At 55.0% G+C, this 57,083-nt stretch carries 54 protein-coding genes, 6 tRNA genes and 2 riboswitches (2 of these 62 only partly in view); of the genes, 42 read left to right on the forward strand and 18 right to left on the reverse strand.

Annotation, left to right across the window (positions count from 1 at the left end):
- Positions 1 to 256, reverse strand: the 5' portion of a protein-coding gene (locus CJP46_RS08915; protein ID WP_094595274.1) for a CGNR zinc finger domain-containing protein. It extends 302 nt beyond the left edge of the window; the window shows 256 of its 558 coding nt (coding positions 1-256); its start codon is at positions 254 to 256; its stop codon lies off the left edge, out of view.
- A gap of 150 nt (positions 257 to 406) precedes the next feature.
- On the opposite strand from CJP46_RS08915, the gene CJP46_RS08920 reads away from it, so the two are divergent.
- Positions 407 to 895, forward strand: coding sequence for a DinB family protein (locus tag CJP46_RS08920; RefSeq protein ID WP_094595275.1), 489 nt, complete (start codon positions 407 to 409; stop codon positions 893 to 895).
- Positions 896 to 1,005: 110 nt separating this feature from the next.
- On the opposite strand, the gene cmpA is transcribed toward CJP46_RS08920, so the two are convergent.
- Both cmpA and CJP46_RS08930 read right to left on the reverse strand, forming a co-directional pair.
- Entirely contained in the window at positions 1,006 to 1,134 is a 129-nt protein-coding gene (gene cmpA / locus CJP46_RS08925) for a cortex morphogenetic protein CmpA (RefSeq protein ID WP_094595276.1), read from the reverse strand.
- Between the two features lie 244 nt (positions 1,135 to 1,378).
- A complete protein-coding gene (locus tag CJP46_RS08930; RefSeq protein ID WP_094595277.1) occupies positions 1,379 to 1,732 on the reverse strand; it encodes a hydrolase/acyltransferase in 354 nt (117 codons plus the stop codon).
- Positions 1,733 to 1,871: 139 nt separating this feature from the next.
- Between CJP46_RS08930 and CJP46_RS08935 the strand changes: the two genes are divergently transcribed.
- The 3 genes from CJP46_RS08935 to CJP46_RS08945 all read left to right on the forward strand — a co-directional run bounded on the left by CJP46_RS08935 (position 1,872) and on the right by CJP46_RS08945 (position 2,554).
- Entirely contained in the window at positions 1,872 to 2,351 is a 480-nt protein-coding gene (locus tag CJP46_RS08935) for a SprT family protein (RefSeq protein WP_094596108.1), read from the forward strand.
- Between the two features lie 31 nt (positions 2,352 to 2,382).
- Positions 2,383 to 2,458: transfer RNA gene (locus CJP46_RS08940), tRNA-Asn, on the forward strand.
- Between the two features lie 7 nt (positions 2,459 to 2,465).
- Positions 2,466 to 2,554, forward strand: a tRNA-Ser gene (locus CJP46_RS08945).
- A 413-nt stretch (positions 2,555 to 2,967) separates the two neighbouring features.
- Here the strand turns inward: CJP46_RS08945 and tlp are convergent.
- A complete protein-coding gene (tlp, locus tag CJP46_RS08950; RefSeq protein ID WP_094595278.1) occupies positions 2,968 to 3,177 on the reverse strand; it encodes a small acid-soluble spore protein Tlp in 210 nt (69 codons plus the stop codon).
- Positions 3,178 to 3,377: 200 nt separating this feature from the next.
- Between tlp and CJP46_RS08955 the strand changes: the two genes are divergently transcribed.
- From CJP46_RS08955 to CJP46_RS08980, 6 genes are all read left to right on the forward strand, one after another.
- A tRNA-Glu gene (locus CJP46_RS08955) sits at positions 3,378 to 3,452 on the forward strand.
- 100 nt (positions 3,453 to 3,552) lie between these two features.
- Positions 3,553 to 3,628, forward strand: a tRNA-Lys gene (locus tag CJP46_RS08960).
- 30 nt (positions 3,629 to 3,658) lie between these two features.
- Positions 3,659 to 3,744 (forward strand) — tRNA-Leu (locus tag CJP46_RS08965).
- Positions 3,745 to 3,894: 150 nt separating this feature from the next.
- Positions 3,895 to 4,551: a ThuA domain-containing protein gene (locus tag CJP46_RS08970; RefSeq protein WP_179281103.1), complete on the forward strand. Its 657-nt coding sequence runs from the start codon at positions 3,895 to 3,897 to the stop codon at positions 4,549 to 4,551.
- Between the two features lie 5 nt (positions 4,552 to 4,556).
- The gene (locus tag CJP46_RS08975) at positions 4,557 to 5,222 is read left to right on the forward strand and encodes an SDR family NAD(P)-dependent oxidoreductase (RefSeq protein ID WP_179281104.1); all 666 of its coding nucleotides are present in this window, start codon (positions 4,557 to 4,559) and stop codon (positions 5,220 to 5,222) included.
- Between the two features lie 27 nt (positions 5,223 to 5,249).
- Positions 5,250 to 5,990, forward strand: coding sequence for an SDR family oxidoreductase (locus CJP46_RS08980; protein ID WP_094595281.1), 741 nt, complete (start codon positions 5,250 to 5,252; stop codon positions 5,988 to 5,990).
- Between the two features lie 111 nt (positions 5,991 to 6,101).
- Here CJP46_RS08980 and CJP46_RS08985 read toward each other — a convergent pair whose 3' ends face one another.
- From CJP46_RS08985 to CJP46_RS09010, 5 genes are all read right to left on the reverse strand, one after another.
- Positions 6,102 to 8,054 (reverse strand): amidase family protein, encoded by a 1,953-nt coding sequence (locus CJP46_RS08985; protein WP_256992271.1) that lies wholly within the window; start codon positions 8,052 to 8,054, stop codon positions 6,102 to 6,104.
- Positions 8,055 to 8,283: 229 nt separating this feature from the next.
- The gene (locus tag CJP46_RS08995; protein WP_094595283.1) at positions 8,284 to 9,123 is read right to left on the reverse strand and encodes an AraC family transcriptional regulator; all 840 of its coding nucleotides are present in this window, start codon (positions 9,121 to 9,123) and stop codon (positions 8,284 to 8,286) included.
- 304 nt (positions 9,124 to 9,427) lie between these two features.
- The gene (locus tag CJP46_RS09000) at positions 9,428 to 10,645 is read right to left on the reverse strand and encodes an MFS transporter (RefSeq protein WP_094595284.1); all 1,218 of its coding nucleotides are present in this window, start codon (positions 10,643 to 10,645) and stop codon (positions 9,428 to 9,430) included.
- Between the two features lie 9 nt (positions 10,646 to 10,654).
- Positions 10,655 to 11,038: a MarR family winged helix-turn-helix transcriptional regulator gene (locus CJP46_RS09005; protein WP_179281105.1), complete on the reverse strand. Its 384-nt coding sequence runs from the start codon at positions 11,036 to 11,038 to the stop codon at positions 10,655 to 10,657.
- A 205-nt stretch (positions 11,039 to 11,243) separates the two neighbouring features.
- Positions 11,244 to 11,861: a nitrogen regulation protein NR(II) gene (locus CJP46_RS09010; RefSeq protein WP_094595286.1), complete on the reverse strand. Its 618-nt coding sequence runs from the start codon at positions 11,859 to 11,861 to the stop codon at positions 11,244 to 11,246.
- 248 nt (positions 11,862 to 12,109) lie between these two features.
- Between CJP46_RS09010 and CJP46_RS09015 the strand changes: the two genes are divergently transcribed.
- On the forward strand, positions 12,110 to 12,466 hold the full coding sequence (locus CJP46_RS09015; protein WP_094595287.1) for a helix-turn-helix domain-containing protein: 357 nt from the start codon (positions 12,110 to 12,112) through the stop codon (positions 12,464 to 12,466).
- 89 nt (positions 12,467 to 12,555) lie between these two features.
- Here CJP46_RS09015 and CJP46_RS09020 read toward each other — a convergent pair whose 3' ends face one another.
- Positions 12,556 to 13,215 (reverse strand): urease accessory protein UreF, encoded by a 660-nt coding sequence (locus CJP46_RS09020; protein ID WP_094595288.1) that lies wholly within the window; start codon positions 13,213 to 13,215, stop codon positions 12,556 to 12,558.
- A 260-nt stretch (positions 13,216 to 13,475) separates the two neighbouring features.
- Between CJP46_RS09020 and CJP46_RS09025 the strand changes: the two genes are divergently transcribed.
- Positions 13,476 to 13,558: transfer RNA gene (locus CJP46_RS09025), tRNA-Leu, on the forward strand.
- Positions 13,559 to 13,706: 148 nt separating this feature from the next.
- Here CJP46_RS09025 and CJP46_RS09030 read toward each other — a convergent pair.
- Complete coding sequence (locus CJP46_RS09030; RefSeq protein ID WP_094595289.1) at positions 13,707 to 14,201, reverse strand: glutathione peroxidase; 495 nt, start codon at positions 14,199 to 14,201, stop codon at positions 13,707 to 13,709.
- Between the two features lie 311 nt (positions 14,202 to 14,512).
- Positions 14,513 to 14,723, forward strand: a riboswitch (cyclic di-AMP (ydaO/yuaA leader).
- A 124-nt stretch (positions 14,724 to 14,847) separates the two neighbouring features.
- Positions 14,848 to 15,025, forward strand: a riboswitch (cyclic di-AMP (ydaO/yuaA leader).
- A 132-nt stretch (positions 15,026 to 15,157) separates the two neighbouring features.
- Between CJP46_RS09030 and CJP46_RS09035 the strand changes: the two genes are divergently transcribed.
- From CJP46_RS09035 to kdpC, 5 genes are all read left to right on the forward strand, one after another.
- Positions 15,158 to 15,547 (forward strand): hypothetical protein, encoded by a 390-nt coding sequence (locus tag CJP46_RS09035; protein ID WP_094595290.1) that lies wholly within the window; start codon positions 15,158 to 15,160, stop codon positions 15,545 to 15,547.
- 141 nt (positions 15,548 to 15,688) lie between these two features.
- Positions 15,689 to 15,766 carry a K(+)-transporting ATPase subunit F gene (gene kdpF, locus CJP46_RS37510; RefSeq protein ID WP_373557986.1) on the forward strand — a complete coding sequence of 26 codons (78 nt, stop codon included), beginning with the start codon at positions 15,689 to 15,691 and terminating at the stop codon, positions 15,764 to 15,766.
- Positions 15,767 to 15,834: 68 nt separating this feature from the next.
- Positions 15,835 to 17,514 (forward strand): potassium-transporting ATPase subunit KdpA, encoded by a 1,680-nt coding sequence (gene kdpA / locus CJP46_RS09045; protein WP_094595292.1) that lies wholly within the window; start codon positions 15,835 to 15,837, stop codon positions 17,512 to 17,514.
- A 16-nt stretch (positions 17,515 to 17,530) separates the two neighbouring features.
- Positions 17,531 to 19,561, forward strand: a complete 2,031-nt coding sequence (gene kdpB / locus CJP46_RS09050; protein ID WP_094595293.1) for a potassium-transporting ATPase subunit KdpB — start codon at positions 17,531 to 17,533, stop codon at positions 19,559 to 19,561.
- A 123-nt stretch (positions 19,562 to 19,684) separates the two neighbouring features.
- Positions 19,685 to 20,302 (forward strand): potassium-transporting ATPase subunit KdpC, encoded by a 618-nt coding sequence (kdpC, locus tag CJP46_RS09055; RefSeq protein ID WP_094595294.1) that lies wholly within the window; start codon positions 19,685 to 19,687, stop codon positions 20,300 to 20,302.
- 64 nt (positions 20,303 to 20,366) lie between these two features.
- On the opposite strand, the gene CJP46_RS09060 is transcribed toward kdpC, so the two are convergent.
- On the reverse strand, positions 20,367 to 21,716 hold the full coding sequence (locus CJP46_RS09060; protein WP_094595295.1) for an Nramp family divalent metal transporter: 1,350 nt from the start codon (positions 21,714 to 21,716) through the stop codon (positions 20,367 to 20,369).
- A gap of 238 nt (positions 21,717 to 21,954) precedes the next feature.
- Here CJP46_RS09060 and CJP46_RS09065 point away from each other — a divergent pair, with 238 nt between their 5' ends.
- The 13 genes from CJP46_RS09065 to CJP46_RS09125 all read left to right on the forward strand — a co-directional run bounded on the left by CJP46_RS09065 (position 21,955) and on the right by CJP46_RS09125 (position 35,045).
- Positions 21,955 to 22,374, forward strand: coding sequence for an organic hydroperoxide resistance protein (locus tag CJP46_RS09065; RefSeq protein WP_089549991.1), 420 nt, complete (start codon positions 21,955 to 21,957; stop codon positions 22,372 to 22,374).
- 410 nt (positions 22,375 to 22,784) lie between these two features.
- A complete protein-coding gene (locus CJP46_RS09070; RefSeq protein ID WP_094595296.1) occupies positions 22,785 to 23,063 on the forward strand; it encodes a hypothetical protein in 279 nt (92 codons plus the stop codon).
- A gap of 136 nt (positions 23,064 to 23,199) precedes the next feature.
- A complete protein-coding gene (locus tag CJP46_RS09075) occupies positions 23,200 to 23,622 on the forward strand; it encodes a thiol-disulfide oxidoreductase DCC family protein (protein WP_256992272.1) in 423 nt (140 codons plus the stop codon).
- A 180-nt stretch (positions 23,623 to 23,802) separates the two neighbouring features.
- Positions 23,803 to 24,963 (forward strand): P-loop NTPase family protein, encoded by a 1,161-nt coding sequence (locus CJP46_RS09080; protein ID WP_094595297.1) that lies wholly within the window; start codon positions 23,803 to 23,805, stop codon positions 24,961 to 24,963.
- A complete protein-coding gene (locus tag CJP46_RS09085; protein WP_094595298.1) occupies positions 24,956 to 26,179 on the forward strand; it encodes a TadA family conjugal transfer-associated ATPase in 1,224 nt (407 codons plus the stop codon). The genes CJP46_RS09080 and CJP46_RS09085 overlap by 8 nt, the downstream gene beginning before the upstream one ends.
- A gap of 204 nt (positions 26,180 to 26,383) precedes the next feature.
- Positions 26,384 to 27,163, forward strand: coding sequence for a type II secretion system F family protein (locus CJP46_RS09090; RefSeq protein WP_256992273.1), 780 nt, complete (start codon positions 26,384 to 26,386; stop codon positions 27,161 to 27,163).
- A 13-nt stretch (positions 27,164 to 27,176) separates the two neighbouring features.
- The gene (locus CJP46_RS09095) at positions 27,177 to 28,049 is read left to right on the forward strand and encodes a type II secretion system F family protein (RefSeq protein ID WP_094595299.1); all 873 of its coding nucleotides are present in this window, start codon (positions 27,177 to 27,179) and stop codon (positions 28,047 to 28,049) included.
- 11 nt (positions 28,050 to 28,060) lie between these two features.
- Positions 28,061 to 28,249: a Flp1 family type IVb pilin gene (locus tag CJP46_RS09100; RefSeq protein WP_094595300.1), complete on the forward strand. Its 189-nt coding sequence runs from the start codon at positions 28,061 to 28,063 to the stop codon at positions 28,247 to 28,249.
- On the forward strand, positions 28,230 to 28,916 hold the full coding sequence (locus tag CJP46_RS09105; RefSeq protein ID WP_256992274.1) for a TadE family protein: 687 nt from the start codon (positions 28,230 to 28,232) through the stop codon (positions 28,914 to 28,916). The genes CJP46_RS09100 and CJP46_RS09105 overlap by 20 nt, the downstream gene beginning before the upstream one ends.
- Before the next feature lie 32 nt (positions 28,917 to 28,948).
- Positions 28,949 to 31,174 (forward strand): hypothetical protein, encoded by a 2,226-nt coding sequence (locus CJP46_RS09110; RefSeq protein ID WP_094596113.1) that lies wholly within the window; start codon positions 28,949 to 28,951, stop codon positions 31,172 to 31,174.
- Positions 31,143 to 32,174, forward strand: a complete 1,032-nt coding sequence (locus CJP46_RS09115) for a TadE/TadG family type IV pilus assembly protein (protein WP_143812946.1) — start codon at positions 31,143 to 31,145, stop codon at positions 32,172 to 32,174. The genes CJP46_RS09110 and CJP46_RS09115 overlap by 32 nt, the downstream gene beginning before the upstream one ends.
- Before the next feature lie 170 nt (positions 32,175 to 32,344).
- Positions 32,345 to 32,824 carry an A24 family peptidase gene (locus CJP46_RS09120; protein WP_094595302.1) on the forward strand — a complete coding sequence of 160 codons (480 nt, stop codon included), beginning with the start codon at positions 32,345 to 32,347 and terminating at the stop codon, positions 32,822 to 32,824.
- Between the two features lie 58 nt (positions 32,825 to 32,882).
- Positions 32,883 to 35,045 (forward strand): FHA domain-containing protein, encoded by a 2,163-nt coding sequence (locus CJP46_RS09125; RefSeq protein WP_256992275.1) that lies wholly within the window; start codon positions 32,883 to 32,885, stop codon positions 35,043 to 35,045.
- Positions 35,046 to 35,061: 16 nt separating this feature from the next.
- On the opposite strand, the gene CJP46_RS09130 is transcribed toward CJP46_RS09125, so the two are convergent.
- Together CJP46_RS09130 and CJP46_RS09135 are read right to left on the reverse strand one after the other, a co-directional pair.
- Entirely contained in the window at positions 35,062 to 35,967 is a 906-nt protein-coding gene (locus CJP46_RS09130; RefSeq protein WP_094595303.1) for a TIGR01777 family oxidoreductase, read from the reverse strand.
- 195 nt (positions 35,968 to 36,162) lie between these two features.
- Positions 36,163 to 36,633 carry a DUF2621 family protein gene (locus tag CJP46_RS09135; RefSeq protein ID WP_094595304.1) on the reverse strand — a complete coding sequence of 157 codons (471 nt, stop codon included), beginning with the start codon at positions 36,631 to 36,633 and terminating at the stop codon, positions 36,163 to 36,165.
- Between the two features lie 123 nt (positions 36,634 to 36,756).
- Between CJP46_RS09135 and CJP46_RS09140 the strand changes: the two genes are divergently transcribed.
- From CJP46_RS09140 to CJP46_RS09190, 11 genes are all read left to right on the forward strand, one after another.
- Complete coding sequence (locus CJP46_RS09140; protein ID WP_094595305.1) at positions 36,757 to 37,878, forward strand: deoxyribonuclease IV; 1,122 nt, start codon at positions 36,757 to 36,759, stop codon at positions 37,876 to 37,878.
- A 72-nt stretch (positions 37,879 to 37,950) separates the two neighbouring features.
- A complete protein-coding gene (gene purU / locus CJP46_RS09145) occupies positions 37,951 to 38,850 on the forward strand; it encodes a formyltetrahydrofolate deformylase (protein ID WP_094595306.1) in 900 nt (299 codons plus the stop codon).
- 49 nt (positions 38,851 to 38,899) lie between these two features.
- Positions 38,900 to 39,190, forward strand: coding sequence for a hypothetical protein (locus tag CJP46_RS09150; RefSeq protein ID WP_143812947.1), 291 nt, complete (start codon positions 38,900 to 38,902; stop codon positions 39,188 to 39,190).
- A gap of 19 nt (positions 39,191 to 39,209) precedes the next feature.
- Positions 39,210 to 41,582 carry a DUF7408 domain-containing protein gene (locus CJP46_RS09155; protein ID WP_094595308.1) on the forward strand — a complete coding sequence of 791 codons (2,373 nt, stop codon included), beginning with the start codon at positions 39,210 to 39,212 and terminating at the stop codon, positions 41,580 to 41,582.
- Complete coding sequence (locus tag CJP46_RS09160) at positions 41,579 to 42,508, forward strand: ABC transporter ATP-binding protein (protein WP_094595309.1); 930 nt, start codon at positions 41,579 to 41,581, stop codon at positions 42,506 to 42,508. Before CJP46_RS09155 ends, CJP46_RS09160 begins: the two co-directional genes overlap by 4 nt.
- The gene (locus CJP46_RS09165; protein ID WP_094595310.1) at positions 42,505 to 43,440 is read left to right on the forward strand and encodes an ABC transporter permease; all 936 of its coding nucleotides are present in this window, start codon (positions 42,505 to 42,507) and stop codon (positions 43,438 to 43,440) included. Before CJP46_RS09160 ends, CJP46_RS09165 begins: the two co-directional genes overlap by 4 nt.
- A 176-nt stretch (positions 43,441 to 43,616) precedes the next feature.
- The gene (locus tag CJP46_RS09170) at positions 43,617 to 45,308 is read left to right on the forward strand and encodes a hypothetical protein (protein WP_094595311.1); all 1,692 of its coding nucleotides are present in this window, start codon (positions 43,617 to 43,619) and stop codon (positions 45,306 to 45,308) included.
- A 24-nt stretch (positions 45,309 to 45,332) separates the two neighbouring features.
- Positions 45,333 to 46,322: an AAA family ATPase gene (locus CJP46_RS09175; RefSeq protein ID WP_094595312.1), complete on the forward strand. Its 990-nt coding sequence runs from the start codon at positions 45,333 to 45,335 to the stop codon at positions 46,320 to 46,322.
- Positions 46,319 to 47,248, forward strand: a complete 930-nt coding sequence (locus tag CJP46_RS09180) for a DUF58 domain-containing protein (RefSeq protein WP_094595313.1) — start codon at positions 46,319 to 46,321, stop codon at positions 47,246 to 47,248. The genes CJP46_RS09175 and CJP46_RS09180 overlap by 4 nt, the downstream gene beginning before the upstream one ends.
- Before the next feature lie 33 nt (positions 47,249 to 47,281).
- Positions 47,282 to 49,288 carry a vWA domain-containing protein gene (locus tag CJP46_RS09185; protein WP_094595314.1) on the forward strand — a complete coding sequence of 669 codons (2,007 nt, stop codon included), beginning with the start codon at positions 47,282 to 47,284 and terminating at the stop codon, positions 49,286 to 49,288.
- Positions 49,272 to 52,211, forward strand: a complete 2,940-nt coding sequence (locus tag CJP46_RS09190) for a VWA domain-containing protein (protein ID WP_094595315.1) — start codon at positions 49,272 to 49,274, stop codon at positions 52,209 to 52,211. The genes CJP46_RS09185 and CJP46_RS09190 overlap by 17 nt, the downstream gene beginning before the upstream one ends.
- Positions 52,212 to 52,391: 180 nt before the next feature.
- Here the strand turns inward: CJP46_RS09190 and CJP46_RS09195 are convergent, their stop codons facing one another.
- From CJP46_RS09195 to CJP46_RS09210, 4 genes are all read right to left on the reverse strand, one after another.
- The gene (locus tag CJP46_RS09195; protein ID WP_256992276.1) at positions 52,392 to 53,240 is read right to left on the reverse strand and encodes a sensor histidine kinase; all 849 of its coding nucleotides are present in this window, start codon (positions 53,238 to 53,240) and stop codon (positions 52,392 to 52,394) included.
- Positions 53,241 to 53,394: 154 nt separating this feature from the next.
- Complete coding sequence (locus CJP46_RS09200; protein ID WP_094595317.1) at positions 53,395 to 54,144, reverse strand: ABC transporter permease; 750 nt, start codon at positions 54,142 to 54,144, stop codon at positions 53,395 to 53,397.
- On the reverse strand, positions 54,141 to 55,061 hold the full coding sequence (locus CJP46_RS09205) for an ABC transporter ATP-binding protein (protein ID WP_094595318.1): 921 nt from the start codon (positions 55,059 to 55,061) through the stop codon (positions 54,141 to 54,143). Before CJP46_RS09205 ends, CJP46_RS09200 begins: the two co-directional genes overlap by 4 nt.
- Positions 55,062 to 55,204: 143 nt before the next feature.
- Positions 55,205 to 55,897, reverse strand: a complete 693-nt coding sequence (locus CJP46_RS09210; protein WP_094595319.1) for a response regulator transcription factor — start codon at positions 55,895 to 55,897, stop codon at positions 55,205 to 55,207.
- A gap of 422 nt (positions 55,898 to 56,319) precedes the next feature.
- Between CJP46_RS09210 and tkt the strand changes: the two genes are divergently transcribed.
- Positions 56,320 to 57,083 carry the 5' end (the start) of a transketolase gene (gene tkt, locus CJP46_RS09215; protein ID WP_094595320.1) on the forward strand. It continues 1,279 nt past the right edge of the window, so 764 of the gene's 2,043 nt are visible here — the first part of the coding sequence; its start codon is at positions 56,320 to 56,322; the stop codon falls past the right edge of the window.

Consider the following 57,083-nt stretch of genomic DNA (forward strand, 5'->3'; position numbering starts at 1 on the left):
ACATGACCGCATTCAGCCGGCCGACCGCTTCGCCGTCTGGGGAAATGCCTTGGACGATGGAGGTGACCATACCATGGATCAAGGAGCGGAGCTCTTTAAGCTGCTTCAGCTCGTGGGGTTTCGGTTCATCGAGTAACGGCAGCTGCTGCTCCTGCAGCCATTCCCGCAGCCATCCGGGCCGGTCCAACCGGTCCTCGGACTTGCCGCTGCCCCGCCAATCATGCCAGTCACTGTTCAAAAAATCATCCCAAAGCATACGTTATCCTTCCTTTCAGGTTCATTGTAACAACTAAATAATCATTTTGCTAGTTACTTGACCGGCAGAAATAGAGTGTGTTAATTTATGGATGTAACTAATAAATTAATTTTAGTTCGTTACAAAAAACCGGACAGGGAGGATTTATACATGAGCCAAACTCAGGAGCTGCTGCAAAGATGGGATGAATGCTATGATCAGGAGGGCTGGTATCCGCCGCTTGTACCGGCTTTGGAGGGCGTGACCGCTGAGGAAGCGGCATGGAAGCCGGAAGGGGAAGCCGTCAACTCGATCTGGGAGAACGTGAACCACCTGCTTTATTACAAAGAATATCACCTGCAGCGGATGCGCGGCGAGAATCCTGACTTCAAGGCGTCCAGCAACGATGAGACGTTCAGCAACGTCGAAGACGGGGACGAAGCTTGGCAGAAGACGGTCGATCGGCTCAAAAAGGTCCATGGCGAGGCCAGGAGCTTCCTGTCCGGTTTGAGCGACAGTGAGCTGAACGCGCCGTTTCCGACCAAACCGCTCTCCAGCCTCATTCACAGCCTCATGATGCATGACGCTTATCATACGGGGCAGATTATTATGCTTCGCAAGCTGAAAGGGAGCTGGCCGGCTTCAAGGAGCTTTGAGTAGGGGGGCAAGGAGCACACTGGCTATAGAATCCAACAACAATATACAACGCAAAAAACAGGCGGGTACACGGTACCGGCCTGTTTCCATGGAGCGGGGAAATTTTTGAATATTTATTGGGCGTCCGAGTTTTCTTCCGGGGCGTTTCGGTAGAAGAACCAGCATTCGTTGAGCAGTTTGATCTGGCGTCTGTCTTTTTTATGAAACGCCTTCCTAAGCTGATTACAGAGCCATTGCGGCAAGGGTGATCTCCTCCTCTTGCATTCCGTCTCTACGGTCAGCATATGGGGGGAACGCCCAAAGCGTGCAGGTCTCATCTGAATTTCCCGGGTTCGGCAAGGGGACGGGATTGTATTTTGAAAAATACTTATCCCATCACATATCCCGGCGCCATGATCCCGGTCCACGGCCATTTCAGGCATCACCAGCTTCGGGTGTCCATTGGCCGCTTTGGAGCTTAAAAGGCTTCAAGCTGTACGCGACAGCCTATGCTTCCGCTTCTTCCTCGTACCACTGTTCCAGTTGGGCTTGAAGGGCTCGGATTTCAGTCAGCAGGGCGATGAGGGGATAGCTTTGTTCATCGATCGAAGCAAAGGACTGTTCCAGCGCATTAATGTAGGCAAGTCCGTCCTGAATTTGCAGATGCTCCTGCAGCAGATCAAGCTGGTCGCATTCTGCCACGGCGAGCGGCAGTTCGGGTACGACGGAAGCCGTCAATTTGTCTATTTCCTTATTCAGGCGCAGGTTCAGCGCGCTGAGCTGGTAGGCGTAATCGGCGGGCATTTCCACAAAAAAGAGGTCGGCATTTTTCTGTAAAATTACATATCTCATCTTCGGCATAAGGCGCAAAAATCTCCCTCCATAACATTCTACTTGTCAGTGTAGCGTATGGGGAAGTTATAATTCAAGAGAATGTTTCTTTCGGGACAACCACCCCGAAGACCGTCAAATTCAGTCAGAGGAGGACCCCATGGACGTCATGAGCAATGAAGAGCTGCAAGCTTGGGTGGAGCGGATTTCGAAGGAGAGCTTCGGCTTGCCCTTCAGGCACCAGGCCACGTTCAACCGGCGATTGTCCACAACAGGCGGGCGCTATTTTATGAAAAGCCATCATATTGAGATCAATCCCCATCAGCTCGAAGCGAACGGACGGGAGGAAGTGGAAAAAATCATCAAGCACGAGCTGTGCCACTACCATCTGCACCTGACGGGAAGGGGCTACAGACACCGTGACCCGGATTTTAAAATGCTGCTGAAGCAGGTAGGGGGAAGCCGCTACTGTCAGTCGCTGCCTTCGACGCGGGAACGCAAGGTGCAGCCTTACCGATACCAGTTGGTATGCCGCCAGTGCGGGATGGTGTACCTGCGCAAACGCAAGGTCGATCCCCGTCGTTATCGGTGCGGTAAATGCGCGGGGAATCTTCGCTTGAACAAGCTTGACTCGAGTGTAAAATCATGATAAATTATTTGGTGTTACCGTATAACAATGTTCCCTGATAGCTCAGTTGGTAGAGCACTCGACTGTTAATCGAGTTGTCACAGGTTCGAGTCCTGTTCGGGGAGCCAGTTTCTTGGAGAGATACCCAAGTGGCTATAAGGGGACCCTCTGCTAAGGGGTTAGACTGCGTAAGCGGTGCGAGGGTTCGAATCCCTCTCTCTCCGTTTTGAAATACTTCGTAAGAAAGCTCCCACCGCTTTTGCGGCTGGGGGCTTTTTGGTGTCAAGGGATGAGGACCCTCGGGGGAGGGTTCGTGGGAGCATAGGCTTCGGGAGGATGGGCGTCGCAGTCTCGGAAATAAGTGCACTTTTGCATCTGAATCGCGCCAAGTACGCTTTTTTAGCGTTTGTTTCCTACCCAATGCCCACTTACCTGCTCAGGTGGATATGATTTCAGTGGTGCGCCTCAGCTGCCTAAATTGCAACTAGGAACGTAGCCACTAAGTAAGCAAGCTACCATTACCCGCTTGCCAGCTTCTGAATTACTAAGCCCAGCTCTAAACAAACTAATCAAAAACACTACAAAACAAGCCCCTATCCGTGCCGGACAGGGGCTTGTTCGTCTAAACGATCAAACTTTATTTTTCGTCCTCGTACTCTTCCCGCAGTCCTTCAATCGCTCTTTCGCGCTTGGCGTTTTTGTGCTCAAGGTTGTGGACTTCCTGTCCGGAAATTTCTTCGGCGTGTTCGGCCAAATAATCGTTGGTTTCGTTCATGTTGTCCTGTGTGTTGATAATGGCGGCTTTGATCTTTTCCGCGTTATCAGAACGGTCATCTGGTTTAGCCATGATCTTGTCTCCTTGTCTTGTGTTGATGTCATTGACGTGTATAGGATGCCAAACCTGGGATGATTTTATGCCGGGAAGAGGAGAGGGAAGGAAGCACAATCCGGCACTTTTTTTATAAAAAAATTGTATAAAGGGCTTGCCAACCTTTTTTGTTCTATGCTATACTCATTCTTGTCGTCAAGAAAGTGATGTTACGATATGGCCCGTTGGTCAAGGGGTTAAGACACCTCCCTTTCACGGAGGTAACATGGGTTCGAATCCCATACGGGTCACCACTTTCATCATTGGCAACAGGGATGAGAATCCCAACCAAACACCTTCATAACAGTAGGTGTACCATCTATGCTTATTGGCACACAGGTTGTGGGTCAGCGAGAGCCATTAGCTCAGTTGGTAGAGCACCTGACTTTTAATCAGGGTGTCGAAGGTTCGAGTCCTTCATGGCTCACCAGTTTTTAAATAGCATGTTCCCTTTAAATGTGCGGTAGTGGTGGAATGGCAGACACGCTATCTTGAGGGGGTAGTGGGCGTATGCCCGTGGAGGTTCGAGTCCTCTCTACCGCACCATAATTTAAAACAATGACAATCCTTGCGAATCGGCAAGGATTTTTTGTGTTATCCGCATTATCGAACCTGGGACCGGGTTGCATGGCAAGAAGGTTTCTGGAATACTGGGAGTAATACATATTGCAAACGCTGTCAATGGAGGGGAGCATCGTGAAAATACTCGTATTATGCGACGATAACTGGCATCCGGCTGATGTGGTGAAGGGAGGCTTGGAGCCGCTTCGGACAAAAGGGTTCGATTTTCATTACATACTGGAAACCGATGTCGAATGGCAGGAATCGCTTGAGCGGTTGCTGACGGAATATGACTTGCTGATCCTGGCGAAATCCAATCGGGTCTCTGTGTTAAAAGAACAGCCGTGGATTACAGCGCAAACCGTCGGCCTGCTGCAGCGTTATGTCAGCGCGGGTGGCGGTCTGCTTGTTCTGCATTCCGGTACGGTGGGGTACGCGGACTTGGGGGACATGCGCCGTTTGGTTGGGGGAGGCTTTCGCCACCATCCGGAGCAGTGTTCGGTTACGGTCGAGCCAGTACAAGACACGGAGATCACCCGAGGAGTTCAAGCCTTTACGGAGAAGGATGAGCACTATTTCGTGGATATGGCCGACCCCGGTGACGCAGAAGTATTTATGGTGACCCGGTCGGAACATGGCGAGCAGCCGGGCGGATGGACCCGAACGGAAGGCAACGGGAGGGTCTGCGTGATGACACCCGGTCACAATCTGGCGGTTTGGCTGCAGCCAACCTACCAACACCTGCTGCAGCAAGCTTTGGTATGGACTGCATCTGCGCCGAAAGGAGAATAAAAGTCATGGACCAGGTTGTGTTGATTACGGAAGCTCATCACCCGTGGGAACGTGCACTTGTTCAGGAATTCGCCCAAAGGGGATGGTACGTCATGGCTTGCAGCCCCGTTCCTGAAGAGGGATATCAGGACATTCCTGATCCGGATAAAGTACATGCCTTCACGATGGATACTAGGTCCAAGGAATCGGTGCAAAAGGCAGTTCGGCGGATACAGGATCAGTTTGGCCGAATCGATCTGCTCGTATGCGGAACGGCGTCCAGCCGGCAAGAGGGAACGGCCGGAATCGCCGACATGTCGGCGGACCTCGTACTGGAAGACTACCAGGCGAACACGCTCGGTCCGATTCGTGTCATTGAGGCATGCCTGCCTCTTATGGATAACGGGCTGCAAAGAATCGCGCTGCTGTCCGATGCCCAGGGCAGTTTGGGACTGGGTCTTTCGGGCGCTGGGGCTGGATATGCGATGTCCAAGGCTGCGCTGCATATGGCTTACACCATGCTGCATGGGGATTTGAGCGGGAAGGGGTTTACGTTCCGCCTGTTTGAGCCTGGATCGGAGCTCGATGCAGAGTCTTTGGTTGAAGCGGCTGCTGCTTATTTTACCGAGTCCCGGGGGGATGAAGAGCGGATGGTTATGCTGGATTGGCGGGGCCTGGAGATTCCTTTATAACGGACATGGGAAAGGAGGGATTGGCGGATGAGCAAAAGCAATATCGCCGTTGTCACTGGCGCGGACCGAGGCCTAGGGCTTGGCATCACGAAAAGGCTGCTGGAGCTGGGCTGGGACGTTTTTGCCGGGAGTTACCTGGCGGATTGGCCGGAACTGACGGAGTTGAAGCGGCAGAAGCCGGAGCGGCTGCATGTCATTCCACTGGACGTAGCCAGCGATGAGAGCGTTCAGGCGGCCAGCCGGGCGGTTGAGAGCAAGGCCGATCGGGTGGATGTGCTGATCAATAATGCGGGGATCGCAACGCGTTATCCCAGAACGATTCACGAACAGCAGGTTGAAGAAGAACTGCTGCAAATTTACAACGTCAACGCGGTTGGGCCGATGCGGATGGCGCAGGCGTTTATGCCGCTGCTGAGAGCGGGAACCGGAAAGCGCATGTGCTTTGTGTCTTCGGAAGCGGGGAGCCTCAATCGCAGCTTCCGGGATAACTGGTACGGATACTGCATGTCTAAGACTGCGCTGAATCGTGGCGTCCAATGCCTTTTTGACGAACTCCGTCCTGAAGGCTTTACTTTTCGCCTGTACCATCCAGGCTGGGTCAGATCCTATATGTCGGGTGAGCTGAATACCCACGGAGATCTGGATGCCGATGACGCGGCGAGAATGGCGGTGGCTTATTTTCTGCGGGACCGCTATGAAGGTCAAGGGATTCAAGAGGAAGACCGGCTGGTCATGAGGGACTGGTTGGGCAGGGAATGGCCTTGGTAAGAAGTTAATACGGAAAAAAGGAAAAAGCGCACCTTGCGGCGCGCTGGAAGGGTCGGACCTCATAGGGTGTCCGCCCGGACGGCAGCCGGGGGTGCGCTTTTTGTTGTGTCCTTAAGGCGTCATCTGCGGAGATTCGCGGTGGTGCGTGTTCTGCTCAAAGCTGTACGCCAGTTTGATCAGCTCCGGCTCGCTGAAGGCTCTGCCGAAAAAGTCGATGCCTACCGGCAGATGGTCGCTGGTGAAGCCGGCCGGTACGGTGACCGTCGGCCAACCGGTGAAGGAGCTTAGTTTAAAGGCGTCGCCCGCCACCTGTTCCTGACCGATGTTCACCGCCGTTTTGGATGAGGTCGGGAAGATAAGAGCATCCAGATGGTTGTCCGCCATCATTTGAAGGACCGCATCCTGCACGTATTTGGTGCGGAACAGGACGATGTCCTTGTACTCCTGAGCATCCAGCGATTCGCGGTTGTTGCGGTCGATCAGGGCCTTTTCAATGGACGGGTCGTATTTGCCCGAAGCGATCAGTTCGTCCAAAGACTTGTACGGCGTAGCGTCGCCGAGGGATTTCAGGTAATCGTTGAATTGGAACTTGAACTCCCAGGCACTCAGGCTTCCGTATTTGTTGATGAGATCGAAATTCGGGATTTTGACGTTGTCCACCATCGTAGCCCCGGCAGCTTTCATCTCTGCGATGGCCTGGGAAACGACTGCATTGACCTGGGCGTCGTCCCCGAAAACTTCGCGGACGATGCCGATTCGTGCTCCCTTTAGACCGTCTTTATCGAGATAATCCGTATAATCCTTCGGCACAAAGCCGACGCTCTTCGCCGTGGCGATGTCCCTCGGATCATAACCGGCCGTCGCGTTCAATATGAAAGCAGCGTCTTCCACGGTACGGGCGATCGGTCCGCCGGTATCCTGCGTCAGGGCAAGCGGTGCGATGCCGTAGCGGCTAGACAGGCCGACTGTCGGACGAATACCGACCAGGCTGTTGAACGAGGAAGGTATCCGGATCGATCCGCCGGTGTCGGTACCCATGCCTACAGCGGCCAGATTTGCGGCAACTGCGGCTGCGGTTCCGCCGCTGGATCCGCCAGGCACGCGGGCCAGGTCATAAGGATTCAGCGTCTGCCCGCCCAGAGAGCTGACGGTTGTATACCCAAAGGCGAATTCATGCAGATTGGCTTTACCGAGGATGATTGCTCCGGCATCGCGCAGCTCCTTAACCTGTGTGGCATCCTCCGGAGGAATCACATCTTTTAGGCCGATATTTCCGGATGACGTCGGCATGTCGGATGTGTTGTAGTTGTCTTTGACGATCACCGGAATCCCGTGCAGCGGGCTGCGTTCCCCGTTGGCTTCGCGTTCAGCGTCCAGTTGCTTCGCCGTTTCCAGCGCTTTCTCGTTCAAGGTGATGATGCTGTTCAGCTTGGGCCCCTGATCATCGTATTTATCGATCCGGTCCAAATACTGCTGAACGAGTTCTTCGGACGTCAGCCGGCCGGTTTCCATCGCCTTTTGCATCTCCGCGATGGTCGCTTCCGTCAGCTTGAACGGCTGCAAATATTGATAAAGGCGGTAGATGATCGTGGCGGCTTCCCGGTGCGTCAGCGGCTTGCCGTACCCGAAGGTTTGGGCGGAGCTGCCCTGCATGAGACCGGCGGTAAAGACATTGGCGATGGCTTTGCTGTACAAACTGCCGCCGGCAATGTCTTGGTAGTCCGCTGAAGCAGCGTAAGGGACACGGATAACGGAGTCCAGCAGCGCGGCGGCTTTTTCGCGGGTCAATGCGCCGTTCATATTGGAACCGGAGGGGCTCACCGTCGTTCCGGCTTCTTCAGCCGCGAGTTTCATCGCTTCGGCAAACTCAGCCGCGGTAATCGGCTTGCTGCTAGCGGTAAGGGAGGTCAGAGATTTGGGCATCCAGCTCTGGGACAGTGCGTCGGTCGTCTCACTGCTTAAAGCCGCTCCTGAAGTGTCGGGCGATGCAAAGGCCAACGTCGGGGTCAGAGATAAAGTAGAAACGAGTAAAACCGTTAATAGATTGCTCTTAAAACTCTTCAAGTCGTTCTCCTCCAATACAGCGTTATGTATTCTGACCTTTATGGCGGAAGGAAGGCTGCGTTTGAAGTCTCCGCGGGAGAAACTTCGCAGGATGGAGGACGAACCCGCAGAAACTGGGGATAAACGAATGCCTTCACTCCGTCATTGGAGTCTATTATATTGAAGGAGAGTTAACATGGATTGTACAAAACGGAATTCGTGTAAGGAAAGTTGACAAAGGAATACTGGATTAAGATTTCCGGAGGAGCTGAACCATCCAGCGGGTCGGACACTCGCAGCTGAATTTTTTGAATTCGTGGATAAAGTGGGCCTGGTCGTAGTAGCCGTATTCCGAAATAATGTCGTTAAAAGCCGTCCGCGACGGATGCAGCAGTCTGCCCACGGCCGATTGATATCGGATGATTTGACAAAACAGCTTGGGTGAGAGGCCGATATACGTCTCGAACAGGGAACGAAAACTCCGCGTTGAGCAGCTCATGGCTGCTGAGAGCTCGGCTATGCTGATATTGCCGTGGGAATGGAAAATAAGCCGGATGGCCCGGTAAAAGTTTTGCGGTGCCGAAGCTGCACTGCGTGCCGCGGAATGAAGAAGCTGGCGAAGGCCGCTGTGGAAAGCGGATATTCTGCGATGGAAGGAGGCGCCTTCCGCCTGGATTTGCTGCGCCCAGCAGGGCGGAATCGATAATGCGCGAGTGAGCGGCGTGGATCGGTCGGGCAATTCTTTTAACGGAATGTTTAATGTGGGAGCCAGGGAGACGGGGAGCAGCCGGACGCCGAAGTATAACGTGCCTGGACGAAATGGCACCTCCCGGCGGCAAAGAACGCTGCCGAGGATGAAGGAATCGGAAGGGGAGCCGCCGGCAGGGAACAAAAAATCGACATGGCCCCCGGGCAGCACAGGGCAGCGTCCGGAGTGGCCAGACGGGACCGAGAATTGGTAGAACAAAACAGGCAGCGGAGTGTCGGGTGATACGTCACGGTGCTCGGTATAATCGGTAAAGTGTTTGGCAAAACCCGGCTGAACGGGCAGAAACATCTCGAAGGCTGTGGATGCGGCCAGTATGTTCATCTTAATCTCTCCCCGGAATCGAAATAGAAATATGGTTTTATGATAGATAATATGACTATTTTACTCCCAGATCGATATTATTGGAAGTATATTTAACTTTTTGAGTTATATAACATGACATATATAATTCTGTTTTGATTCCTCTGTCTTAAGTTGGGGAGAGTTTGGAATAGAAACCTCAAGCGGACTCTGATGAATAGAGTGAGGAATGGGACTTGTGATTGATGACTGCTCTTGTATAAATTAAAAAGCACCCCTCTGCCAAAGCAGAGAGATGCTGAATTCGATCAGTGGCCAAGGGGCTTTAAGGGGTCGCGGACGTTCCGGCGTCACGGTTTGGCGTGTTGTTGTTCTTGGCCCGTTTGATCAGGTGGAACGCGTATACCCCTATGAATAGGGCGAGGAACACGGATGCGAAACGGTACATCGCGCCGTAAGTCGAATATTGGGCGATCTGGCCCAAAATCATGGCTCCGACAGCGATCCCGAGGTCAAGCGAGTTGAAATACATGCTGTTGGCCAGTCCCTGCTTTTGCGGTGGTACCTGCTGCAGCATCCAGGATTGCAGTGTCGGCTGAACGGTGCCGAATCCAAGGCCGTAGAACAGGGCGGCCAGGGCTAAAAATCCGGTGGTATGGGCATAGGACAGCAGCCATAGTCCTCCGATGAGCAGCACCGCCGCCGGCATCAGCAGGGCGATGTGCCCTTTGCGATCGTAAATTTTGCCCGAGATGGGCCGGATCAGCACGACAGCAGCGGCGTTGAACAGAAAGAAGAGCGATGCGTTCGCGAGACCGGCTTCTTTTCCGAACAAATTAATAAAGCTGAGCAGTCCGCCATAGGTGATGGACATCAGCAGGTTCATCAGACTGGGCAAGAGGAGCGCCTTTGGAAAGCCCTGCTTCTGTGGAACCGCCGTAAATTCCTTCGGAATGGCCGGGGCGGCCGGCTTTACTTTTTTGGTTAGCGGAATGACCAGCGGGAAGATCAGGGCAATGACGATTAACGTGGCGTATACCAGCGTGTTGAACCCTTTGTTCTCCAAAAGCGCCGTCCCGATGACAGGTCCAAGCGAGAGGGCGATGCTCGTCGACAGTCCGAAATAGCCCATCCCTTCGCCAAGCCGACGTACCGGAATAATACCGGATGCCATCGTAGGCAGCGTCGTGCTGCCCATGCCGAAGCCCACACCGAACAGGATCCGCATCAGCAGCAGCAGTGCCATCGTGCCGCTCCACAGGTAACCGAGGGTGGCCAGCAGCGCCAATGCGAGACCGATATATAAGATTTGATTGCGGATGCCTCTCTCCAAAGCTTTGGCAGAATACAGGCGAGCCGCGATAGCGGCCAGCGAGAACAGGGTTGTAAACATGCTGACCATGAAGGCGTTGGCGTGAAAGTGTTCTTTTACATAGCCTGACAGAGGGGATACAATCATTTGCAAATTTAAAAATAACAGCAGGTTGCACAGCGTGAGCATAACAAACTCGCGTGTCCAAAGTTTCTCTCGGGTGTCGTTCATAGGTGACTCCTACTCCATTGAAATTCGATCTATATTTTTATTGATTTGATCCATGATGCGGCTCAAAATCTCCAGCTGCTCGTCCGTAACACCGGCAATCAGCTCGTCGTTGAGTTTCAGCTCCATCGGAATCGTTTCTTTCATCAGCTCCTGCACAGCCGGCGTGGCAAAGATCAGATAAGCCCGGCGGTCAGCCGGATCCGGCTTGCGCTGAATTAGTTCTTTCTTGTCCAGCACATCGAGAATGCGGGTGATGGAAGGCTGGTCTTTGCCGGAACGAAGCGCGAGTTCCTTCTGGTTGATGCCTTCCTGGAGGTGAACCTGGTACAGTACGGTCCATTGCTCGGGCGTGATGCCGTAAGGTTTAAGCAGGCCTGCAAAAATAGAGGACATTCTGCGGGACATATTTCCGTAACGGAAACCGATCGTCTGGGACGAAGATGAGAAGCGGGTCAGGGGAAACACTCCTTCAAAATATAATTGTCATAACAATTATATGGATATGAACAAAAAACGTCAACGAAAAAAACTGCTGTGCGTTAACGATTATTGTGAAGGAGTGTTTTGTTGTGAAAGAAGGCTGAAAATTTTGTGTGATTTACTGGTGAGTTGGAGTGTCCAATATGGACGAATACTTGGGGTACAGCCGCCGTATGCAGTCCGGACAAATATCGTGCGTGAATTCGGTGTGGGCGTGCTTTTGCAGAAAGCTCTCAATGGAATTCCATATATCATCGTCGTCGCGGATTCGTTTGCAGACAGCGCAGATGGGCAGCAATCCGCGGAGAGTCCGGATTTGGGATAAGGCGGTCATTAAATCGTCCTCAAGCTGTTTGCTTCGGCTGATATCCGAGAGGCAGATGACCATACCCCGGATTTCGTCTCTGGCGCCATTCCGCAGCGGGAAAGCTTCGATCTGAAACCATCGGGAGGGCTGGATGCAGCTCGACCGGAACTCGTTCTTATAGAACGGTACTGTGCCCTGCAAAACCGCTTGAAGGCTATCCGTGTCGGGTTCGTCTTCTTCGGAAAGGGCGTCGGCAATTTGCATGAAATTAACGCCAACCCAGTTAAATGATCTGGGGACGCCTTCGTCATGGGCGCTTTGAATCCAGGCGTGGTTCACAGAAATGATAACTCCTCCGGCATCCACGACGGCAATCGACTGCAGCATGGAATGGATCAGTTCATGAAAAGAAATGTCGGGTGTGTGCAAAAGCGGTCGCTCCCTGTCTTGGTATTGGTCGTAAGTGGGCCCGAATCGCGTTTGAAAGGCATCGTCTGATATGAAGTGAATGATTGCAGGGCGGTTGGAATAGAAAAGGCACTAATGATACAATAAGAGCCATAGGTATGGAAATTCCTAATATAAAGAATACTATACACGTTTTTGCGTCATATTGCAAGTACAAAATTACTTAAATGCGTCGTTTCTTTTGCGACATGATTGGAAGGCGGTTTTTTATGCAATCCATTTACGGACGTATTGAGGCATTGATTAAGCAGAAGGGGATGACAAAAAAATCGTTTTGTGAGCAGCTTAATATCAGTACAGGGAATTTCGGGGATTGGAAAAGGGGAAAGTCTACCCCGAGCACCAATAAATTGATTGAAATTTCGAGTTTCTTTGGCGTCAGCCTTGACTGGCTGATTCTGGGCAAGGAACCGGAGCCGTATATGATTAAAGAGCAGCAGGATCCATATCTGTGGGAGAACGGACGGCAGTTGAACGAAATTCCGTTGTCCGATCACGAGAAGGAGTTTATCAAGGAGTATATCAGGTTTGTGGAATACCGGAAAAACCAGTCTCGTGATAAGTAAGATCAGGGATCGAGTACATAAATGGGAATAGAAAAGGCACTCCGCTGCAGCAGGCAGGGCGGTGTGCCTTTTTAGTGTTGGGTAAGGAATCACGAGGCGATATGGGAGTTGTTCTCTTGGATATTGAAGAGGTTCTTGGGCAGGCAACTTTTCTCCGACATCCAGACCCGCTCCATTTCGGCCGTCCATTTGCCCGCCAGTGTTTTCGCGTCGAGACGCGGAATATTCAGCGAGCGGGAAGCGAGCTGGATGCATGTGCAGACAGCAGATTGCATGTATCCATAAACGGCGTGGTCGCAGCTGGACCCGAGCTGGTAGTTGACATAGGCATGCGCCGTGGCCAGACAGACGGGGGAACGGTCTTCATGCGCGATCTCATCAAGTGCCTTTAGGTTAAGCCAGGGGTACAGGGCCTGGGCCAGCTTCAAAAGTCTTCTGCCTCGTTGACACGCCGCCTCATCATCTTCATTCGTAACGATCCTGCCAAGGATGTGCCGGTCAATCCGGGCGATCTGACGGATATCCTGTTGGTCTGCAGCCTCATAGATCGCCTGAATGGCTGTGCCGTCTTGTCGGACCAAATGCTTCATCAGCGGATGGAGGATGAAGCCTTCCAGCTCTTCCTGGCTCTGAATGCGCCCCTCTGCAATCCGGGTTTGGAGGTCGAACACATGGCTAAAGCCTCCGACCGATAAATCGTTATCCAGCATTTGTACGTAATCGAGCAGTTTGGTGCTTTTGTCGTTCAACACGGTCACCTCCTGATATCTATTGAAATTCAGTGGTAAAAAACATTACGTCATTTGCACGAACAAATCAGAATCCGCTATAATATGTAAGTTAATATTACATAATTATGGTGATTTGTCAATAAAAAGGCGTTTGTATTGTTGTTAATGTCATTATGTGTAATATAATATTACATAATAACTGACATTGAGATAAATCTCTTTACAATTCAGAGGGATTTGTGTATAATAAAAAAGTTCGCTAAATGAACTTTTGATGTGCGGTAGTGGTGGAATGGCAGACACGCTATCTTGAGGGGGTAGTGGGCGTACGCCCGTGGAGGTTCGAGTCCTCTCTACCGCATCTGATCTTGACACAGGAAAGAAGCTTCCTTGGAGCAATCCGGGGAAGCTTCTTTTTTTGCTTATTACATCTTCGTATATTTCGGGATCCCCGCAAAGCAAATGAATTCAGATCGCAGCATGAGCATCACTTTATGGGAGATTTTTGCCTATTCGCTTTTACGGGATTCAAGCAGCTTCCGGATGTCGCCTTCGATTTTGTCCGGCGTGGTTTTGGGAGCGTAACGCTTGATGACCCTCCCCTTGGAATCGACGAGGAACTTGGTAAAGTTCCACTTGACCGCTTTCGAGCCGAGCACTCCCGGCGCTTCCCGGGTGAGGTATTGAAACAGCGGATGGGCGTTACTTCCCTTGACATCGATTTTCTCAAACATCGGGAACGTGACTCCGTAATTCATTTGGCAGAATTCCCCGATCTCTTCGCTGGTTCCCGGCTCCTGATTGGCAAACTGGTTGCTCGGAAAGCCGAGAATTTGAAAATGATGGTCGCGGAACTCGTCGTACAGCTCCTGCAGCCCGCGATATTGCGGCGTAAAACCGCATTTGCTGGCCGTGTTCACGATCAGCAGCACGTCACCTTCATACTCCTTTAACGATACCTCTTTGCCGCGAAGCGTGTTTACCTCAAAATCATAAACGCTCACTGCCATCCTCCTCCTTTTTCTGCTGCTGTGGATGATCATCCAAACGAAGCATTTACCATGTACACAATTTAATTTTAAACTATTTAAATGCAATGTCAATGCGATGATCTTTACCGAGCCGTGTCTTAGAACGTCCTGGTTTTCGCAAACATGCCAAATCGGGAGCATGAAAGAGGTAGAAGTCAAAAAGCCAAAATGTAAGCGCTAATAAGAGCTTGAATGTTCCAAAATTCGCGGTTCATGATTTTTAGGCTGCCTTTACAGCTTGGAAGGAGCGGGTGTATGATTCAGAGCGTATTCAATACAGTTTCCATTACTAATCGCTGAGTTTCCGCAAAATAGCGCGGAAATCGGGGGAACCAAACGCGTGCCATGGAGCAGCGAACCGGTGTGAGAGTCGGGGGTCTGCTGCCAGCCGCAGGGGTGAATCCCGGCTTTGGATGCCATGGATCCAGCCGGGTAGAGCGACTCTCACCGCTCGAATCCGTCAGCTAACCTCGTAAGCGTCGTTTGAGAGAGGAATGATGAAACTTGCGACCCGAATAAACTTTCGGATCACAGGGGGATCAGCTGACCTCTGTGGTTTTTTTTTACCTAATTTTAGCATGATGAGCAATTTGAAAGTTTTCATAACAATCACATACAGATGTCAATAACGCTTAATCCCAGCCGGAAACGGTCGGGAGCGGGGGAACCACAGCGCCCCGTCCACAAGATTGGACGGGCGCCGGGGTGAATCTTTCCGGCACGGCAAGTACCGGAAAGTAGGGCGACTCTCACGCCCGAATCCGACAGCTAACTTCGTCAGCGTAACGGGAGAGGCAGCATTCGTCGTGCGCATTTTGAATAGAGGGCGTGTATATTCGCCCAGGTTCAAGAAGCCGCGGGAAAGGTCTTTCTTTCCCTGCGGCTTCTTTTGCGTATACGCGGCTGCCGCATAGGAGGAGCCCTTCGAAATGGACAACGTCGTCATCGTGACCGCGCCGAACGAGGCGGGACGCAATTTTATCAAGCTGCTGATGTTTTGGAAAAGGCCTTTTGCCGTTCTGACCAACAGTGCCCAGGAGGAACGACTCTTGAGAAAAATGGGAGTGCAGCGGATCATCCGGCTGAATACGAACAATGCGGTGGATTGGGTGGTGCCCGAGATGGAGGTCGGCAAAATCTTTCTGTTTGAAAGCAGCCTCAACCTGACCTGCCGCTATTTGCAAATCTGTCGTCCCTGGACGTCGGAACCGGTATATGTCATTACGCAAAGGGGCGGCTCACCCGGCATTTACCGGGGGCTTGGAGCCGATCACATCATTTATACCTTAAACGGCGAAGTCGGATTTTTATTGAAATAAAGATGAGTTCAAACATGCAAAGGAGAGACCGGAAACGATGATGGATGTATATATGATACTTGCGCTCGCTGCCACTTACGGTGTGTTCTTGTTATTTCTTCATTGGTGCGGGCGAGTGGTGGAAGAAGGGGGCAAGGACCAATGATTGTCGTTGGAGCATTCGCCGTTCTTATCTTTGTCTATTTGGTTTACGCCTTGATCCATCCGGAAAAATTTTAACCGGGTTTTAAATCTGTAAGCCTCAAGGGGCAAAAGCAGAACATGTTCGTTAGAGGGGGAAGCCAACCTTGGATATTTTGCAAATTTGTATCGTGATCTTCGTGCTCCTGCTGCTCGTGAAGCCGGTGGGCACTTATGTATACCATATTTTCTCCAATGAACCGAACCGGACGGACCGAATCTTCGACGGCGTGGAGAGATTTTTGTACCGGATCATCGGACTGAAGCAGCGGGGCAGCATGAATTGGAAAAAGTACGCGCTCAGCATGATCGCAACCAATATTTTTATGGTAGCCGTCAGCTATATTCTGCTCAGAACGATGGGCGCCCTGCCGGTTAACCCGAGCGGCATTGGCAATATGGAGGCGAGCCTGTCCTTCAATACGGTCATCAGCTTCATGACGAACACGAACCTCCAGCATTACAGCGGAGAGAGCGGCATGTCCTATTTTGGCCAAATGATCGTCATCACGATGATGATGTTTACCTCGGCGGCCTCGGGCCTGACCGTCGCGATTGCTTTTATGCGCGGCATAACCCGCAGAGGTGAAGGGCTTGGAAACTTCTTCGAGGACTTTATCAAGGCGCATGTCCGCTTGTTCCTGCCGCTTGCGCTCATCGTGACCCTGGTGTTGGTCGGACTCAAGGTGCCGCAGACGCTGGAGCCGATGCGGGCCGTACAAACGCTGGGCGGCGGCGTGCAGCAGATTCCGCTTGGCCCCATCGCTTCGCTGGAATCGATCAAGCATCTGGGAACCAACGGGGGAGGGTTCTTCGGGGTCAACTCGGCCCATCCGTTCGAGAACCCGCGCCCTCTGTCCAACGTGATCGAAATTCTTAGCATGTGGACGATTTCGGCGTCGCTGCCTTATACGTTCGGACGGTTTGCCCGGAACAAGAAGCAGGGCTGGATGATTTTCAGCGTCATGATGACACTGTTCGTAGCGTTCCTGTGCCTGACGTATTTCTCGGAAAAAGCAGGCAACCCGCTGATTAACCAGCTGGGAATCAACGGCTCGGGCGGCAGCATGGAAGGCAAGGAGGTGCGCTTCGGCATCGCGCAGTCCGCGTTGTTCACGACCGTCACCACCGCCGCAACGACGGGGTCGGTCAACAACATGCATGATACGCTGACGCCGCTGGGAGGGCTGGCGCCTCTGGCTGAAATGATGCTGAACGTCGTGTTCGGGGGTAAGGGGGTCGGCTTCGTCAATATGATCATGTACGCGATCCTCGGCGTGTTTATCTGCGGCCTGATGGTCGGCCGGACGCCGGAATTTCTGGGGCGGAAGATCGAAGCCCGGGAGATGAAGCTGATCGCGGTGGCGATCCTGATGCATCCCTTCATTATTCTTGCGCCGACGGCGATTTCGTTTATGACGCATCTGGGAACCGACGCCTTCTCAAATCCTTCGTATCACAGCTTGAGCCAGTCGCTCTATGAGTTCACCTCCTCGGCAGCGAATAACGGCTCCGGATTCGAGGGACTGGGGGACAATACCGTATTCTGGAACGTCAGCACCGGTCTGGTGATGCTCCTCGGCCGATATATTTCGATTATCGCGCTGCTTGCCGTTGCGGGTTCGCTGGCGGTGAAGCAGAAGGTCGCCGAAACCCAAGGCACCTTCCGGACCGACAACAAGCTGTTCGCCGGCATTCTGACCGGAACCGTGCTGCTGATCGGAGCGCTGACTTTCCTTCCGGTCCTCGTTTTGGGGCCGGTAGCCGAATTTTTAACACATAACTAAAGAGGTGGAGCAAGTCATGAGCGGACAACGCAAAAGTATGCTGTCTGGCGGCATTGCCAAACAGGCGCTGAAAGACAGCTTTATGAAACTGAATCCGGCCGTAATGATGAAAAATCCGGTCATGTTCGTCGTGGAGGTCGGCACCTTCGTGGTGCTGCTGATGGTTCTTTTCCCCTCGTATTTTCATACCGAGGGACGGATAGGGTTTAATCTGACCGTCTTCCTGATATTGCTCTTCACGGTACTGTTCGCGAATTTCGCGGAGGCGCTGGCGGAAGGCAGGGGCAAGGCCCAGGCCGATACGCTCAAGAAGAGTAAAAAAGAAACGACCGCGAACAAAATTGTGGGCAGCGAAATCAAAGTCGTCAGCTCGACCGAGCTGCGCAAAGGCGACGTCGTCATCGTTTCTCAAGGCGAAATGATCCCGGGGGACGGGGAAGTCATCGAAGGCCTCGCATCGGTGGACGAATCGGCGATTACCGGCGAATCGGCACCCGTGATCAAAGAAGCCGGCGGCGATTTCAGCTCGGTCACGGGGGGAACCCGCGTCGTCAGTGATCAGATCAAGGTGATGATCAAAAGCGACCCGGGCGAATCGTTCCTCGACCGGATGATTTCGCTGGTCGAAGGGGCCGCGCGGCAGAAGACGCCTAACGAAATTGCGCTTAACACGCTGCTGACGACGCTGACCTTGATCTTTCTGATCGTGGTCGTGACGCTGGCACCGATTGCCAAGCACTTCGGTATTTCGCTGGATATCCCGGTACTGATCTCACTGCTCGTGTGTCTCATTCCGACGACGATCGGCGGGCTGTTGTCCGCCATCGGCATTGCGGGCATGGACCGGGTTACGCAGTTCAACGTGCTGGCCATGTCGGGGAAAGCCGTCGAGGCTTCCGGCGACATCAACACGATCATTCTGGATAAAACGGGCACGATTACCTTTGGCAACCGGATGGCGAGCCAGTTCATCCCGGTCGGTGGTGCAGACTACGCAGAAACGGCCTATTGGGCGGCTGTTAGCTCGGTTAAAGACGAGACGCCGGAAGGCCGCTCCGTGCTGGAGCTGGTGAAGAAGCAGTCGGTGGAGGTGCATCCGGAAGCGGCGGCTGCCGGAGAGTTTATCGAGTTCAAGGCGGAGACGCGGATGAGCGGCATCGACCTTACCGACGGACGGCATGTCCGGAAAGGGGCGGTGGACGCGGTGAAGCGCTGGGTACTGGCCCAAGGCGGAACGATTCCGGAAGATCTGGATCCGGAATCCGATAAAATTGCGTCGGAAGGCGGTACACCGCTGGCAATCGCCGTGGACAATCGCATATACGGGCTGATTCATCTGAAGGATACGGTCAAACCCGGCATGCGGGAACGCTTTGACCAGCTCCGGCAGATGGGGATCAAGACGATCATGTGTACCGGCGACAACCCGCTGACTGCGGCTACGATCGCACGGGAGGCGGGCGTCGACGATTTTATCGCCGAGAGCAAGCCGGAGGACAAAATCGCGGTCATCCGCCGCGAGCAGGCCGAAGGCAAGCTGGTCGCCATGACCGGCGACGGCACGAACGACGCGCCGGCGCTGGCTCAGGCCGACGTTGGGCTCGCGATGAACAGCGGTACGGCGGCCGCGAAGGAAGCAGCCAACATGGTCGACCTCGATTCCGACCCGACGAAGATCATCGAGGTCGTGGCGATCGGCAAGCAGCTGCTCATGACCCGCGGCGCGCTCACCACGTTCAGTATCGCGAACGACGTGGCCAAGTATTTTGCCATCATTCCCGCCATGTTCATGGCCGCCATCCCGGAAATGAACGTGCTGAACGTGATGAAGCTCGGCTCGCCGCTTTCGGCGATCTTGAGCGCCCTGATTTTCAACGCGGTCATTATTCCGCTGCTGATTCCGTTGGCGATGAAAGGGGTGGCCTACAAGCCGGTAAGCTCGTCGCGACTTCTGAGCCGCAACCTGCTGATCTTTGGCCTTGGCGGCGTGATTGCGCCATTTATCGGCATCAAGCTGATTGACCAGGTGGTTCATCTGTGGATTTAGATGGAATGAACTAAAGAAATGAATGTTACAGGCTGCATAGGGCTGTTATAACAGGAAGCTCAAAGCAAACTTTAGCTCAATCAATTTGATAAGAGATAGATTACGAAAAAGGGATGATACGATATGAAAACGACGGTGACGACGGCGGTCGGCGAAGAAAAGTGGAAGGGTTCCTTGTGGGGTGTCGCGCTGCGCTCGAGTCTGGTGCTGATTGTCCTATGCGGGATTGCGTACCCGCTGGTGAGCACAGGCCTGGCCCAGCTGATCTTCCCAGGCCAGGCGAGCGGCAGCATGGTAAAGGACGGCACGGGAAAGGTCGTGGGTTCCGAGCTGATCGGCCAGTCCTTTACGGACCCATCCTTCTTCCAGGGGCGGGTTTCCAGCATTGATTACCAGGCGGAAGGTTCGGGATCGAACAACTATGCCCCGTCTAATCCCGAGCTGCTGAAACGGGTTCAAGCCTCGATCGCAGATTGGCAAAAGAACAACCCGGACGTACCGGTCAGCGAGCTTCCGGTGGACCTGATCACAAACTCGGGCTCCGGGCTTGATCCCCATATTACGCCGGAATCAGCCAAAGCCCAGGTACCGCGGATCAGCAAGCTGCGCGGTGTTTCGGCCGATGAGCTGAACCGTCTCGTCGAGCGGTACACGGAAGGCCGGGACCTCGGCGTATTCGGCGAGAAGCGGGTCAATGTGCTGAAGCTGAATTTGGCCCTGAGTGAGCTCGGCAAGTCCTGACAATGAAAAGCCCCGTATCCATGGAGTCCATGAGATACGGGGCTTTTCTTCGTGTCCGTTCCTATTATCCGAAAATGGTCTGAACAAGAAGGTACACGTTCAGGACAATGATGAAAGCCGCCACGACCCAGGCCAATATTTTGACCCAAACCGGATTGACGAACTTGCCCATAATCTTCTTGTCGCTTGTAAACTTGACCAGCGGAACCACCGCAAACGGCAGCTGGAGGGACAGGATGACCTGGCTTAGAATGAGCAGATCTTCGGTGCCGCGCTCTCCGTAGATGGCTGTCACGATGACCGCCGGGATGATGGCGATCATCCGGGTGATCAGCCGGCGCAGCCAGGATGGCAGCCGCAGGTTCAGGAAGCCCTCCATGACAATTTGTCCGGCGAGCGTGCCGGTCAGCGTCGAGTTTTGGCCCGATGCCAGCAGGGCGACGGCGAACAAAATGCTTCCGAGCGTTGTACCGAGCAGCGGTGTCAGCAGATGGTACGCATCGCTGATGTCGGCGACGGTGGTCATGCCCGCCTTGTGGAAAGTCGCCGCCGATACGATCAGGATCGCCGCGTTGATGAACAGGGCGAGCGTCAGCGCGATCGTCGAATCCCACACGGAAAATTTAATGGCTTCCCGCTTGCCCTTGTCGGTATTATCATACTGCCGGGTCTGCACGATCGATGAGTGAAGGTACAGGTTGTGCGGCATAACGGTCGCTCCCAGGATACCGATCGCGATATAGAGCTTCTGGTGATCGGTCACCAGATCGGCCGTCGGGATGAACCCGGTGAGAATGCTGGCGGCATCCGGCTTGGAGAGCCACAGATCGATCCCGAAGCACAGTCCGATCGTCACGATCAGCACGATGACGAGTGTCTCGATCGCCCGGAAGCCCTTATGCTGCAGCAGCAGTACGAGCAGGACGTCGAGGGCGGTAATCAGCACCCCGTACAGGATCGGAATGCCGAACAGCAGTTTCAGGGCGATCGCCGAACCGATGACTTCGGCCAGATCGCAGGCTGCGATGGCCAACTCGCACAGCACCCACAGCCCGATGCTGACCGGTTTGCTGTAATGGCTCCGGCATGCCTGCGCCAGGTCGTGTCCCGTGACGATGCCGAGCTTGCTGCACAGCGACTGGAGCAGGACGGCCATCAGGTTCGACAGCAGGATCACGGCCAGCAGCGAGTATCCGAACCGGGATCCCCCGGCGATATCCGTTGCCCAGTTTCCGGGGTCCATATAGCCGACCGCAACCAGATAGCCGGGGCCGACGAAGGCTAGAAATTTACGGAAGGTCGAGGCATTCACCGGGACCTTCATGGATTGGTTTACATCAGACAGCGAAGTTCTTTCCTTCGGTTTCTCCCACGTATTGGACTTGGAAGGATGTATGATTTCGGTGTCTTTCATATGCATCACACCTTGTTAAAATTATTGTAATGTAATAAATGTTCTACTATTCATTGTACTCATACAAATTTGTTTGTCTAGGGAAACTTTTATGTGGTTGTACAATTATTTTTGGGGAAGACAAGAATAGGATGTGCTCTTTTCCGAATCGCCATTACCCGATGGACCCCGTTTCAAATCGAAAGGATCGCTTTAATTAATGAAGGTAGGTTACATTCAGGAAAAGGAGTCGATGAACATGAAAGCTCTATATACGGCAACGGCAACGGTCCATGGCGGCCGGGAGGGTTCGGTCGCATCCTCCGATGGTGTCCTGAAGCATGAACTCAGTATGCCCAAGGAACTCGGCGGAGCCGGCGGCAACGGAACCAATCCGGAGCAGCTGTTTGCAGCCGGGTACGGTGCCTGTTATGAAAGCGCACTGGCCAATGTGGCCCGACAGGCCGGCGTGAAGCTGAACGATGTGGAAGTCACTTCCAACGTCATGATTGGGAAAGACGAGAGCGACGGCGGTTTCCGTCTTGCGGCCCGTCTCGATATTAAGCTTCCCGGAATTGAACGCGAACAAGCGGAAGAGCTTGCGAAAAAAGCGCACGAATTCTGCCCGTATTCCAAAGCGACGCGGGGAAATATCGATGTGGAGCTGAACGTCATTTAAATATCACCAAGATGCGCAAAAACAAAAGCCGGGGGCTTCACCACGCGGTGGCGGCTGCTTCCGGCTTTTTTCGTACCCTTTTTCGGCATGACATCCTGGAACGATTTTCACCGCCCGGGAGTAAAATAGTTAGGCGTCATAGGAAAAGGGGAGGTTAGCTTGAATTATATTTTGGAAGGGAAAAAGAAGGGCCGGTTTGGCTCGATTCTGGATATTTTCTTTGGTTGTTAGGCATCCTTTATATTGAAGGGAAGCGAAAGTGAACGGTACTGTAGAGACATATTGGGGCCGGATACGTGAATTACATACCCTTCTTTGTTGACATGATATATAAAATTCATTTAATATGTCTAAGTACTTGTTACGTACTATGGTCCGAGGCAAGAAATTTAAATAAACGGGTGATGCATATGTCTTACAGACCGATCATTACGAACGTCAGAGAAGCCAGCAGCAATGAAAAAAGCGGATTGTACGAATTCATTATCAACCTGGCTGACGGAACAGAGTGCCGTGCGTTCTATAACCGTTTTCCGGAATGGAAAATGACTAACATCAGCCGGTTGCAGAAAACTCCTTGTCCTGTATGCCGCAAAGACTTTATTTGCAAATGCATGGAGAGCTTTACAGGCGAGCTGGAACAGCAAATCGTCGAGAACCAATGGATTGATAAGGCGCTTGCCCAATAATATCATCCAGGAGATACGGTGCGGGATTATGAATCCCGTGCTTTTTTCTTTTTTACGGGTAATTGTAATGTTTCATGGTTAGCGGCTTGAATTCCGTGGCTATAAGGAAGATACTGGAGGTAAGGGGGGACTCGCCATGACCATGCAGCAAGGAAGCGCGGGTAAGCAAGAAGCGATTGTCCTGATTGACGGTGTCTGCAACTTATGCCAAGGGCTGACCAAGTTCATTCTCCAGCGGGATCCGGCAGGGATATTCCGTTTTGCCTCACTTCAGTCCGAGATCGGAGAGAAACTGCTCCGTGAAGGAGGGCTTCCGGTCGGAACATTAAATACTGTCGTTTTAATCGAAAACGGCCGCTATTACACCGAGTCTGCCGCGGCTTTGCGTATCGTGCGGCGCTTGAAGCAGCCTTGGCCGCTGCTGTATGCTTTTATCGTTGTGCCCGCGGCGCTTCGGAACGTCATCTACCGCTGGGTCGCACGCAACCGGTACCGCTGGTTCGGCAAGGAGGAGGCCTGCCTGCTGCCCACGCCTGAGATTAGAGACCGGTTTTTGTGAAAACAGTACGACGATAGACGTTTTTCTTTACGAAATCGTATTGTGTTTCCGGTCCGAATGTGATAAATTCTAAATTAAGTAAATACTTACCAATAACGGAAGCACCGTTTAACAACCGCCAAGGCGGGTTGTTGGACGGTGCTTTTTTGCTGTTCTGAAACGAGGAGGGATTCAATCGGGATGGTACCATACCGAATTACGCTTGCGGTCAAGGAGGCGCAGTATCTGGAGGGGCTGCTGCATTATGTCCACAGCAGCGAATTTGGAGACAAGCTGCATATATCCGGATTCACCAAGTTGGATGCTTTCATGAAGTATATGGACGGTGAGGAGACGCCCGACGCCGTCGTTGGAGAGGCAGCCTTTCTGGAACCTTGGCTTGCCCGGAAGAACAGCGAGTCGCCGAACTGGATCCTGCTCGGACATGGAGAGGCAGCCTCGATTCAAGGACCGGTGCTCCCCAAATATCAGCCTCTTCCGGAGCTGATGGCGTCCATTTTCGGATTTTGCCAGAAGGAAGGTGAGCGGCATGCGCTGCCGGTGACGGACGGGGAGGCCGTGACGATCGGCTTCGTCTCCGTCGTGGGCGGGAGCGGGAAGACGACCGCTGCCGTAAATATGGCCAAACAACTGGGAGCTGCCGGCCTGTCGGTATTCTATTTGAACCTCGAAACCGTGAACAGCAGCGGGATCTTTCCCAGACCGGGACGCAATGCGGAGAGTGCCGAAGGGCTGCCACGGATGCTGTATGAGCTGAAAGCGGCCCAGGAGGAGAAACATGCGCAGGCATTTGTATCCCCGGGACCGTATACCGTTCATCATCCGGGAATTCGTGCGGATTGGTTCGAACCCGTCACCAATTTGAAGGAGCTGGAACAATTGGGCCAATCCGATACGCGGAAGCTGCTCCACAGCATTGCGGCCAGCGGCCGGTATGATGTGGTGATTGCCGACACGGATTCCGGCGCGAACGAACGGCTGGCCGCCGTCCTGGAAGGATGCCGCCACCTCGTCTGGCTGATGCTGGACGACATTGCCAACCTGTACAAAAACGGGCAGTGGTTTGCGTATATGGAACGGAGCCAGCCGGAGCTGTTCGCCGAACTTGCCGGGAAGAGCCGGTACGTGGTCAACCGGTTTACCGGGCAGCTGACAAATCAGTTGCCCCCGTTCATTCCGGAGGTGGACGGCGTTCTGCCGAATATCCCTTCCTGGAAGCAGAACAGCAACGAAGAGCTGCTGCTCAGCTCGCCGATTTACCAGCGGGATATTCTCAAGCTGTGCAAATCCGTTCTGGGAAACTTATTCGTCACGGATTCCGGGGTAAGAGGATATGGATGAGCAGCTGTTCCGCGAGCTTCGCCAAGAAATCCGGTCCGGACTGGACGTGACTTCAGCGCTGGATAACCGGGAGCTGATGCAGTATATCGAGCGGACGGTGTTCAGGAGGCCGGAGCTTCGCGAGCTGACGGCACAGGAGAAGCGCAGCCTGATCCGGCGGATCTTCGACTCGTTCCGCGGGCTCGACATTTTGCAGCCTTTAGTGGACAATCCCGCGATTACCGAAATTATGATCAACAGCCACGAGGATATTTTTATAGAGCAGGACGGCGTGGTGTCTCGGCTGCCGCTGAAGTTCGAGTCGAGGGCGAGACTTGAGGACATGATCCAATCGATTGTCGCCGGCGTAAACCGCGTCGTCAACGAATCTTCGCCAATCGTGGACGCCAGGCTGAAGGACGGCTCACGGGTCAACATCGTCCTGCCGCCGGTCGCGCTGAAAGGGCCCACGATGACGATCCGCAAGTTTCCCGAATCGCCGATGACGATGCAGGATTTGATCGCCCGGAGAGCACTCAGTCAGGAGGCGGCCGTGTTCCTGCAGCAGCTGGTGGTGGGGAAGTACAACATCTTCATCAGCGGAGGGACAGGCTCGGGCAAAACGACGTTCCTGAACGCCTTGTCACAATTTATCCCATCGGACGAGCGGGTGATCACGATTGAGGATTCGGCTGAACTCCAAATTGTTACCGTCCCCAATTTGGTGGCTTTGGAGACCCGTAACGCCAACACCGAGGGAAGAGGGGAAATCGCCATCCGGGATTTGATCCGCTCCTCGCTTCGGATGCGTCCCAACCGGATCGTGGTGGGCGAGGTCCGGGGGAGCGAGGCGCTCGATATGCTGCAGGCGATGAACACCGGCCATGACGGAAGCTTGTCGACCGGCCATGCGAACAGCACCCGGGATATGATCAGCCGGCTGGAGACGATGGTGCTGAGCGGGGCGGATCTGCCCGTACCGGTCGTCCGCCAGCAGATCAGCTCTGCGATCGATATTTTTGTCCACCTGTCCAGGATGCGCGACCGCTCGCGGAAGGTAACCGAAATCAGCGAGGTGGCCGGGCTGGAGAACGGCGAGGTGCTTCTTAACCCGCTGTTTCGTTTTCGGGAGACCGGAGAGAAAGAGGGAAGGGTGGAGGGGGAGCTGGAATCGACGGGAAACGTATTGATTCATAGCAGTAAGCTTCAGGCTGCGGGTATCGCTGCAAAGAAGTGAAACGGACGATGTCTCAGGTTATGAAATTTCGGGAACTTCTGGGTGCTTGGCGCAGCATCTCAGTAAAGCCTCATTGTGTAGTTGAGTGGTTCCCCAGGGGGTGAAATGATGTTACGTGGACAGCAAGAGGCCGGGAACAGCGGGGACCGGCGGGACGCCGCAGTATTCAAGAAATCAGTGGGCATCCTCAGGAGGAGGAAAAACATGGACAGACCATCCCCTTCGGAAATTATGGGGAAGAAGCTTCCGGATTACCGAACCTATGAGCTGAACGGGTTCCAGCGCACGGCATGCGTTGCCATTGGGGGCGTGATATGTTTCGGAATCGGCTATTTGTTCTATCACCAATGGCTCGTAGCGCTGATCGTAGCTTCCGGCGGATTGCTCGTTCCGCGGTTTTGGAGGGCTCATCTCCTGGAGCGCCGCAGGACAGCGATGAATCTTCATTTTAAGCAGGCGCTGTATTCGCTGTCCTCATCACTGTCTGCAGGCAAATCGGTGGAGAACGGATTTAGGGAGGCGATTCAGGACCTGCGGATGCTCGACCAGGATGCGGAGAATGACCTGATTACCGAGCTGGGCATTATTTGCGCACGGATGGAATACGGCGAACCGGTCGAGGATGCCTTAAATGATTTCAGCCGCCGTGCGGCCATGGAGGATATTACGAATTTTGCGGATGTGTTTACGACGTGTAAACGCACGGGAGGGGACCTTGTCGAGGTGGTCCGGCATACCTCAACCGTGATCGGTGAGAAGCTGGACATCAAACAGGAGATTTCAGTCATGATCGCCCAAAAGAAATTTGAATCCAGGGCACTGCTGGCTGCGCCTGTCCTGATGCTGCTGTTTATGAACTTTACGGCCGGAGACTATATGCAGCCGCTGTACAGCAGGATGGGGATCGTGATCTCGACAGGAGCGTTGGCGGGCCTGGCCGGCTGCCTGATGTGGATTATGAAAATGATGAATATCAAGGTTTGAAGGGGGTGTAGGCATGAAGTTATTGGCAGCCGTGATGCTGGCTCTGCTGGCGGGAGGTTGGGTGGTGCAGAACCGGCGCTGCGGCGACAAGTATAAGCGAATGATGACATTGCCGATGGAAGGGATTCGGCTGAGGGCGGTGCTGCGGCCCATGCTGTATATCATCGACCTGTACAAGCTGACCGCGCGTTTTCCGCTCTTCTTCTTCCGGCTTCAGCGCTCAATCCAGAAGATTCATGGGCAGCGGTACAGCGTGGAGATGACGCTGCTGTATGCCGGCGAGATGATGTGTTACAGCTGGCTTGTGCTGATGCTTGGCTGCCTGCTGACGCTTGCCGCCGGAGGGAACACAGGTTTAATAATTGGAGGATTGCTGGCTATTCTGCTGCCGGCCGCGATGATTAAGGACCTGCACACGAAGGTCGATAACCGGGACCAGGATATTGCAATCGAGTTGGCCGAGCTGCTGAACAAGATCGTCCTGCTCGTCGGAGCCGGCGAGACGGTGCAGAAGGCCATCATGCGATGTGCACGTCAGAAGGAAGCCCAAAGGGATCATCCGCTTTATAAGGAACTGCTCCGGATGATCGATGATCTGGAAGGCGGATATTCCTTTCAGCAGTCGTTTGAAAACTTTAGCAAGCGCTGTGCCGTGCAGGAGGTATCTGCATTTACGACGGCCGTGCTGCTTAATTTGCGGCGAGGGGGCAGCGACTTTGCAATGGCTCTGAACGATTTGTCCCGGGGATTATGGGAGAAGCGCAAAGCTATAACCCGGACCCGCGGGGAGCAGGCTTCGTCTAAGCTCGTTTTTCCGATGATGGTCATTTTTATGATCGTGATTGTGCTGGTGGGCACACCGGCTTTTATGATGATGAACATGTAGGAGGAGTAAATATGCTGACAATGATACGGGGAAGCGCCAAGAAATTGTGGAAGGACGAGGAGGGGCTCGGAACGCTGGAAATGCTGCTGATTATCGTCGTGATCCTCATTATCGCGCTTCTATTTAAGAAACAGATCATGGAGCTTATCAACAAACTGCTGGCTAACGTCAACAAAAAAAGTGAAGAATTTACGAGCTAGGTTAAGCAGCTGTGAGGGAAGCTTTACGCTGGAAGCCTCCCTCGTCATGCCCGTCGTTCTGTTCACGACCATGATCCTGTTGTTTCTGTCCCTGTACATCTACCAGCAGAGCATGCTGCAGCAGGCGGCGTCAGCGGCTGCGGAGCGCACGGCCTACAGCTGGGACAACAGCCATAAAGAAGCGCTTGACGGTTCGGTGCCGGTCGATCAATACGACTCGCTGTATTGGCGAATGACAGACGATCAATGGCTTGGTGCATTGTTCGGCTGGGCAGGGGCCGGAAACTCGCAGACGGTACCCGTTCCAAGCACACCTTCCACGGAAGGGGAGCTGCCAGTGATCAAGCTGAGCAAAACCGGCTCGGCGATTCCGGCAGGCATGCAGGGGGAAATGAATTATCAGAATGCTTTGCTGCAGCGGAAGGTGACTGCCAGCTTAAATCAAATGATTTCCCTCCATCCGCTCGATACTTTGCTGGACGGCGGGAGCGGGCTCCAAACCTCCGGGAGCTCATTGGTCGTTGATCCGGTGGAATTTATCCGCAGCATCAGCCTGATGAGATACTACGGCTCGAAGTTCAAGAAGAATGATGCCGGCGAAGGGATCGATCGAGGAAACGCGGCCGGGGTGCTGGAGCAGCTTCAAGCTTCCGGAAGCAAGCCGTAGGCCCCGGAAAGGAGGAATGGCGTGTGTGCGGCATGAGACGCTTGGATAGTGGATCGGTATCCATCTTTCTTATTGGAGCTTTGGCATTTATTTTTGCGTTTGTTGCATTATTTATCGATTACGCCCGGATCGCGGCGATGAAGGCGCAGAGTGAGCGGATGGTCCGTGCGGCGGTTCGGTCGGTCATGTCATCGTACGACCCTGAACTGCAGGAAAAGTACGGACTCTTTGCATATGGCAGCCGCAGCGGCGATCAGATTATGGCGGTCGTGCTTAACAGTACGATGGACAAGGGTGACCGCAACGATCGGTTTGATCTGCTTCAGCTTCAGCTGGACACCTCATCGCTCAAGATGGAACGGATGCTGGGGGAGTATGACATTTTTAATAGGGAAGTCAGTGAGGAGATGAAGTATAAAGCGCCCATCGACTTTTCTCTTGAACTTGTAAGCAGGTTCAAACCGCTATCCGAGTCCATGAAGGAAGCTTCAGACACGGTGGATGTGCTGAGCAAGCTGCAGAAGCTGTATGACAAGCGCGAGGAAGCCCTTGATCAGATGCTGGCGGCCCAGAGAAAGGCTGGTCAAAGCCTGAAGGATGCTCCGGATTTGATCATGAGCACTGCCGGAGGGGCGATTCCGGACCAATCGCTGGGATCATCGGAAGTGATCACCGCGGCTGATATTGCCGCACAGTATACGGATTATGTGGATAAGGTTAATGAGGATGCAAACCGTGGCGAAGACGAAGAGGAGCAGTACGGTTCGGAGATCCGGGAATATAACCGCAGCTCAGGAAAGGTAATTACCCGGCTGCAGGGCATCCAGTCCTCGGCGGCCAAGAGCCATGCGAAGGAGATTCAGAAGGCCCGGGAGTATTGGGAGGAAGCCCGAAGCAACAACGAAAAGATGAAGGAAGTGATTGCGGAAGCCGGGAAACGCGGCGGAACCGAAGGCTATGATCAGGTCGGAAGCGCCGTGATTCCGGGGGCGACACCGGACGCTTCCGAAAGCGATCCCGGGGCGATTCATGGCATCCGGGACGGCATAGACCAGCTGCTGCTGACCGACAGTTTGCTTCAGGAATTGAATGCCGTAATTGAGACTCAAAAGAAGGATTATGATGCGCTTAACAACCAATTGCCTACTCTTATATCTTCCCTTGCTGAGTCTTCCGGAGTCCAAGGCAGTGCGGAGCGCATGAAAAATGAGGTGATTCAGGGACGAACTGCCGCTGAACGTTATGCCCATGATTACGCCATCTCAGGCAGCGGGAATAAGCTCGATCAAGTGGCCGGATGGCTGCAAGAGCATAGGGGATCTGACAAAGAGAGGAAAGTAAAAGAGAAGCAGAGCAAGGCCAAGCTGTCCGAAGCGGCGGGGATTTTGGAAAGCATTAATAAGCTGGACCAGAAAGTGAAGCAGCACAATGAGGAATACAAAGAGCTTCAGCAGTATTACGACGATAGCTTGACCTTTAATAAGGAAGATGCAGGCAGTGAGTATAAGGGAGCCGATCTTGACCATGATCCTTATGATGCGGGCAAATCGGCCATGAGGCAGACGGATTCGGTGTATGGATCCATGGCGGGGATGATGTCGGGTATTAAGAATGAGCTGTTCCAGAACGAATATGCCGCGTTGTATTTTACCCATTTTGACCTTGGGCTGCTGAAAGATACGGCGGCAAATCCGGGAAGCCAGATTGGGGATGCAGTTGCCGATGAAATGAGCGTAAGCCATCAAGAACTGGAGTACATCGTGTACGGCTTTCATAACCCGGTGGGCAACGTATCAGCGGCTTATGCCGAAATTTTTGCCGCACGGCTGGCGGTGCGGACGATGGAGGGGCTGGTAAAGAACAGCAAACTGGGAAATCCGCTGCTCGTGCTCGCAGCAGCTCTGCTGTATGGAGTAGAGATGGCCCTGGCTGACATGGTGAAGCTCTGCAAAGAAGGATCCGTGGAGCTGTCCAGTTACATCAAGATCCAAATGACGTACCGGGACTACTTGAGATTGTTCCTGCTGATCCACAGCGACAATGAGAAGAAAATGTCCAGAATGCTGGCGTTGATTCGTCTGAATACGGGAATTAATCCCGCAGAACGCGCCACGTATGCGTCCGGCGAAGTCCGGATCGGAATGAGGCTGTGGTTTCTGCCCGGCGTGATCCAGATGGCGGGTTATGCCGGAGGCAGTCCGGACAACGTGGAAGGAAACCGTTACTATGTTACGAAAAAAGCGGATTTTGCTTATTGATCGGCTGCACCGAATGGGTTGGGGTAGAGTTCTTGCTATCGCCAAGGCTTCTCCGAAGCGTGGAGATCGGGAACTGGGCAGCATCGTCCTGGAAGCCTCATTGGTGCTGCCCGTCTTTTTGTTCTTCGTCATTTTTCTGATTTATATCGTTCAGATGACGCTCATTTCTACGGCGCTGCAGAGCACCGTTTCGGATACCGTCAAGCTGGTGTCTTCTCATATTTATCCGGTAGCCCTGGCCATCCAGCCAGATGCGTCCGCAGGGACGGCGGACGAAACCAAGGAGCGTGACTCCGGAAGCTGGTCGGTTCCCGAGCTGTCCCTAAGCGAATGGGCGTCCCAATATACGGGTGCTCTCCCGTCCCCCCTGAAGGAATGGATGAATGAGGCGGTGGGACGGGCTGAAGCCCCGCTCCAGGATTTGAAAAATCAGACGGCAGAGGCGGTGCTCGATCCGATGATCAAACCGATATTGAAGCCTCAGATGCAAAGCCATTTTCTAAGCTACGAACGAATTCATGTTTCCAACATTCAAATCCCTAACCTTAAGAAAAGGACGGATCCGTACTTTGGTATTGAAGTAAGCTATGAGCTGCCGGTGAAGGTCCCGTTTATCAATAAGAAAATCGTGATTCAGGCCAAAGCACAGGAACGTCTGTGGATCGGCGAGACCGATGAAGAGGGCTCCGGGGAGGGGGAAGGGGATGGTGAAGGTCGCACCTCCATCATCATTTTATCTAAGCCGGATCCCGCTTATGTCGGCAAAAAGGCCAAGGTTCGCGCCAAGATCGCTCCAAACGGATCGGCGAATTTATCCGTGTTTTATAAAAGCGGCCAAAGCACCGCCAAATACTTGGGAGAAAAGCAGGCGGATGCGGACGGAACCATTGAATGGGAATGGTGGGTCGGACCTAACACCACGCCCGGGACCTGGCCCTTTGTGATCACGACATCGGACGGACAGCGGCTGGAAGTCATGTTTACCGTCGTCAAGGGATAAGCGTAAAACCCTCAATGGGGTCTACTGGAACTCATCAGTTGTGCTTAACCTCATTAGCCCGATGTCTATTTCGGTTCGTTGCTGGAGCAGTGAATTATAAAATTAAAACTACAAAATGAGTGGGAAGGGGATGCGATTATACCGTGAATCCAGCTATATATGGGTGTGCAATGCTGATCGCAGCCGCTTTTGTGACCGACATCCGGACGATGAAGATCCCGAATAAGCTTAATTTCAGTGCGATTATCGCGGGAATTACCTTCCACGGTATTTGGGACGGCTGGTCCGGGCTTGCTTTGGCAGGGAAAGGACTGGCAGCCGGATTCCTGATTCTGCTCGTCATGTATTGGATGGGGGCAGTCGGAGCGGGCGATGTGAAGCTGTTCGCCGGAATCGGCGCTTGGATGGGCGTTCTGTTTACGGTTCAGTGTGTGGTCTATTCCGTTATCTTTGCAGGAATCATAGGGCTATTGATTTCCCTATGGAGGAGGGACGCCATGAAGAGATTGCGCCAAGCCGCCGGGAGCCTGTCCGGATTTTTTGTATTAAGGACCTTGTCCGTTTTGAAGGGAAATCGGAAAGAGCAGCTTCGTTTTCCTTTTATGCTTGCGGTGCTGCCCGGATTTATATGCGTGTGCATGTATTTCTGAGCTTCCAGTTTACGAATAGATAAGTTCCTAGAGAGGCTTTTGGAGGTGAACATCTGTTTTGGAGTCCCTGACGCGTGACTTTATTCAACATGACGGAACCTTTATGGTCATTGGCCCTGCCGAAGGGTACAGTCCCCACGAACTGAACAGTATTGAATTATCCATGATTTCGGCCTCCCGGATTGCAAGATTTCTTCCGCTGCGCATGAAGGAGATGGATCTTCGGGCAACGCTCCAGTATGACATTACAGGCAAGAAGATGCTGTCCCATATGCTCAGGGGAGAGAAGCTCAGCATGCCGGATTATTACGGGCTATTGTGCCAGGTGGCCGGGACGCTGGAAGACAGTAAGTCCTACATGCTGCAACCGGACAAGTATGTGCTGGACGAGGATTACATTTTCGTTGAGGGGTCTCTCAACTCGGGAACGCTTTATTTTACCTATGTTCCACTGGAGGAGCCATTCCAGTCCAAGCCGCTTCGAATAAGGTTAAAGGAGCTAATCACGCGGCTGATGGCCACGGTGCAGGAGCTGAAGGGAAACGGTGTTCAAAGGCTGCTGCAGTTTACGGGAGACGAGGACTTTTCGGTCTCGGGCTTTAAAAGGCTCCTGTTGGAGCTGCTGACAGCCGAGGAGGATGGTGAACGTGGATATGCTGACCATTTGGGAGGCGTTCAGCCGTTAGAAGGGTACAGGGGCCATATTCAGCCGGCTAGCAGACCAGGATTATTAGGCGGCAGCCGTGTGTCGGCTACTGGAGTAAGAGAAGCAGATGGTGGAAGGCGTGCGGTTTCGTCCGGGACAGGTTCAGCGGTGGCAGCCGCTGCAAACGGGAGAGGGCATGAGCCTCTCTCATTTGTGAATGGCGTAAGAAACCCTGCGAGTGGAGCAAGGGCTATGCGCCCCGCAGAAGTTTCAGAGGTTGGCAGTGTAGTCCACTTTCATCCGGCACGAACCAAAGCCAGGGAAACCGAAGGGGATCGGCTGCGATCCATGCCGCTGCAGCAGGCAGACCGCCGGGGTCTTGAAAGGGACTCCTTTCCCGGAGTGGGCGGACTTCAGGAAGCGTTTGACCACTGGAACCGGAACCAGGACCGTGAAGATGCATCAGATTCAACCGAAGAGTCTGAATCAAGTGGAAAAACTGCGGGAAAGACCTATATTGCCTTGGGAGGCTCATTGTGCGCTGCCGTCATCTGGCGGATCATTTATATGCCGAACCCCACGACAAGTTCGCTGCTGATCAGTGTGCTATTGACGGTTTTGCTCGGTGCGGCGGCTTGGCTTGGATCGACAGGAAAGCTCAAGCTGGGACGTTCTTCGCACCAAGCGATGGAGGGGGGAATTCCGGACTTCGGGTCGGGTGAAATAGACGATGATGGCCATGCACCTTCCCGGAAAAGAACCCCCCGGTTTCAGGTGGAGCAGCTGACCGGATGGTTTGGTAAAGGCAGTAGGCGGAAGGAGCGCGATGATGACGGTTATGGAAAGGAAGATACCGAGCCGGACTGGAAATGGAAGTTTTCGCAGGATTTACTTGCAGCATCGACGGGTATCGAACTAAGGGGAGGAGGGCATGGGACAAGCGAAGCGGGTTTAACTGCGGTGGGCTCCGGTTCCAAAAGGAGCGGAACAGGGATCGGACGGGAAGAACGCGAGACTGCGGCCATCCGGGAAGACTATTCGGATATCCGGCAGCGTTTGTGGAGCCACCTCGAAGCAACGAATGCAGCCGGGGTTGAGCGTGCGGATGAAGATCATGTTGGAATGGATGGAAGTATCGAGTACGATTCCGATTCCGATCTGAGGGAAGGACATGCGATATTTGGCACCAGACAGAATAACGCCACCGTGCTTCTATCTGTTCCTATGGATGGCACTGCTGCCGGGAAAAACAATCGTTCTGGCGCTCCCGGCTATTACCTGATTCGGGAAGGGGAGCAAGGGAACCCCTCCGAACGGATCGAGCTGATGCTGCCGCATTTTGTGATCGGAAGGTCGGAGGAGGTTGCCCAGTATGTCGAGGCCTCCACGGGCACCTCGCGTGCGCATGTTGAGCTGACCAGAAGCAAGGAAGGCGGATACCTGATCAAGGATCTGGGCTCCCGCAACGGAACCAAGCTTCATGGGGAGCCGATGGTGCCCTACAAAGAGTACCCGCTGAAAGACGGGGACACCTTCACCATCGTCAGCGGCGTCTATACGTTCAAGGTGTCCTGAGAGGCGTTGTGGACGTTCAATCTTTCTCGCTGGAAAGGTTGTCCAGTGCCTCCTGAAGGCGAGGATATCGGAATTCAAAGCCCAACGCAAGCGCCTTGGCCGGAAGAATGCGCTGGCCTTCCAATATGATCAAGGATTGTTCACCCAAAACGGCTTTCATCATAAAAGAGGGCACCGGAAACCAATGCGGGCGGTGATACGCACGCCCCACGGCTCGTCCGAATTGATCATTGGTTACCGGCTCGGGAGCCGTGGCGTTCACCGGACCCTCGGCCGCCGGATGCGTCATGCAAAATTCGATCAGCCGGACGATGTCCTCCAGATGGATCCACGACAGCCACTGCCGGCCGCTGCCGATTTTGCCGCCAACCCCCAGTCTGTAAGGGAGACACATGATCGGAAAGGCCCCGCCCTGATTTCCGAGCACAACCCCGATGCGCAGCTTGACGAGCCGCACGCCCTGGATTTTGTCGGCAGCGTCTTCCCACTGGCTGACGACATCCGAAGGAAAATCCATTACCCGCGTCGGGCTGTTTTCGTCAAAGGTGTCTGTCCAGGAAGTACCGTAGACGGCAATGGCTGAGGCCTGGATGACGACTCCGGGCTTGCTGTGCAGCTCAGCAACGAGCTTGTCGATGGCATCCACGGTAGTGAGGCGGGATTGGATGATGCTGTCCTTCGCCTTGGCGGTCCACCGCTGGCTTAATGAAGAACCGGCCAAATTGACCACCGCATCTAAGCCCTCCATCAACTCGGGATGGTGTGCGATCTGATCCCACGTATACAAGGTCAGCCTAGGGTCGCGGGTTTGGCCGGGCGGAAGCTTGCGGGTGACGACGATCACCTCTTGTCCGTTTTGGAGCAAATGCTCTGACAGCGCACTGCCGATAAACCCGGTTCCTCCGCAAATGGCAACTTTCATCATACCTTCTCCTCCGAAGTTGATTTCATCATGTGTTATGTATAATAAATAACCCCCGGCAAGAGATCAGACTGTCGAAATGAACCATTTCTTCAATGTCAGCACTCCTGCACGGGGGTGTTCCGTCTATATGGGCTATTCTTTTTCCCGGTCCGGATTTCCGGAGAAGTCCTGAAACCTAGGACCGGCTGCGGATTATTTGTCCATCAGATGCTTATACGGCGTATAGTCAATCTGGTTCTTGTTCAGAAAGGCCACCAGGAATTTATTGTCCCGTTTCGGTGTTGCTTTAATATATCCTTGGATGCAGTGATCCTGCGACACTTCCTTGGCTCCGCTCTCCACCGCAATTTTACCGATTTCGGCTGCGATCGAATGCTTGGCGATATCCCGGAAGGGACCCGGTACCGGCTTCACCAGTTTGTCCAGAAACGCCTTGGATTCGTCCGTCCACAGATGCCGGCTGGTTTCGACCCAGTAATTCTGCCAGTCCAGCTTGGACTTGCCGTCGTTCTTCGGCAGCACCTTCAGAAATTTGCGGATCATGAAAAATCCGCCAATCACCATGCACACGAGCAAAATGATGGCCCACACAAATATGGAATTCATAAACGTGTTGGACGGCGTCGTTGCAGTCAGCAACTTTGTGCCCAGTGAACTATGCATATTTTCACCTCTATAAATCTTTTCTCGCAGTTATATTCCATTCTTTAGAATTATAACGCATTTATAGATTTATTTCATTATACACGATAAAATAAGGGATAATTCGTTTAAGGGGGATAAACCATGCTCAAAATTGGTTCTCACGTGTCCTTTTCGGACAAGGGACTGTTAACGGCAACCAAAGAAGCGGACACCTATGGATCGAGTTCGTTTATGATATATACCGGCGCACCGCAGAATACGCGGCGCAAGCCCATTGAATCGATGTATCTCGAAGAAGGCAAAGCCCTAATGAAAGAAAGCGGCATCGACGAAATCGTCGTTCACGCGCCTTACATCATTAACCTCGGCTCCTATAAGTCGAATACGTTTGAGCTGGCCGTAAACTTTTTGCAAGAGGAAATTCGCCGTACCCATGCCATCGGGGTCAAAAATATCGTGCTGCACCCCGGCGCCTACACCGACATGGATGCCGAATACGGCATTCAGCGCATCGCCGACGGCCTGAATGAAGTGCTGGACGGAACCAGCGAGACGGAGGTTCATATCGCGCTGGAGACGATGGCCGGCAAAGGCACGGAAATGGGACGCACGTTCGACGAAATCGCCCGCATGATCGACAAGGTGAAGCAAAACGAACGCCTGACGATCTGCATGGACACCTGCCACATTCATGACGCCGGTTATGATATCGTGGACGACCTTGATGGTGTACTGGAAGAGTTTGACCGTATCATCGGTCTGAATCGGATCGGCGTCGTTCATATCAATGACAGCAAAAATCCGCGCGGCGCCGCCAAGGACCGCCATACGCCAATCGGATCGGGCTGGATCGGCTTTGACGCCATCAACCGCGTTGTTAATCATGAGAAGCTGCAAGGACGTCCGTTCATTCTGGAAACGCCGTGGATCGGCAAGGATGCGAAGACGCAGCGGCCGATGTACGAGGTGGAGATTGCGCTGCTTCGTGGCAATGTCGGTGAACGCTTCGGCTCCGAGTTCCTCGGTCAGGTTGAACAGCTGCATTCTTTCTTTGACAAACAGGAGGTCGATTCGCGCCAATACGTGCTGGACGTATGGAATGTACTGAAGACCGATGCCAAGGCGAAGAAAGCCGATCCGCGCGAGCCGATGGAGCGCCTGTATGACATGATTATGGAAGCGGGACTGTTCCCTGAGCTCAGCGAGGAGCAGATCAATCTGCGCCTGACCGCCTGGTTTGCGGGTAAAGGGATTTTGGCATAAACCTGAATGGAATGACAGAGGGGCCATACGGGTTCAAGAGAGAGAACACGAGAGAGAGGAATGGATTTACACATGGAACTGCATGTCAAAAAGGGAAGCAACACGGGAAGTGCGCACGCCAACCGCGCAAGAATGCTGATTTCGTGTCCGGACGGTCCGGGAATCGTGGCGGCGGTATCGCATTTTCTGCATCAGCACGGTGCGAACATCGTCCAGTCGGACCAATATACGATGGATCCGGAAGGCGGCATGTTCTTCATGCGCGTCGAGTTCGACCTGCCTGAACTGGAGACGAGACTGCCGGAGCTGGAGAATCGATTCAGCGAGGTGGCGTCCACCTTCCGGATGGATTGGAAGATTCATAACGTCAGCCGGAAAAAGAAGCTGGCCATCTTCGTATCCAAAGAAGACCACTGTCTGGTCGAACTGCTGTGGCAGTGGCAGGCCGGCGACCTGGATGCCGAAATCGCCATGGTGGTCAGCAACCACCCGGATATGAAGGAATACGTCGAATCGTTCGGCATCCCGTACCATCACATTCCGGTGACGGCGGATACGAAGAAGGAAGCGGAGCAGCGCCAGCTTGAGGTCGTGGGCGGCGACATCGACGTGATTATCCTTGCCCGGTATATGCAGATCGTCTCGCCGTTCTTTATCGAGCATTACCGCAACCGGATCATCAACATTCACCATTCGTTCCTGCCGGCCTTCGTCGGCGGCAAGCCGTATGCCCAAGCGTATCAGCGCGGGGTAAAGATCATCGGGGCGACCGCGCACTACGTGACGGAGGAGCTGGACGGAGGACCGATCATCGAGCAGGACGTTCAGCGGGTCAGCCACCGCGACGATGTCAGCGAGCTGAAACGGATCGGCCGGACGATCGAGCGTGTCGTGTTGGCGCGCGCAGTGAAATGGCATACCGAGGACCGTATTCTCGTGCACGAGAACAAGACGGTCGTTTTTAACGGGTAACTCCACTGGCATCCTTGGCGCGAATTATTAGCGAAGGCGGCCAGGGTCTATGAATCATCGAAAAAGTGAATACAGTCTTTTTGCGTACGAGAGGCGCTCATTAGTTTCAGGAAGATGTGACGTGAATGCAGGGTTTGACCCCATCGCGTTCGTCAATAGGGTAAATGAATGGAGCTATAGGGATCGCCGTGCGCAACAAACAGTATGCATATCCATCCCGCTCTATATAGAGCGGGATTTTTTTGTCGAATTAGCCCTGTTCGGACAATTTATCCAAAATTATGAAAATATTTTACCAATTTCGCCGAATCCCTATAGTAGAATGACCAAAGAAGCCTGAGAGAAGAGAGGAGACAATCATGCAATCATTTCATCGCTACATAAGGCGGGTCGCACTCCCGGTTTTGCTTACCGTATGGGTGCTGCTGCTTCTGCCCGGAATGGGTGGCACCGCTCACGCGGATGATGCCCCTTCCATTTCGCTGAAAACCGAAATCGGTTACGGCGGCAAAATGAAAATGGGCAGCTGGAATCCCGTCAAACTGACCCTCACCAGCAGCCAGGATATATCCGGGGATCTGGTCATTCAGATCAACAGCGGACTGGCTCCGACCACTTACGTTCAGCACGTCGAGCTGCCGAAGGATACGGCCAAGGTCGTCGTTATGGGCGTTCCGGGTGACAGCTTCACCAAGGATAACAATGAAATCCGCTTTTATAAAGATTCTTTTCAGAAGGGCAAGCTGATCAGCTTCAGCTCCGGCACGCCTTATTTGAAAGGCATGTCTGTGACGGCTTCCAATGTGGCCGTTCTGTCGGAGGATCCCGACACGATGAATTTTTTGAACGTGCTGCGGAGCAGCGGGTATGATCTGAACGTTCTTCCGCTTAAAAATACGGATTTGCCGGAGGACCCCATGCTGCTGGACAGCCTCGACGTCATCGTGCTGAACCGTTATGCCTCAGACACCTTGTCCAAAGGGCAGGCCGCAGCCGTAGAGCAGTGGGTGCGGTCCGGCGGCGAGCTGGTTCTTGCCGGCGGTGCGGCGTATCCGAAAACGGCGGCCGCTTTCGAGGGGATCGCCCCGGTTCAGTATACGGGCACTTACACGGCGTCATCCCTTCCGGAGCTGGCCAAGCTGGGCGGCAAGCCGCTGGAGCTGGGCGGTGAGCTCACGCTCTCCGACGCTTCTCGGGTGGAAGGCGGAGAGGTCATGTACCAGGCCGGCGGCAAGCCGCTCATCGCCTCCCGCCAGGTAGAGCAGGGCGGCGTGCTGTATGCGGCCTATGATTTGTCGATGGAACCGCTGGCTTCCTGGAGTGGTCACCCGTCCGTCTGGTCATATCTGCTAAGGGATCACCTGGCGCTGTCCAATCAGCCGAACAACAAGTTCAATATGAAGCAGAGCCAGATGTACAATCTCATTAACGTGCTGGATTATTTTCCTTCGCTGAAAATGCCGTCTTTTCCGGCCATGGCCTGGCTGCTCATTATTTATGCCGTGATTGTGGCTCCCGTGCTGTACTGGATTTTGAAAAGGGCCGACAAACGCGAATGGGCCTGGTGGATCATTCCGCTCATCGCCGTTATCGCCAGTGGTGCCGTCTACATGATTGGGGCGGCGGATAAAACCAAGCAGCTCGCCCATACCATCAACATGCTGGAACTGGACGGGAAGGGCAATGCTTCGGAAGTCAGCGCTTCGGCGTTCTTTACGCCTCGAAGCGGGAAATACACGATCGATTTTCCGGCGCACACCTATCTGACGGTCGATCGGACCAACGGGGCTTTCAGCAGCTCGAACCGCTCGAGCAGCTTTGTGGAGGTCGGTGATCAGGCGACCCGTTTGACCTTGAGTGATATGCCGCAGTGGTCCCTCGCGAAGGTATGGTCCAATCGCCGGGAAAACCGGAAGGTCGGCCAGTACGAGGTGAAGATCCAGCTGGACGCCAAGGGCAATATCGGAGGCCAAGTGACGAACAACACTTCCTATAACTTGAATCACGCGGTGCTGGTGCTAGGCGGCAGCCTGTTCGAACTTGGCGACCTCGGCAAAGGAGAAACGAAGCCGCTGTCGGCTGCCAGCAAACCGACCGCCGTTAATCCGTACAATATGGCCAACCAGATTTTTGGCAACCAGACCGGAGGACAGGCGGATGAATTTACGCGGGAACGGGAAATTCTCATGACCACGGTTCCAAACACGACATGGTATCAATCCGGCTCCTACGTGATGGCCTGGAGCAAGGATGCGCTGGTCAGCTACACCATGGAGGGCAAGAAGCTGGAAGGCAGTCAGCTGAACCTGTGGGCTCAGCCGATTTCTATCGATTGGTCGCAGGGCGGACAGCCGAACATTCCTTTCGGGTTTATTCAGCCGAAGGTAACGCAAATATCGTCGCCGGGGTGGTATGAGGATCCGAGCGGAACCACCGAAATGGATCAAGGCAGCATCACGTTCGAATATACGGTGCCTGCGCTGAAGAAGGATGCCTCTGCCGTGCTGACTCTCAGTGCGAACAATCCCGGGAAGAAAACGGAATACCGGATTTTCAACAATGACAAGCAGGCGTGGGATCCGGTAACCTGGGATGCCACCAAGCAGTGGAAGGCCGAGCAGAACGTCCATCAATACCTGGCGGGCGGCCGGATCCGCCTGATGCTGACGGCCAAGGAGCATGTCCAGTTGAAACTTCCGGAGATCAGCCTGAAGGGAGCGGAGAAGCCGTGATCGAAATCGAACATTTAACGAAAACTTATGGGAGCTTTCAGGCGTTAAAAGATATTAATATGTACATTCCGCAGGGAACGGTTTTCGGATTCGTCGGTCCGAACGGGGCCGGCAAGTCGACGACGATGTCGATCTTGGCCACGCTCATGCTGCCCACATCGGGCACCGCGAGAGTTGACGGCTTTGAAGTGACCGAACATCCCAAGGAGGTTCGCAAAAGAATCGGCTACATGCCGGACTTCTTCGGAGTCTATGACCAGCTGAAAACGACGGAGTATCTGCATTTTTACGGAGCCAGTTACAATATCCCGCGCGGGGAGCGGGACAAATTGATCCCTCAACTGCTGGAGCTCGTCAACCTGAGCGACAAAGCGGACACCTACGTCGACAGCCTGTCACGGGGGATGAAGCAGCGCCTCTGCCTGGCCAGATGTCTGGTGCATGACCCCAAAGTGCTCATTCTCGACGAACCGGCATCCGGGCTCGACCCGCGGGCGCGCATCGAAATGCGCGAAATTCTGAAGGAACTGAAGCTGATGGGCAAAACGATCATCATCTCCTCGCACATCCTGCCCGAGCTGGCGGAGATGGTCGACGAAATCGGCGTCATCGAGCATGGGCAAATGGTCGCCCAAGGCCGGGTAGCCGATATCCAGAGCCGTCTCCGCGTCAAAAAAGTGCTGCATATCCGTTCGCTGGACAAGGAAGAGGAGCTTGCTGCACGGCTGCGGGACGAACCTTTCGTCAGCGGCGTGCTTGCCGACAATACCGGCATTCATGTTCATTTCGGCGGCGGGGATGAGGATCAAGGAGCTTTGCTCCAGCGAATCGTCTCATGGGGTTACCCCGTGCTGTCGTTTCACGAGGCGCAGACCAATCTGGAAGACGTATTCCTCGAAATTACGAAAGGAGGGCCCGCGACATGAATTGGACGCGAAAATGGATCAATCCCGTGCTGGATAAGGAATTCCGGCTGCGGATGCGGACCCCCCGGTCGGCGATTTCCTTGATGGTTTATATTCTGGTGCTTGGGCTGATCGCCCTGGGCTTCATTTATGTGAGCATGTACCTCGGCAGCAGCGGCGGGCAGACCCGATTCAACTCGGGCATGGGTCAGATCATGTTCTATGTGCTGAGCTTTGCGCAGCTGGTGCTGATCGCATTTATGGCGCCGGCGCTGACGGCTGGTGTCATCAGCAGCGAACGGGAAAAGCAGACGCTCAGCATGCTGCTTACTACCCAGCAGAGCTCGTCGACGATCATTTTGAGTAAGCTGGTGTCCTCGCTCAGCTTTATGGCGCTGATCGTGGTGGCGACGCTGCCGGTGTACAGCATCGTGTTTTTGTATGGCGGCATCTCCCTGAATCAGCTGGTCTCGCTGTTCCTGTTCTATCTGTTCATTATGCTGATGCTGGGATCGCTGGGCGTTCTTTTCTCAACGCTGCTCAAGCGGACCATGATTTCCGTCATCGTGACCTATGGCGTGGGATTGTTCATCTTTTTGCTCACCGGACTGTTGTACCTGTTCGCGCTGAGCATGGTTCAGAATCAAAATGCACAATTAGTGCTGCAGCCGGATTACTCCTGGGTTGGTTTTATCCTCGGTCTGAATCCGGCGGCGGCGTTGATCAGCTTATTCGAACCGAGCTTCTCCAAACAGGCTTTCCTCGTCCGGGGAACGACGCTCAACGCGGATGCGCCGATTCAGCTGTGGCAGGAATTTCTGCTGGTGTACAGCGTGGTCATCGTCGTGTCGCTCTGGATCAGCATCCGCCGGATTCGTCCGGTTCGCCGGAGAAGGAAGCATACAGAGGCAGACGGCATGGATGGCGGAGCAACGATGGAACCTGTGAAGTAAGAGCAGGACGGGGTTGTAAGGACACTTGCTGAGTATTTATGGGAGTTGACCATGATTGCTTGGCATGAGTGCCGGTGAACCGAGTGCCGATAAACGCGAACAGGCGTCTAAGATGGAAATAACATGCACTGAGCACCCTTTGGCGCACGATATGATCCGAAAAGGAGGTGGCAACCATGGACCCGATCATGCAGGCGATTCACCGGGCCCGCGCCCGGCTGCAGCTCTTTAGAATGCTGAAGTATGTAGTATTCGGGTTGTTCGGAGGTTTGACGGCTGCACTGCTTTTCCTGCTCGCTGCCCGGCTGTGGCCGATCCCGTCTTACCGGCTGGCCGCTGCAGGGCTGGCGGCAGCAGGAGCGGCCGCTGGTCTGGCCGCTGGGCTGCTGCACCGCATCGGCGTGAAGGAAACGGCTGAGGCGATGGACCTCGCCTGCGGCAGCGCGGAGCGAAGCGACATGATGGTGACCGCATTGTCCTTTGCCGGGAACGACTCTACAGCGGCACGATGGCAGCGGACCCAGGCCGCCGAATACGGACGCCTGTTTACGGCACAGCTGAAGACAAGGCTGAGAAGGCCGAAGCTGACGAAGTGGTGGGCTGGCTGCGGCGGGGGGCTTGCCGTATGCCTTGCTCTCGCGCTGCTGCCAAGCCCGATGGACGACAAGCTTGCCCAAGCGGTGGAGCAGAAGCAGTGGGTTCAGGAGCAGCGGAATAAAACGGAGGATCTGGTGAAGCAGCTCGAAACGAAGAAGCTGGATCAGACGGCGAAAAAGCCGCTGGACGACCATCTTAAGACGCTGCAGAAAGAGCTGGACGGGACCAAGGATCCGGACCGGGCGCTGGAGCAGCTGGAGAAAACGATGAAGGCGATGGAGCAGACGGCCAAACAGCAGGAAGAGAAGGCGCGAAACCTGTCGGAGCTGGGCCGGAAGATGCAGCAGACGCCTCAGCTGTCTTCCATCGGGAAGAGCCTGGAACAGAAGGATCAGGCCGCGATGAAGAAAGAGCTGGACCAGCTGAAACAGCAGATCCAGAAGTTGTCGCCGGATGAGAAGGAACAGCTGCGGGAGGCTCTGAAAAAGATGGCCGAAGAGGCCGGGAAGAAGCAGGACACCAAGGCCCTTCAGGAAGCGCTGAACAAAGCGGAGCAGGCGCTTGCCGGCACGGACCCTTCCAAGCTGGATGAAGCCCTGAAGGGGCTGGAGGATGAATTGGCCAAGGCGATCGCAGCGGGCCAGGCGTCTTCCAGTCAATCCGACGCCGCTTCGGCATTGGCCGCAAGCCTGGCGATGCAAGGACTTGGCCTGGCTTCGCAAATGACGGCGGCCGGCATGCCTGTATCGGATGCATGGGCCACTGGCGGTGCGGCGGAGCAGCTGGCTCTGGCGGATTCAGCCGGGATGGGCGATCCTTCGGACAGCGGCGGAGGCGATGCATCGGAGCCGGTTGACGGGGCTAGCCCAGCCGGCGGCCAAGGCAGCGGTCCCGGCCAGGGCTCCGGCAGTGGATCCGGTAGCGGCTCCGGTTCCGGCGCCGGTCAGGGCGGATCCGGACGGGGCGGGGCCGGCCAAGGGCAGGGCCCTGGCGCAGGCCTTGGCCAAGGCGGCCGCGAGCTGGTGACGACGCCGCGGACGATGGAAGGCAAAGGGAATGTCCAGGCGGACACCGGCCCGCTCCAAGGAGGCGGCGGAACGGTCCAAAAAGGCGGTGTGGCTCCGGGAGTCGAGGGAGCGAGCCGGCCTTACGAGGAAGTGTACAAGGAATATGAGGCCGAAGCCAAAAAATCGCTGGGGCGCAGCGAGCTGCCGCAGCAGATGCAGGGCCTGGTCGAGGAATACTTTACAGGAATTAATCCGAATCCCTGATTCGACATATTAGGAGGAAGGCTAATGCTGGATACGCAAATTCAACCGGAAGCTTGGAAGGAGACCATATCCCGGGTTCGGGGGCAGATCGCCGAGGTGATCGTGGGCCAGCAGGAGGTCGTCGAGCAGATGCTGTGGTGCATCTTCGCGGGAGGGCATGCCCTTCTTGAAGGCATTCCCGGTCTGGGCAAAACGATGCTGGTCCGTACCATTGCCGACACGCTCGACCTGTCGTTCTCGCGCATCCAGTTTACGCCGGATTTGATGCCGAGCGACATTACGGGGACGCAGGTCATTTCTTTCGGCCGCCAGGGGGAGACCTCGATGTCCTTTCAGCGCGGGCCGCTCTTCAGCAGCATCGTGCTGGCGGACGAGATCAACCGGGCGACCCCGAAAACGCAGAGTGCTTTGCTGGAGGCGATGCAGGAGAAAACGGTGACGGTCGGCAGCGAGACGCATGTTCTGCCGAGACCGTTTTTCGTCCTGGCGACGCAAAACCCGCTTGAAAACGAAGGAACCTATCCGCTGCCGGAAGCGCAGCTGGACCGGTTCCTGCTCAAAATTCTCGTGCCGTATCCGGGAAGCGAGGAACTGAAGGAAATCGTCCGGCGGACGACGACGAACCATCAGCCCGAGGTCCGGAAGCAGGCCGGTGCCGAAGAGCTGCTTGAAATCCAGCAGGGGGCAAGGGAAGTGCTGGTTGCCGAAGAAGTGCTGGATTATGCGGCCAGGCTCCTGATGATGACCCATCCGGAAGAGGCATCGGCGCCGGAGGGCGTCAAAAAGTACGTGCGCTTCGGTTCGGGACCGCGCGGCATCCAGTCGATCATTTCGGCGGGGAAGGTCCGGGCGGTCTGTCAGGGGAGGATGCACCTGTCTACAGGCGATATTCACGCTGTTGCGGTGCCGGCATTGCGGCACCGGATATTTCTGAACTTTGAAGGCCAGGCCATGGGCGTTACGACGGACCAAGTGATCCGCGAGATGCTGGAGCGGGCGGAGGCGCAGGGATGAGCGCGGAATACCTGCTGCCCCCGGACTGGATGGTCCAGCTGGAGCGGATGAGCCTTGGTTCTGCGAAGCGCGTGGCCGGTACCCTGCAGGGCAAGCGGCGCTCCAGCCGGCTCGGCTCCTCGCTCGAATTCGCCGATTACCGGCCCTACGCGCCCGGGGATGATATCCGCCGGTTCGACTGGGGCGTGTATGCGCGGACAGGCAAGCCGTTCGTCCGGCAATTTATGGACGAGCAGGAGCTGATGGTCAGCCTGTACGTGGACTGCTCGGCATCGATGGACTTTGGAGGCGGGACGGAGGGACGCGAAGGGAAGGAAGCGATTCCCTCCAAGCTGCGGTATGCGAAACAGCTGGCCGCCAGTATCGGATATGTCGCGCTGTGCTCTTACGAAAGGCTGCAGGCCTGCTGCTTCAGCAGCCGGATCGACGGGCGGCTGCCTGTGCTCCGCGGGCGCGGGGCGGCCCATCGCCTGTTTCGTTTTCTGCTGGACGCGGCCCCTGGTGAAGAAGGGAGCCTCGCGGCCGCCTTTAGCGCACCAGGGGCGATGCCCAGGCTGCCGGGGATGACCTGGATCTTCTCGGACTTTTGGCTGGATGAACGGGAGGAGGATCTCGGGCTGATGCTGAGCCGCCTAAGAGGGGCGGGGCAGGAGGTCGTACTCGTTCAGGTGCTGGCCCCGGAGGAAATCGACCCGGCCTACAGCGGCGACCTAAGACTGATCGACAGCGAGCTGGGCACCGGGAAGGATATCGCCTTCACCGGCAAAGTGTTACGGGCCTACCAGGACGAGCTTGAACGGTATCAGGAATACCTGATGAAGCTGGCTGCAGATCGCGGCATGACCTTCATCCGGGTTTCGACAGATATGAGCCTGCAAAAGGCGGTGTTTGGCGTAATGGCGGAGGCAGGTCTCGTCATCGCCTGACGAGCCTGGCTTACAGAGAGAGGGGGAAGCATTGTGGGAATCGGTTCATGGGCAGGGCTGTGGTTTGCGCTCAGCATACCGGCGATTCTGCTGATGTATTTGCTCAAACGCAAGTTTATAGACACCACCGTGCCCAGCCACCTGCTGTGGGACCGGGTGCTGAAAAATATCGAAGCCAACCGCCCATGGCAGAAGCTGCAAAATCGTCTGCTGCTGTGGCTGCAGCTGCTTGCCGCCGCGCTGCTCGTTTTTGCCCTGCTGCAGCCTTATCTGTGGGTATCCGGAAATAGCGGGGGGCATATCGTCTTCGTTGCCGATACATCCGGGAGCATGGGTGCAATAGCGGCGCCGCCAGCCGGCAATGCAGAACAGTCTTCCCAGGACCCGCAGGAGACGCGGATCGAACGAATGAAATCCGAGATGAAGCAGTACGCGAAGAAGCATGCCCGCGGCAGCGAGGTTACCCTGCTCAGCATGAAATCCGAGCCCGACGTGATCATTTCCCGGGAAAAGGATGCGAAGCGCATTCAGGATGCGATCGACGGTCTCACGCCTTACTACGGTCAGGCGGCGTATAATGAGACGCTGTCGCTGGCCTCTGCGCTTACGCGGGAGGAGCAGAACGCGGAGGTTGTTCTTTTTACGGACGGCGAATGGAAGGGCGCCAGCGACCAGGTGACGTTTGAAGTTCCTGCACACACAGTCCTGGTTGGAAACGGTCCGGTGAAAAATGCCGGCATCCAGCAGTTTGGCATTCAGCAGGGCAAGGAAGGTAATGATGCGGTGGCCGTGCTCGGCTCGAGCGGGACATGGGATGCGCCGGTCGATGTACGCATTTATGGGGACAACAAGCTGCTGCGTACCGAATCGGCTGATCTTGCCCGGCACAGCGCCACGCTGGTTCTGCAGTCTCTGCCGCCGGCTGACGTGTACCGGATTGAGCTGGATGGCGATGACGGATATGCCGCGGACAATGCGGCCTATGCTTTTGGAAAAAACAGCCGGGAGCCGAGCATTCTGCTGCTGACGCCGGGCAATCTGTTTCTGGAGAAGGCGCTGCAGTTGACCGGAGCACAGGTGACCCGTATGACAACAGAAGAGACGGGCTCGATTGATACCGCGAAAACAGGGAATCCGGGGAACAGCACATCTGTCCCACAGGTTCCCAAGGAGCGGCCGGATTTGATCGTTGTGGACGGGCAGGCGCCTGCTTTTACGAAGGAAGGTTCCTGGAAGCAGCTGCTTGAAGAGACCCCGCTGTGGTCGATCGGCGGCAGCGGTCCGGAAGTCAAGGTGAACGGTCAGGATCCTAAAGTATCCGATCATCCGGTGAACCGGTACATCACGCTGAAAGGCCTCTACGTGGGCGAGCTGCACAAGGAACCGCTGCCGGCCTGGGCCGAGCCGCTGGTGACGATCGGCGGTACGCCGGCCATATATGCAGGCAAGGAAGCGGGACATCCGCGGCTGTCGTTTCTGTTCCGGCTGCAGGACACGGATCTGCCGTTGTCGGCGGAATTTCCGATCCTCGTCCATAACGCGGTTTCTTGGCTGAACGAAGGCGAAGGTATGGGCCTCGGCAGGGTAACAGCCGGATCGGGCATGGAGGTGCCGATCGCAGCGGATGCGGAGCAAGCGGAATGGAAGGTGCAGCATACCGGGGTGCCTGGTGCGGGAGCGCCGGTTCCGGAGGTGCAAAAACGGGAGCGGGCGATATCCTCCCTGCAGACGGCGCCGCAAGTACCCGGATTGTATGTTTTTGAAGAGCGAAACAGTCAGGGGAACACCACCAGCTATCTGGTGGAGGCGGCTGCCGATCCTTTTGAGGGGACCTTTGCCTCCTCTAAACCGGTTGTTTTGAAATCGGGCCAAGACGATACAGGCAGGGCTGAGGCAGGTGCCGGAGAACAGGCAGGGAATCCGGGAACGGATGGGAAAATCGGTCAAAGCCGCTACTCGCTCATGTGGCTGGCCGCCGCCGTCGTGCTGCTGATGATCGTGACTGAATGGGGGGTGTACCAGCGTGGGCGTTCAATTTAATCACCCTTGGCTGCTGCTCTTGCTCCTTCCGCTGGCGCTTCTGATGGTGTATGCGTACAAATCGGACTTTCGCCTGGCCGGCCGCCGCAAAACCTGGGCGATCGCCATCCGTTCCGTGATCCTGCTGCTGCTCGTGCTGATGCTGTCCGGATTGCAGTCCTACACCGTTTTGCACCAAAAAAAGGTCGTATATGTCGTCGACCGCTCGATGAGCATGACGGACACGGAAAGCGCCGAAGCGTTTATTGGACAATCGGCGAAAGGCAAGCAGGCGAAGGACACGATCGCGGTGGTATCGTCGGGTCTGGACGCGGCCGTCGAGCAAAAAGAGACCCGCGAGCTTACGGACTCCCTTCGGCTTAATGCGGACCTGAAGCGGGAATACACGAATTTGGAAGCAGGCATGATGCTCTCCGGGAGCATGCTGGACAGCCGCTCGGATTCCCGGGTCGTCTTGATCACCGACGGAGAGGAGAATGTCGGCAGCATGCTGTCGGCCGGACGGCTGCTGAAGGATCAGGGCATCCCGGTTGACGTGCTGGAGATGCCTTCGTCCGAACAGCAGGACGTATCCGTGGAGGAGGTCAAAGTTCCGGAGAAGCTCTACCAAGCAGAGTCCTATTATATTGAAGTGCTGGTGCGAAGCACCTATAAAGGCAAAGGCGAGCTCCGCCTGTATGAAGACAACGCCGAGATCGGACGCGAGTCGGTGGATGTAACCCCGGGAGACAACCGGTATGCCGTAAAGGGGCTGGCGAAAAAAACGGGGCTTCACCGCTACCGTGCCGAAATTTTCATGGACGGCGACCGCCAGTCGGCCAACAATGCGGGATACGCCTTTACCCGGGTGGACGGCCCGCCCAAGGTGCTGATCGTGGAAGGCCAGAAGGGAAACGCGGCCAATCTCGCGTCAGCCCTCTCTTCAGGCCTGGTGCAGTACGACCTGATTGATCCGAGTGTCCTGCCGCTGGAGCCTGCGAAATATGCGGCGTATGATTCCATTATTTTTAACAATGTATCCGGTGACCAGGTCGGTGAGCGGCGGATGGCTATGATCGAATTGGCTGTCCGCACCTACGGGGTCGGCTTCATGATGGCCGGAGGCGAAGACAGCTACGGCATGGGCGGCTATTTCAAGACGCCGATCGAAAAGCTGCTCCCTGTCTCCATGGAGCTTGAGGGCAAACGGGAGATCCCGTCCCTCGGCCTGATTCTGGTCATCGACCGTTCGGGAAGCATGGGCGGGGACAAAATGGAACTTGCCAAGGAAGCGGCGATCCGTACGGTGGAGATGCTGAGATCCAAGGACACGGTCGGCGTGCTCGCTTTTGATTCCCAGCCGTGGTGGGTGGTGACGCCTCAGCCCCTGGCTAATGGTAAGGAGGACGTCATCTCGCAGATTCAGTCCATCCAAAGCGAGGGCGGGACTGATATTTACCCGGCTGCGGCGTCCGCTGTAGAGGAAATGCTGAAGGTCAAAGCCCAGCGGAAGCACATCATTCTGATGACCGACGGGCAGTCGGCCGGTAATGGCGGGTACAGCGATTTGATCGAGCAAATGAAGGGCGGCAAAATCACGATGTCCACGGTTGCGGTCGGGATGGACGCGGATGTCAATCTGCTGCAGTCGCTGGCTGATGAGGCCAAGGGACGATACTATTTTGTGGATGACGCTTCTTCGATACCGTCGATTTTCAGCCGCGAAGCCGCGATGATGTCCAAGTCCTACATCGTGGACAAGCCGTTTGTGCCGGCGCTGCAAAATGGCGGAGATTGGACCTCCTTGTTCGAAAATGGCGTGCCGCAAGTTTACGGCTATGTCGCCACGACGCCGAAGCAGGGGGCGCAGACGGTGCTGACCAGTCCGGAGCCTGACCCGCTGTTGGCGAGGTGGCAGTACGGATCCGGCAGGTCCGTCGCCTGGACGAGCGACCTGATGGGCAAATGGTCGAAGGACTGGGTAGCCTGGCCCGCCTTCTCCAATGTCATGACCCAAATGGTGAAGTGGACTTTCCCGCAGTTTACGGCTTCCCCGTATGAGGTAAGCACGCAGATCGAGGGGAACCAGGTCCGTTTTGAAGTCAAATCGGATACGGCTGGCACGGATAAGCTGCAGGCGGTCATTACCGGGGATGATCTGCAGGAGCATAAGGTGGATCTCGTTCAGGAAGCGCCGGGAAGCTATACCGGAGAGCTCCCGGTGGACCAGTCCGGTTCGTATCTGATGACGCTGCTCGATGGCAGCGGCAAGCCGGCTGCGCCCGGCACCGGGCTGGTCGTCCCTTACTCCCCGGAATACCGGATTGCTGACAGGAATGCGGATCAGGAGCTTCAGCGGTTGGCTGAGCTGACCGGAGGCCGGATGCTGTCGATGGACCATCCGGAGCAGGTATTTGCCGCCAAAGCGAAGCCGAGCCGCCAGCTCCATGATTGGAGCTATGCGCTGCTGGCGGCGGCCTTGGTGCTGTGGGTGGCGGACATTGCCGTCCGCCGCCTGGCGCTCCCATGGGGCGCCATCGCTGCGCGGGCCGCCGCCATCCTGCGGCGGCGGCAAGCTCCGGCCGGCGGGGCGGAGGCCCTGGACGCCGGCCTGGGCAGGCTGGCGGCGCGCAAGCAGCGCACCGCCGCCTTCTACGGCGGCCGCACCGCCGGGCCGCCGGCACCGGCGCCGCAGGCGCGCGCGGAGCGCGGCGCGGCTGGCGCCAGCGGGCGCAGCCCGCAGGAAGCCGGAGCGGAGCGTCCGGCTTCAGGGGCGTCCCGCCCGGCGGCGGAGGCGAAGCCGCCTCGCGGGGCGCCTGCAGCCCGGCCGCCAGAGGCCGGGCCGGGCAAGGAAGTTGCGGCGCAAAGCCCGCCGCAGCCGGAAGAAGGGCGGTCCGCAGCGATGGACCGCCTGCTGGCCGCCCGTAAGCGGAACCCGCGCTAGGGCGGCCAGCCAAAGACACAGGCGGGTCCAATCCATCTGGAGGACCTGCCCCAAATTTACTCAAACGAAAGAACCCCTTGGAGGCAGGAGGGCTGAAGCCCGCCAGTGAGTGCCATTCCAAAGGGTTCTTTTTCATATGAATTTTCAATTAGCATATGTGTTTCAATGATAACATCTTGCTTAGGAGAACGTCGTTCCCTGCGGATTCCCGCTGGTGGGAAGCTCCCAACTGCACGTCATCGTCAGCACATCCCCGCTCAGCTCGGCTGACAGCCGGCCGCCCATCTTCTCCATCAGGCTGCGGGCGATGGACAGGCCCAGGCCGGTCCCTTTGCCGGAGCGTGTTTGGTCCGCTGTATAGAACCGGTCAAACAGCAGGGAGGGATCGGTACCGACGAGATGCGGGGCATCATTGCGGATGACCAGCACGGCCTCGTTGTTTTGCCGCTTTAGCCCGATCCCGACTTCGCCGCGCGTGTGCTTGATCGTATTGAGCAGCAGGTTTTCGATGACCCGTTTGACGGCGGACTCATCCGCAAACCCGATGATATCCTCCTCAGGAAACTCAAGCAGTGGGGTAATGCCGCAGTCGGTGAACTGGTCGTACAGGCTCATGATCACGTCCTGCAGTACCGGAACGAAACGGATGCGCGCCGGTTTCAGCTCATAATCGGTGGACTCGATCACGGACAGCTCAAAAAAATCGTTCAACAGCGCCTGCAGTCGTTGCGAGCGATGTTTAATAACGCTTAAGTAGGCATGCCTTTCCTCGGGGCTGAGATCGTCGGCCTCCAGCAGTTGGATGTAGCCGAAAATCGACGTCAGCGGCGTGCGGATATCATGGGACATGTTGGCGATCGCCTGCTTCAGCTCATTCTCCGTTCTGCGCCGCAGGGCGCCGCTCTCGATCACCCGGTCCATCAAACGGTTGATTTCAGTCGCAAGCGTTTCGAGATCTTTTTCATAAAAGGACAGATCGGTCTTCTTACCCGATCTACCTTCGTTGTAGCTCTTCAGCTGGACGATCATTCGCCGAAGTTCCCCTCGCATCCGCAGGAGGCGGACGATGAGCAGGGCAATTGCGGCGATGGCGAGAATCGTGAGGTAAATGATCGTTTGTCCGCCTCCTTTGAATAGATTGGTTCAAACCAGGGTTAGTCAAAGTCGAAACAGATCCTCCTCGTCACTTAATCTCCTTCTTCCGGAAGGCCAGAATCCCCAAAGCTCCAAAAATCAGGAACCAGACGACCGGAACAACGGTCATGGCGGTGAGCTGTCCGCTGCTTCGTTCCAGGATCGGTACGTTATTAACCAGCTTGAAGACGGAGTAGTCGTACAGCGTGCCGATGAAGGGAATGTATCCACCGGCTCCGGCGATCAGGGAATCGGCCAGCAGGAACAGGATAAACAAAAATCCGATCGATTTGCCGCTGTCGGTCAGCAGGGTGGAGAACAGGGCGGCGATCGCGGCGTAACCGGCCGCATACAGCACGGTGAGCCCTAGGGCGCGCAGTACGTAAGGCAGCGGTAACGTTTCCGCGTCCCCGTTTGCGATCATCATCACGGCTGTCGACACTACAGGCAGGACGAGCGCAAGCACGGCCGCGCCGGCGGTGAAGACGAGCAGCTTCGCGATGAACAGCCGGATCCGGCTGTTGCCTGAAGATGCCATGCACTTCATGACGCCGGTCGAATATTCGCTGGAAATGAAGAAACCGGCCAGCAGGGCGGCGGAAAATTTCAGCACATAGGCGTTGCCGGCCAGCACATTTTGCATAAACTCCAGGCTCGTGATTTCCGGCTCGCCGGCGGTATGGTCCATGATGACGAGCAAGGGGTACACGATGGCGGCCGCGGCAATGCACAGCAGCAGGGTCCGGAACGAGAGGTCCTTGCGCAGCTTGAACCATTCCGCTTTGATTACGTTGCTCATGGCTGCACACCCCCGATCCGTTTGGCAAAAAACGTCTCCAGATCTTCGCCTTTTGGCATAAACTGCTCAATCTCCAGTCCGGATGCCACGAGTGCGGTCGATACGCGCCCCGGATGCTCCAAGTGATCGTAGAGCTGAATGGACCCGTCCGGCATGACCTCGAATTCCGTGGTGTCCAGACGGTTCTGCAGGACCGATGCCGCTGCGGCGGGGTCGTTGACTTTGATATGAATGAACTGCCGACATTTCTCTTGCAGCTCCTTGGCCGTCAGCTCCTCTAGCAGCACGCCGCGGTGAATGATGCCATAATGGGTGGCCAGCAGATGAAGTTCGCTTAAAATATGGCTGGAGATCAGGATCGTAATTCTTCGTTCCTGGTTCAGCCGTATAAGCAGTTCGCGCATTTCGACGACGCCCATGGGGTCAAGTCCATTGGTGGGCTCGTCCAGAATGAGAAACTCCGGATCACCCAGCAGGGCGATCGCGAGGCCCAACCGCTGCTTCATCCCTAGCGAGAAGTTTTTCGCTTTTTTCCGACCTGTCCCTTCCAGGCCCACCAGTTCGAGCGTTCGCTTTACGCTGTCTTTTCCGGGAATGCCCCGAAGAAGCCGGTTGGCTTCGACGTTCTCCTCCGCCGACATTTGCGGGTAGAGCGCAGGGCTTTCAATAATGGATCCGATCCGTTTGCGCGCTTCGTTCGTTTCCACAGGTCCGCTGTATCCGAACAGCTCCACCGAGCCTTCCGTCGGAAAGGCCAGCCCCGCGGCGATGCGGATAAGCGTGGATTTGCCGGCTCCGTTTTGCCCGATGAATCCGTAAATGGATCCCCGTTTGATCGAGAGATTCACCTTATCCAAAGCGATGCCGTTTTTGAATTTTTTAGTGAGATTCGTGGTGCGAAGAACATATTCGCTCATAGTTTTCTCGTCAGCCTCCCTCCAGTGATAGGCTTCAGTGTATTCCGGAAAGCGTAAGAGAAGTTTAAGGCAATTCTTAAGAAAGGCTTAAGTCGGAGAGCCGTGCTGCGATCGGTACAAGTTCTTTCGAATCCATCCGCGCTTTAAGGCTTCAGCCGGTAACCGATGCCCCAGACGGTTTCGATCCATTCCTCGCCGGGATAAGCCTTGGACAGCTTGCTGCGCAGATTGCTCATGTGCACGTTGACGGTATTGTCATCCCCGAAAAATTCCTCGCCCCAGACGCTCTCATATAAGTTGGATTTGGAAAATACCTTTTTGGGCGACGACATGAGCAGATGAAGGATTTCGTACTCGCGGGCGGTCAGGGAAATAGGCTCGCCGTCGGCATGCACGGTCTTTGCTTCCGGATCGAGCACCAAATTTTTGTGCGTATAGATCACCGGCTTGCCGGTATTAACAGCATGATGGACTCGTCTCAGATGCGAGTCGATGCGTGCAGACACTTCCTCGATGTCGAACGGCTTCGTGATGTAGTCGTCGGCGCCGCCGCGGAGGGCGGCGATTTTTCCGGACTGATCACCTTTGGCGGATATGATTAAAACCGGGGGAGCACCGTGTTCCCGAACTTCGCTCAGTACCTCCTCGCCGGACAGGCCCGGAAGCATCAAATCCAGAAGAACCATATCCCAGGGCTGCTGCTTCAAATATATAAGTGCCTCCGTACCGGAAAAGGCGGGCTGTGCGGTATATCCGCTGCGGCGGACGATGCTGCAGAGCAGGCGGCTGATATCGTTATCATCCTCCACGATCAGAATGTGCGTATTTCCGTTCATTTGACGTTTCACCTCGGTTACATGCAGTTGGATTACGTATTATCATACTTGATGGACCGGGGCAATTCCAACGTTTTTGCTGTTTCAGGGCCGAACAGGGGGGGTCATAGATGGGAGACGCGTCAGCCTGCAAATGCTTGAAACTATTGCCAGACGAAGGGCAGCTATGACCCGGTCCAATCCCGCTCGGCTCTTGGCTTCGTCCGGGATTCATTCCTCCGGCATCCAACATGATTTGCTCCGCATAATGACCATCTTCATGGGGAATGGTGATAAAGGTTATGGAAAAGAAGAATGGCAAGTGTTATAATAAGTCAAAATGAAACATTCAAGCGGATGTTCTTCTAAGCCGCCGGGTTTCTCCGTGCTTTCAAGTGTGCCCGCTTCATGTTAATTTCCCAGAAATACTGAGGAGGATAACCATGACTGACAAGAATCAAGCGATTGACAAGGCCGAGAACGCGACGATCGATAATCTGTCGATTACGACGATTCGTACCCTCGCGATCGATGCGATCGAAAAAGCCAACTCCGGACATCCGGGTATGCCGATGGGCTCTGCGCCAATGGGATACCAGCTGTTCGCGAAAACCATGAACCACAATCCGGAGAATCCGACTTGGATTAACCGCGACCGTTTTGTTCTCTCCGCTGGACACGGCTCCATGCTGCTGTACAGCCTGCTTCACCTGAGCGGATACGATCTTCCAATGGAAGAACTGAAACAATTCCGTCAATGGGGAAGCCTGACTCCAGGTCACCCAGAGTTCGGTCACACCGCTGGCGTTGACGCGACGACAGGTCCTCTTGGACAAGGCGTGGCTATGGCCGTTGGTATGGCACTGGCTGAAGAACAGCTGGCAGCAACTTACAATAAAGACAACTACAAAGTGGTTGACCACTATACGTACGCGATCTGCGGCGACGGCGACCTGATGGAAGGCATTTCACATGAGGCTGCTTCCTTGGCGGGCCATCAACAGCTCGGCAAGCTGATCATGCTGTACGATTCCAATGACATTTCCCTCGACGGTAAACTCAACCTGTCCTTCTCCGAAAACGTGCAGAAGCGTTTCGAAGCCTACGGATGGCAAGTACTGCGCGTTGAAGACGGTAACGATCTTCCGGCAATCGAGAAAGCCATTGCCGAGGCGCAAGCCGATACGAGCAAACCGACGCTGATCGA

It is taken from the genome of Paenibacillus sp. XY044, assembly GCF_002257645.1.
GTDB lineage: Bacteria > Bacillota > Bacilli > Paenibacillales > Paenibacillaceae > Paenibacillus_AQ.

Excerpts from the sequence above, each read along its gene's own strand:
- CJP46_RS08920 (WP_094595275.1), top strand. The coding sequence starts at position 407 with ATGAGCCAAACTCAGGAGCTGCTGCAAAGATGGGATGAATGCTATGAT.
- CJP46_RS08930 (WP_094595277.1), bottom strand. The coding sequence starts at position 1,732 with ATGCCGAAGATGAGATATGTAATTTTACAGAAAAATGCCGACCTCTTT.
- CJP46_RS08935 (WP_094596108.1), top strand. The coding sequence starts at position 1,872 with ATGAGCAATGAAGAGCTGCAAGCTTGGGTGGAGCGGATTTCGAAGGAG.
- tlp (WP_094595278.1), bottom strand. The coding sequence starts at position 3,177 with ATGGCTAAACCAGATGACCGTTCTGATAACGCGGAAAAGATCAAAGCC.
- CJP46_RS08975 (WP_179281104.1), top strand. The coding sequence starts at position 4,557 with ATGGACCAGGTTGTGTTGATTACGGAAGCTCATCACCCGTGGGAACGT.
- CJP46_RS08980 (WP_094595281.1), top strand. The coding sequence starts at position 5,250 with ATGAGCAAAAGCAATATCGCCGTTGTCACTGGCGCGGACCGAGGCCTA.
- CJP46_RS08995 (WP_094595283.1), bottom strand. The coding sequence starts at position 9,123 with ATGAACATACTGGCCGCATCCACAGCCTTCGAGATGTTTCTGCCCGTT.
- CJP46_RS09000 (WP_094595284.1), bottom strand. The coding sequence starts at position 10,645 with ATGAACGACACCCGAGAGAAACTTTGGACACGCGAGTTTGTTATGCTC.
- CJP46_RS09005 (WP_179281105.1), bottom strand. The coding sequence starts at position 11,038 with ATGTCCTCTATTTTTGCAGGCCTGCTTAAACCTTACGGCATCACGCCC.
- CJP46_RS09015 (WP_094595287.1), top strand. The coding sequence starts at position 12,110 with ATGCAATCCATTTACGGACGTATTGAGGCATTGATTAAGCAGAAGGGG.
- CJP46_RS09035 (WP_094595290.1), top strand. The coding sequence starts at position 15,158 with ATGGACAACGTCGTCATCGTGACCGCGCCGAACGAGGCGGGACGCAAT.
- kdpF (WP_373557986.1), top strand. The coding sequence starts at position 15,689 with ATGATTGTCGTTGGAGCATTCGCCGTTCTTATCTTTGTCTATTTGGTT.
- kdpB (WP_094595293.1), top strand. The coding sequence starts at position 17,531 with ATGAGCGGACAACGCAAAAGTATGCTGTCTGGCGGCATTGCCAAACAG.
- kdpC (WP_094595294.1), top strand. The coding sequence starts at position 19,685 with ATGAAAACGACGGTGACGACGGCGGTCGGCGAAGAAAAGTGGAAGGGT.
- CJP46_RS09060 (WP_094595295.1), bottom strand. The coding sequence starts at position 21,716 with ATGAAAGACACCGAAATCATACATCCTTCCAAGTCCAATACGTGGGAG.
- CJP46_RS09065 (WP_089549991.1), top strand. The coding sequence starts at position 21,955 with ATGAAAGCTCTATATACGGCAACGGCAACGGTCCATGGCGGCCGGGAG.
- CJP46_RS09070 (WP_094595296.1), top strand. The coding sequence starts at position 22,785 with ATGTCTTACAGACCGATCATTACGAACGTCAGAGAAGCCAGCAGCAAT.
- CJP46_RS09075 (WP_256992272.1), top strand. The coding sequence starts at position 23,200 with ATGACCATGCAGCAAGGAAGCGCGGGTAAGCAAGAAGCGATTGTCCTG.
- CJP46_RS09080 (WP_094595297.1), top strand. The coding sequence starts at position 23,803 with ATGGTACCATACCGAATTACGCTTGCGGTCAAGGAGGCGCAGTATCTG.
- CJP46_RS09085 (WP_094595298.1), top strand. The coding sequence starts at position 24,956 with ATGGATGAGCAGCTGTTCCGCGAGCTTCGCCAAGAAATCCGGTCCGGA.
- CJP46_RS09090 (WP_256992273.1), top strand. The coding sequence starts at position 26,384 with ATGGACAGACCATCCCCTTCGGAAATTATGGGGAAGAAGCTTCCGGAT.
- CJP46_RS09095 (WP_094595299.1), top strand. The coding sequence starts at position 27,177 with ATGAAGTTATTGGCAGCCGTGATGCTGGCTCTGCTGGCGGGAGGTTGG.
- CJP46_RS09100 (WP_094595300.1), top strand. The coding sequence starts at position 28,061 with ATGCTGACAATGATACGGGGAAGCGCCAAGAAATTGTGGAAGGACGAG.
- CJP46_RS09110 (WP_094596113.1), top strand. The coding sequence starts at position 28,949 with ATGAGACGCTTGGATAGTGGATCGGTATCCATCTTTCTTATTGGAGCT.
- CJP46_RS09115 (WP_143812946.1), top strand. The coding sequence starts at position 31,143 with ATGTTACGAAAAAAGCGGATTTTGCTTATTGATCGGCTGCACCGAATG.
- CJP46_RS09120 (WP_094595302.1), top strand. The coding sequence starts at position 32,345 with ATGCTGATCGCAGCCGCTTTTGTGACCGACATCCGGACGATGAAGATC.
- CJP46_RS09130 (WP_094595303.1), bottom strand. The coding sequence starts at position 35,967 with ATGAAAGTTGCCATTTGCGGAGGAACCGGGTTTATCGGCAGTGCGCTG.
- CJP46_RS09135 (WP_094595304.1), bottom strand. The coding sequence starts at position 36,633 with ATGCATAGTTCACTGGGCACAAAGTTGCTGACTGCAACGACGCCGTCC.
- CJP46_RS09140 (WP_094595305.1), top strand. The coding sequence starts at position 36,757 with ATGCTCAAAATTGGTTCTCACGTGTCCTTTTCGGACAAGGGACTGTTA.
- purU (WP_094595306.1), top strand. The coding sequence starts at position 37,951 with ATGGAACTGCATGTCAAAAAGGGAAGCAACACGGGAAGTGCGCACGCC.
- CJP46_RS09150 (WP_143812947.1), top strand. The coding sequence starts at position 38,900 with ATGAATCATCGAAAAAGTGAATACAGTCTTTTTGCGTACGAGAGGCGC.
- CJP46_RS09155 (WP_094595308.1), top strand. The coding sequence starts at position 39,210 with ATGCAATCATTTCATCGCTACATAAGGCGGGTCGCACTCCCGGTTTTG.
- CJP46_RS09165 (WP_094595310.1), top strand. The coding sequence starts at position 42,505 with ATGAATTGGACGCGAAAATGGATCAATCCCGTGCTGGATAAGGAATTC.
- CJP46_RS09170 (WP_094595311.1), top strand. The coding sequence starts at position 43,617 with ATGGACCCGATCATGCAGGCGATTCACCGGGCCCGCGCCCGGCTGCAG.
- CJP46_RS09175 (WP_094595312.1), top strand. The coding sequence starts at position 45,333 with ATGCTGGATACGCAAATTCAACCGGAAGCTTGGAAGGAGACCATATCC.
- CJP46_RS09180 (WP_094595313.1), top strand. The coding sequence starts at position 46,319 with ATGAGCGCGGAATACCTGCTGCCCCCGGACTGGATGGTCCAGCTGGAG.
- CJP46_RS09195 (WP_256992276.1), bottom strand. The coding sequence starts at position 53,240 with ATGATCGTCCAGCTGAAGAGCTACAACGAAGGTAGATCGGGTAAGAAG.
- CJP46_RS09200 (WP_094595317.1), bottom strand. The coding sequence starts at position 54,144 with ATGAGCAACGTAATCAAAGCGGAATGGTTCAAGCTGCGCAAGGACCTC.
- CJP46_RS09205 (WP_094595318.1), bottom strand. The coding sequence starts at position 55,061 with ATGAGCGAATATGTTCTTCGCACCACGAATCTCACTAAAAAATTCAAA.
- CJP46_RS09210 (WP_094595319.1), bottom strand. The coding sequence starts at position 55,897 with ATGAACGGAAATACGCACATTCTGATCGTGGAGGATGATAACGATATC.